This window comes from Polaromonas sp. P1_E12, from assembly GCF_056405975.1.
The window spans coordinates 170956-225978 of record NZ_JBFUBB010000002.1 but is presented as its reverse complement, the minus strand read 5'-3'; the positions used below and the strand labels follow the sequence as shown (position 1 = coordinate 225978).

Below are 55023 nucleotides of genomic sequence, written 5' to 3'. Positions count from 1 at the left end.
GCTGGCCGGGTCGCCCGGGTTGGCGCGCAGGTCGGGCATGGCATGAAAGGCGCGGTACAGGTAGCTGGAGCCGTCCACCAGCAGCAGTGTTTTTTTGTCGGTACTCATGAAGCCGATTGTCGGGGATATCGGCCCGCCGCTGCCCGCGGCGCCGATAGCGCCCCGCGCTGGCCTGTGGGGAAGCTTTCCGCCTACAGCCGCAGCCCCCTTATTACGACATGCCGGGCTTGTCGGCCGGGCCCTGCGGCCTACAATGCAGGCATGAACCACGCTTTCCGCCCTCTTCTTGCCGCCGCGTTTGCGGTGCTGCCGCTGGCTGCGGCCATGGCTCAAGCGCCTGCACAAAACGCAGTGCCGCCCGTGACCGCGGAGGCCCCGGCGCCTGCAGGCCGGCCGGACAAGGCGATCCAGCGCATTCGCACTGAAGACGCGGGCAGCCGGATCGACGAACTCCGTGTGGGCGGCGAAACGCAGCAAATCCTGGTCCAGCCCAAAGTCGGCGGTGCGGCTTACGAAATCAAGCCCGCAGAAGGCGCCCGGGGCACCGCCCCCGCGTCGACCAACAACGACACCAACGGCTCACGCGTCTGGAACGTGCTGAAGTTCTGATTTTTCGCAGCCCCCACGTACTCCAAGAACTCCAGGATCCAGTTTCAGGCATGGCCGTATATACCGAAGTCTCGTTTGACGAGGCTGCAGCGTTCTTGAACGCCCTGAATCTGGGGCAGCTGCAACATATCAAAGGTGCCGCAGGCGGCATCGAAAACACCAACTACTTTGTCGACACCGACCAGGGCCAGTATGTACTGACCCTGTTTGAGCGCCTGACATTCGAGCAGTTGCCGTTTTACCTGCACTTGATGAAGCACCTGGCGGCGCACGGTATTCCGGTGCCAGATCCGGCAGCCGACCCCAAAGGGAACATTCTTCACCGCCTGAAGGACAAACCGGCCTCCGTCGTCAACAAGCTGCGCGGCCACAGTGAGCTGGCACCTACTGCCGGCCACTGCGCAGGCGTCGGGGAAACACTGGCACGCATGCACCTCGCAGGCCTCGAATACCCGCGGCGCCAGCCCAACCTGCGGGGCCTGGCCTGGTGGAACGAGACCGTTCCGGTCGTGCTGCCCTACATAACACCCGAGCAGCGCAGCCTTATTTTGGGCGAGCTGGCCTACCAGAACCATGTAGCGGCTTCATCCGCCTTTGGCAGCCTGCCGCGCGGCGCCATACACGCCGACCTCTTTCGCGACAACGTGATGTTCGAAGACGGCAGGCTCACTGGTTTTTTTGATTTTTACTTCGCCGGCTGCGACACCTTCCTGTTCGACATTGGTGTATGCCTCAACGATTGGTGCATAGACCTGGAAACCGGTGCGCAGGACGAAACCCGTTCGGCGGCCTTCATGAAGGCTTACGAAAGCGTGCGTCACCTGACGCCGCAGGAGCGCAGGCTCCTGCCAGCCATGCAGCGCGCCGGAGCCCTGCGCTTTTGGCTATCGCGGCTGTGGGACTGGCATTTGCCCCGTGAAGCCGCAGTGCTCAAGCCGCACGACCCCAGCCATTTCGAGCGTGTCCTGCGCGAGCGGCTCACGCACCCATACGTCCTCTAGCCCAAGCCACCCCGCGGGCCTGATTGCCCTTCGGCCAAGGCCTGTGTGAGGGCCAGCGCCAAGCATCGCTGCTTTCAGGCAAACTGCCCTTCTGCAATCGCCCGGTTTCGTCCGGCTCTCTTTTCCCGCTGAAGACCATGAAACTTAATATTGTTCCCGCAAGCACCGGCATGACCTGGGTCAGGTTGGGCATCAAGACTTTCATGCAGCAGCCGCTGGCCATGTCGGGCCTGTTTTTCCTGTACCTGGCCGCAGTCACGGTGCTTTCCTTGCTGCCGTTTTTCGGACTGATCCTGGCGCTGATGATTGTTCCCGCTGCCATGCTGGGCCTGATGGCCGCCACACAGGAAGCCGTGAAGGGAAAATTTCCCATGCCCACGGTGCTCCTCAGCGCTTTTCGCGCGGGACGCGAGCGCTTGGGCGCGATGCTTGTCCTTGGCGCGATCTATGCGGCGTTCTGCGTGCTGATCAACTGGATCGTACCGATGCTGGTGGATCCCCCGGTTGCCGCCGACGCGAGCCGCGAGGCGATGATGACGCCGCAGTTCCAGCTGGCCATGGCCAAGAACATGTCGGTGTCCCTGCTGCTGTACCTGCCGGTGCTGCTGCTGTTCTGGCACGCACCCGCCCTGGTTCACTGGCACGGCATTTCTCCGGTCAAAAGCCTCTTTTTCAGCGTTGTCGCCTGCGTTCGCAACGCGGGGGCCTTCCTCATGTTCGGGCTGGGCTGGCTCGGCGTATCCATGGGCATGGCCATCGTGCTGAGCGTGCTTGCCGGCCTGACAGGCAGCGCCGAGTTCATGGCCGCGGCAATGATGCCCCTGGGCTTGCTCATTGCAGCCATGTTTTCCACCTCGATTTACTTCACGTTTCGTGATAGCTTCGTGGCCACGCTACCCGGTGACTCGCCGGACGGCGCCAATAACCCGGAAAACACCAACAACGACCCCGCTACCCCAGGAGATTCTTCATGACCCAGCACCAGCTGCAAGGCCGTACCGAACAGGAAATTTTGTGGTTTCAACGGCGTGACACGCTCAAGGCGGCAGCCGCCTGGGTGGCAATGGGGGGATTGCCGGCCGCTATGGCCCAGCAGCGAAGCAACATCGTCGAGCTCCGGGGCGATGCCCTGCTCAACGGCAACCGGCTGCAGACCGGCCAAACCATCCTGACCGGCGACCAGATTCAGACCGGCCCGGGTTCCAACCTGATGTTTGTCATCGGCAACTCGGCATTCCAGGTGCGTGAGAACTCCATGATGAAGGTGGAACGCGGCAGCTCGCTCAGTACCGTGAGCCTGCTGCGCCTGCTCACGGGCGCCGTGGTCAGCGTCTGGGGCAAGGGCAGCAGCCGCGCCATTGTCCTGCCCACGCTGACGGCCGGCATACGCGGCACGGGCGTCTATGCCGAGGTCTTCGCCGACCAGGGCAACCGCAGCTATTTCTGCAACTGCTATGGTACGGTTGACATGGAGTCGAACGGGGAAAAGACCGTGTCACAGTCAAGTTACCACCAGTCATTCTGGGGCGAAGTGGAGCCCAAAAACGGCCGCCGCCTCACCCCCGCCAACGCGATCAATCACAGTGACGAGGAACTGGAATTCCTCGCCGGCCTGATCGATCAGCGGACCTCCTGGCAAATTGCAGGCAGGAAAGGCATCAAGGACGGTAGCGGAAAAATGACCTACTGACCCGGCCTCACCGGCGCTGGCTACAAGGCATCGCCGGATGCGTCTTGCAGCCGCCTGACCAATGCCACCAGTTGCGGCTGCACCTGCGTCATCAGGAAATGCGGCGAAAGATTGAACCCCGGGCCACCGCAGCTCACCACCATGACGGAGCGTCTGCCCGCAGGCCGGAATGCAGCAGCAATAGCGTTAACGTCCTTCTGCCAATCACCAAAAGAGGCGCAGCAGCCGTGATCGCGGTAATGCGCCAGCGCCAGCGCCATCACCTCGCGGGTTTTAGGCCACGCTTCCTCGTCCTGGACCCGAATACGCTCAAGCAGGGTCTCACGCTCCTTATCCGAACAGCCGCACAGGTAGGCTCGCCCCATCGCAGTGCTGGCCAGTGGAATGCGCGAACCCACGTCCAGGCTGAGCGTGAGCGCAGATTCGCTGCGGCAGTTTTCCACATAAATCATGCTCAGGCGATCGCGTATCCCCAACGACACCATGGCCTGCGAACTGTCGGCGAGATCCTGCATCAACGGCCTGGCGAGCTGCCGCATGTCCATGCGCGCCAGCATGGCGCTTCCCAGCGCCAGTACCGCACTACCCAGCCGATAACCGGCGCGGCCGCTGGCGTCCTGCGCATGCTCCAGGTAGCCGTGCTTGGTCAGCGTATAGGTCAAACGCGAAATCGTTGACTTGGGCAGGCCGCAACGGCGTGCCAGTTCCGTGTTGCCCAAGGACCGGTCTCGCGAGCGAAAAGCACTGAGCACATCCAGGCCGCGTGCCAATGCCGTCACAAAGTGCCGATCTTCCTTGGCATGAACAGGGCTGACCGCTCCGGGAGCCGGCCTGCCGGGAACAGGAGATTGAGACATTGCTAGTTCTGCATTGCGGAATAAAAAGTCCAGGGATTGTGGCACCCAGACAGCATTGCACTCATCACCCGAGGGAAATCCACTATCAAAAATGTATCTTAATGTTTCACAATTTGGATGAATGATCAAGCAAACAGTTCTGCAATGCAGAACAAGTAAGTAATCTTAATTAACCAGGAAGACTGATGGAAAACAAAAAAATACATCTCATGGCCAAAGCCATGAGCTTGGCCGCCCTGCTGTCGGTTGTCCTGTCCGGGCAGGCGGCGCCGGCACGCGAAGATCTGGTGATCGGGCAGGTGGCACCGCTGACGGGCACCATAGCCGGAACCGGTAACGAATACGTAGCCGGCGGTGCTGCATATTTCGCCTATGTCAACGACAACGGCGGCATTTATGGCCGCAAGATACGCGTCGCACTGAAGGATGACAGCTACAAACCGGACCAGACCTTGGCCCTGACGCGTCAACTTCTGGCAGAGGAAAAGCCTTTGGCCCTGTTCGGTTTTGTCGGAACCGGCAACGTGCTGGCCCTGAACAAGAACAAGGTGCTTGAGGAAGCGGGCATTGCCCTGCTGGCGCCCTACACGGGTGCTCAAGAGTTGCGCGACCCGGTGAACCCCCTGATTTTTCACATCCGGGCCAGCTACGCCGACGAAACTGCCCGCATGGTGGAACACCTGCACACCATTGGCCTGCGCCGCTTCGCGGTGATGTACCAGGACGACCCCTTCGGTAAAAGCGGCCTGGCAGGTGCGGAAAGCGCGCTGAAAAAACTGGGTATGACGGCCGTGGCCACGGGCAACTATGACCGCACCAAGCCCGAGGAAGTTGATGCAGCGGTCTCGGCCATCACCCCTGCCAATCCGGACGCCATCATCATGGTTTCAGTCAACCGTGCCTCCGCCGCTTTCATCAAGAAGATGCGGGCGCAAGGCAGCAAGGCTCGCCTGTTCAGTATCTCGGTGGTGAATTTCAAGGAACTGCTGAAAAATGCCGGAGAGGACAACGCCCGCGGCATCGGTATTTCCCAGGTCATGCCCTACCCTTATTCCACCCTGGCGCCGGTGGCCCGCGAGTTCCAGACCCTGATGGCCAAATACCAGCCGGACAAGGTGGTTTCTTATGCCAGCATGGAGTCCTTCATTGCAGCCAAAATTCTTGTTGAAGCCATGCGCCGCAGCGGCGCCGATCCAACGCGCCAGAAAATCATCACCCAGCTGGAGAAGATGAACAGCTACGACGCAGGAGGTTTCAAGGTCAGCTTTTCGCCGGAGAACCGTGTCGGCTCGAAGTTTGTTGAAGTGACCGTGATCGGCCGCGACGGCAGGTTGCTCAAGTAGCGCGGCGCACTTCGAGTATTTCGTACTCCATCGCTTCTTCGTAGGTCTTGGCGTCACTGAGCGCCAGGTGCAGCAATATCTTGGGCGCATGGGCCTTGATAACCCTGTGCATCAACACGCCGACGACGACCATCGGCAGGCCCACCCAGAGGTAGCCGTACATGGAAAGCACCACACCGATGCCCAGGAGGGGCAAGGAAATGCCGACCACAAAGAGCCGGTGCTTGACGTATTTTTGTGCACGCTCCGGATTCACGATCACGCGGAACCGGCCGTGCGGCAGGCCGGTGCGGAATTCCTGGTGCGGAACGTAAATCGCTGACGAGCCTTCAGGATTTTCAGTGCCTTCATTTTTTCCGGTCTCGATTCCGGTTTCGGAATTTGTCTCTGTCATTTTTTCCCGTCAGTTTGAATTCAACAAAATGCCGCGCGCGGCGCGGCAACTACACCACCGTCAATTTGGCCACGCTCAGGGCCAGCCACTTCACACCGTGCCGCGTGAAGTTGATCTGTGCGCGCGCATCGTCGCCGCTGCCCTCCAGCATCAGCACTTTTCCTTCGCCGAACTTGGCATGGAACACTTCCATGCCGCTTTTGAGCCCATGCGAAGGCGCATTCTTCTGAGGCGGCACCGGCGGGTTGGCAAAACGCTCTGCGCTGCCGAATTTTGAAGAAAAAACGCCGCTAGCCCAATCTCCACGTGCGCTACCAGCTCCTGAATTGCTAGCACCAGCCCATCCGCCGGAGCCCATGCCCGACGCAAAACCGGGGTTCTTCGGCGTGATCCACTTGAGTGCGGCTTCGGGCAACTCGTCAAAAAACCGGCTCTTGAGGTTGTAGCGCGTCTGGCCGTGCAGCATGCGGGTTTGCGAATGACTGAGATACAGGCGCTTGCGCGCGCGCGTGATCGCGACATACATCAGGCGGCGTTCCTCTTCCAGACCGTCGCGGTCGCTCATCGAGTTCTCGTGCGGAAAGATGCCGTCTTCCAGGCCGGTGATGAAGACGCAGTCAAACTCCAGCCCTTTGGACGAATGCACGGTCATGAGCTGCACCGCATCCTGCCCGGCCTGGGCCTGGTTGTCGCCCGACTCCAACGCGGCGTGCGTAAGAAAGGCCGCCAGGGGCGACAACGTCTCGCCGGTCTCGGTGTCAGGCGCCAGGGCCTCGGGCAAAGGCTCGCTGACAAGCGGCGCGGATGGGTCCAGCCCCTGGCTGGCCGGTGACTGCGTGAGCCGCGCGCCCAGTTCGTCGACCGGCAGCGCCACTGCGTCACGGCCAAAACCTTCCTGGCTGACGAAAGACTCGGCAGCATTGACCAGTTCGGCCAAATTCTCCAGCCGGTCCTGGCCTTCCTTTTCGGTCTTGTAGTGCTCTTCGAGGCCGCTGTGCTGCAGCACCAGTTCAATGATCTCCCGCAGCGTCAGCCCCGTGGTCTGCTCGCTCAGCACCTGGATTTTGGCGGCAAAGGCGCCGAGGTTCGCACCCGCCTTGCCCGGCACAGCGCTCACGCCGTCGTACAGCGAACAGCCGGCCGCACGCGAGATGTCCTGCAACTGCTCAATGCTGCGCGCGCCAATCCCGCGCGGCGGAAAATTGACGATACGCATGAAGCTGGTGTCGTCGTGTGGATTCTCCAGCAGGCGCAAGTAAGCCAGCGCATGCTTGATTTCAGCGCGCTCGAAAAAGCGCAGGCCGCCGTAGACGCGGTAAGGCACACCGGCGTTGAAGAGCGCGGTTTCCATCACCCGGCTTTGCGCATTGCTGCGGTAAAGCAGCGCGATCTCCTTGCGTTCGGTGCCGTCACGCACCAGTTGCTTGACCTCATCCACAAACCACTGGGCCTCGGCAAAATCACTGGTCGACTCGTACACACGCACCGGCTCGCCCGGCCCCGCTTCGGTGCGCAGGTTTTTGCCCAGGCGTTTGCTGTTGTGGCTGATCAGCTCGTTGGCTGAATCAAGAATATTGCCGAAGCTGCGGTAGTTGCGCTCGAGTTTGATCTGATGTGTCACCTCGAACTCGCGCACAAAGTCAGCCATGTTGCCCACACGCGCGCCGCGAAAGGCATAGATGCTCTGGTCGTCATCACCCACCGCCACCACTGAGCCGCCCGGCATCGCGCCGGTGCCCTGGATCGCATCGGGCCCTTGCCCTGCCAGCATCTTGATCCACGCGTATTGCAGCTTGTTGGTATCCTGAAACTCGTCGATCAGGATGTGGCGAAAGCGCCGCTGGTAGTGCTCGCGCACCGGCGCGTTGTCACGCAGCAGTTCGTAGCTGCGCAGCATGAGTTCGCCGAAATCCACCACGCCTTCGCGCTGGCACTGCTCTTCATACAGGGCATAAATTTCGACCTTCTTGCGGCCTTCTTCGTCGCGCACCTGCACGTCCTTGGCGCGCAGGCCGTCTTCCTTGTTGCCGGCAATAAACCACATCAGCTGCTTGGGCGGAAACCGTTCGTCGTCCACATTGAACTGCTTGCACAGGCGCTTGATGGCCGAAAGCTGGTCCTGTGTATCGAGGATCTGGAAACTCTGCGGCAGGTTGGCCAGCTTGTAGTGCGCGCGCAAAAAGCGGTTGCACAGGCCGTGGAAGGTGCCTATCCACATGCCGCGCACATTCACCGGCAGCATGGCCGACAGCCGCGCCATCATTTCCTTGGCCGCTTTATTGGTGAAGGTGACAGCCAGAATGCCGCCGGGCGACACCTGGCCGGTTTGCAGCAGCCAGGCGATGCGTGTGGTCAGCACACGGGTCTTGCCGGACCCGGCACCGGCCAGGATCAGCGCATGCGTATTGGGCAGCGTGACCGCTGCGAGTTGCTCCGGGTTAAGGTTTTGCAGCAGAGGGGAACTGGAGACTTCTGTGGGGACTTCTGGGAACATCCCCCATTGTAGAAAGAACACCGGCTCCGGCACTGTGCCGGGATGCTCCCCGTCCGCCCGAGGCAGATTTTTCTTCACCAGCCGGGGCCGCGGGTCTGGCTTTGCCAGCCCTCGGGGGCAGGGAGCTTGCGCGTTGTGAGCGACCGTGGGGGCTCTAGCTCCCGTCCGTCTTCAGGATGGTCTCGCCCTTGAGCGCTCCTACGTCGCGGATGGCCATGCGGTGGCGCTTCCAGCCGTCCCAGGTACGGCGGAAATTCGCCAGCGAAATACCGTAATAGATCGCCTTGAACATGCGCAGCCGTCCCCAGAACGGCGTCTTGCCGAAAATATCTCCCGCCAGAAGTGACAGCAGGGCTTCCTTGACGCGCAGCGGGTTGGCCGGGTGCATGAACATGTGCCGGATGGTCGGGTTGGTCACGCGGTAGATGAACCACGAATACTCGCTCGGGCCCTTGCGCATCATGGCTTCGAAGCTTTTGCGCACAGCGGGCAGGTCGGCCGGCTGGTCAAGCGCCGTTGCCACCAGCTCGGCACCGTCAAAAGCGCTGTGCATCGCAAGGTAAACACCTGACGAGAACATCGGGTCGATGAACGTGAATGCATCGCCCAGCATCAGGTAGCGGTCGCCGGTAGCGTGGGTGCTGCTGTACGAAAAATTACCGGTGGCATGCACGGCGTCATCGACCAGCGTGGCATTGGCAAGACGCCGTTTCAGCTCCGGCGCCAGGGCAATGGTGTCCATGAAGAACTCGCGCAGCGGCTTTTCGCGCGACTTCAGGTAATACGGCCAGCACACCGCGCCGACACTGGTGGTGCCGTCGGCCAACGGAATAAACCAGAACCAGCCGTGCGGAAACCAGCAGATGCTGATATTGCCTTCGCGCTTTCCCTGCAGCCGCTCGACATTCGTGAAATGGCCAAACAGCGCCGTACTGTTGTGTTCCTTGCTCTTGGCTTTGGAGCGCAGCTTGTTCGCCAGCAGCGTGTCGCGCCCGGAAGCGTCCACCACGAAGCGGGCCCGCCAGCTGCGCTTCGCGCCGCCCTCCAGCTCCGCCTGAACGGTGGCGCCTTCCGCGTCAAACACCACATCGCGCACGGTGCAGCCTTCGAGCGTTTTTGCCCCACGCGTCGCCGCGTTGCGAAACAACAGTTCGTCGAGATCAGAGCGCCGCACCTGCCAGGCCGAAGGCATCGATTTGTCCCAGGCGTCGGCGAATTCGATGTAACTGCAGTGCGCGTGTTCGGGTGAAACAAACTCGATGCCCCATTTGGGCATGCCGATGCGGTCAACCTGGTCGCGCACCCCCAGGCGTTCGAAAAGCTCCACATTGGCCGGAAGCAGCGATTCACCGATGTGGAACCGCGGGTGGTGCGCTTTTTCGAGCAGCACCACGTCGCGCCCCTGGGCGGCCAGCAAGGCTGCAATGGTGGAGCCGGCCGGGCCGCCGCCCACAATCAGTACGTCACAGGTGGAAGTAGATGCAGAAGCGGGGATTTCGTTCATGGCAGGCATTGGCTATGGGTTCGCGCAACGGCATGTCAGGCACGCCGCTGCAATTGTGAAAGACTGCGCGCAGGGTAACACCGCTCGCGCCGCGCGTTCAACTTTGCCTCTTTTGAAATTGTATGGTTCAGTTTCTTCTGCACCCGCCGGGTATACGCCGGACTGCGACCGGGAAACCCGTAAATCCCCGCCCGGCCGCAGCTTCTGCGAACATAGCCATATTTGGGGTTTTCATGACTACAGGTTTGGGCCCATCAGGGCCTGCTTGGCTGGCCGCCAGCCTTTTGGCGGTGGGCCTCGGTTTTGCCGGCATGGCGCGTGCGCAGTCGTCCTGCTCCAGCGACGGCCAGGGCCGGCCGGTGATGCTGCTTGAGCGTTTTATCAATGCCAACTGCGACACCTGCTGGGCCGACCCGGCCACTCCGCAAGCCACGGCCGGCCAGGTTGCGCTGGATTGGGTAGTTCCGGGCGACAAGGGCAGCGACGCCCCGCTGTCCGCCGTCGCCGCAAGCGAAGGATTGCAACGGCTGGAGGCGCTGCGCCAGGCCGTGCCCGCACAGAGCCTGGCCACCACCTCGCCCATCAAAGCCATCAAGGGCGCCACCCTGCGTGTCGCGCATGGTCTGCCGCTCAGCGGCTACCTGGGCACTTCCATCGAGCTCAAGCCCATCCCGGCCGCCGCAAAGGGCCGCCAATGGACAGCCTGGCTTGCCCTGGTCGAAACCTTGCCGGCCGGCACCGAAGGTTCCCCGGTCGAGCGGAATTTGATTCGAAACGTGCTCCAGACCAATTGGAACGGGCGCAAGCAGCTATCAAAAACAGAGCAAAACCGGTTCTTTGATGCACGCTCCATGAGCATTGCGGAGGGCGCCAACCCGGACCGGATGCACGTGGTGGGCTGGGTGGAAAACGAAAAAGGCCTGGTGGTGGCCGCGGCGCAGTCGCGCTGCGTGCCTTAAAAATATTTCGCGCCATTTAACCCCTTTGTGTTGCGTGCGCCGTTTCACGGTGCATCGCCAACAACAAAAGGGGTTTTCATGCCAAACGGTTTTCACGGCTTCACGGGATTCACCCGGCTGACTGCCGCCCGCCTCCTTCAGGCCACCGCCGCAGCCTGCTTCAGCCTGCAGGCGCTGGCGCTCAGCCCGATGCCGCAGCCTTTCCCCAACGGAAAGTTCGCGCCGCCGCCCGACTGGCGGCCGCCGGTCATCGCTGTGAACCATGCGGGCCAGCCCATCCAGCTGCGGGCCGTTTCCATCGAAGTCGATCTGTTCGGCGACCAGGCCCGCACCAGCGTCGAGCTGCGCCTTTTCAACCCCAACCCCCGCGTGCTCGAAGGCGAGCTGCAGTTCCCACTGCAGGAGGGCCAGGTCGTGACCGGCTTCGCGCTGGATATCAACGGCCAATTGCGCGACGCAGTGCCTGTACCCAAGGCCAAAGGACAGGAGATCTTTGAAGACATACGCCGCCGGCGCGTAGACCCGGGCCTGCTGGAAGCCGCCGCCGGCAACCAGTACAAGCTGCGCGTTTATCCCATCCCGGCCCAGGGGGAGCGCCGCGTGCTCATCACATTCAACGAGACCCTGCCGCGCCAGCGCGATGCGGGTGTACTGAGGGTGCCGCTGGTGTTCGCGTCAAGCGTGGGCCAATTGCAGGTGAAGGTGCGCGCCCATGGCGCAGCCCACCGGGACGTGGAACTGCTGCAGGCGCCCGCCGGCACCGAGCTGAACGCCAGCGCCACCGGCACAGAACTGGCCCTGCAAAAAACGCACTGGCAGGCGCCCCAGGGCCCTGCGGGCTGGCTTCAGGTGGCGCTGCGCCGCACCGGCAAGCCGCAGGTCATGGTCGGTGAATCCGCCGGCAAGCCGTTCTTTGCCGGGCAACTCGACGTGCGCGATGAGCTGGTGAGACGGCCCGCCCCTGCACACATCGCACTGGTGTGGGACGCATCGGCTTCGGCCGCCGCGCAGGCCCGGGTGCTGCCGGTGCTGGAGGCTTACTTCCGCAAGCTGGGCAAGCCCGTCAAGCTCAGCCTGCTCGTGGTGCGTAACAAGGCCGAGGCTGTGCGCAGCTTCACCGTTACGCCGGGCCGCTTCGGTGAACTGGCCGATGCATTGCGCGCAGAGCCCTTCGACGGCTCCAGCAATTTTGACGACCTGCCCATTCCCGCCGACGTGGACACCACCCTGATGGTGACCGACGGCCTGATGACGGACGGTAAAAAACTCATTCGCTACACCCACACGGCACCGGTGATGGTGATCAACGGCGCAGCCTCCGCCGACATGGCGCGCCTGGCCAGGCTGGCCGACCGCACCGGCGGTGCGCTGGTCGATGCTGCGCTGCAATCGCCCGAAGAGGGCGCGCAAGCCATGCTGATGCACGGCTGGCGCATTGAGAAGCTGGACAGCCTGTCCGCGCGGCAACTCGTGACGCCGACAACACGGATCAGCCAGGGCCGCGTCTCGGTGGCAGGCGAGCTGCTGGACAGCACCGCCCGCATCGACATCACGCTGGCGCACCCGGACGGCCGCAAGCGCACACTGGCGCTGCAGGTCAGCGCCAAGCCGGTCAGCGGCCACTGGCCCGGCCAGCAGTGGGCCCAATGGCGCAGCGCCGAGCTGGCTGAAAATGCCGGCCTGCACAGCGCAGAACTTCAGCGCATCGCGGCGGCGCACGGCGTCGTGGGCCCCAACAGCTCGCTGATCGTGCTGGAGCTGGCCACCGACTATGCACGCTACAACCTCCCGGCCCCGCCCGAGCTGGCGGATGAAGTGGCGCGGCTGGGCCAGCAACAACTCGCACAGGCCGCGCAGACGCGGCAGTCACACATTGAGGCCATGGTGAGGCAGTTTGACGAGAAGCAGCGCTGGTGGGGCAGGGACTTTCCCAAGGAAGCACCCAAACATGCGGAGCCCAAGGCCGAGAAGCACATCAGCCAGGGCGGCCTCGGCAGTCTGGCCGGCACAGCACGGTCGCGCGAGCAAGCCCAGGGCGCACCCGCAGCACCACTTTCCTTCGCCCCTGCTGCCCCTGCCGCTGCAGCCCCCGCAGCCGCACCGGCCGTAATGGCCGAAGCACGCTCCGACGTCATGGACAAACGCAGTGCCAAGGCGGTTGCCGCCGCGCCCGTAGCCACCATCGCGCTGCAGGCCTGGGTGCCCGACGCGCCCTACATGAAGCGCCTGCAGAATGCCGGCAAGGACGAGCTCTACCGCGTCTATCTCGACGAACGCGCCGCCTACCTCAGCAGCAGCTCTTTCTACATGGATGCAGCGGGCGTGTTCTTTGACCGCGGCCTGCCCGAGCTGGGGCTGCGCGTGCTCTCCAACCTCGCGGAGATGAACCTGGAGAACCGCCAGCTGCTACGCCTTTACGCCTACCGCCTGGTGCAGGCGCGCCGCAACGACCTGGCCGTGCCGGTGTTCGAACGCATCAGCGAACTGGCGCCCAATGAGCCGCAGTCCTGGCGCGACCTGGGCCTGGCGCTGGCCGAGAGCGGCCAGCCGCAGCGCGCCGTCAACGCCTTGTGGGAAGTGGTGTCGCAGCCCTGGAACGGCCGCTTCGCCGGCATCAACATGATTGCGCTGGCTGAACTCAACGCGATTGCCGCCCAGCCCGTCGCCAGCGGCCAGCCGGCGCTGGACATGAGCCTTGTGGACACGCGCCTTCGCCGCAACCTGCCGCTGGCCTTGCGTGTGGTCATGGCCTGGGATACCGACGACACGGACATCGACATGTGGGTGAGCGACCCGAACGGTGAAAGGGCCAGCTATGCGAATCGGCTGACCCATCAGGGCGGCGCGATGAGCCCCGACGCCAGGGGTGGCTACGGGCCGGAGGAGTTTTCGCTAAAGACCGCCAAAGCCGGCAAGTACAGCGTGGAGGCGCAGTTCTACGGTCACCGCCAGCAGGTGCTGTCGGCTGGCACCACGGTGATGGTGCGCGTTACCACCGGGTTCGGCACGCCGCAGGCACGTGATGAGTGGACGACCTTGCGCCTGGCGCGCGGCCAGGAAACCGTGCGCGTGGCCGAGGTCGAAGTGCGCTGACGCCTCGCTTCAAACACAAGATGCCACTATGCATATAAAGGCTATACCGCTTTGCAGGGTAACGCCCGCTTGAGAGGCGCATAAAATCAATCACCGGGCCCAAGCAATTGCGCCCGGTTTTTTGTTTCAGCCTTGCCCACGCAAGCGCCTGCCAGCAAGCCGGTCCAGTCCAAGCGCCTTCTGTTCTTCAACAGTTTTTTCAAAGGCTTGGGAATCATGGAAATCTTCGACTACGACAACATTCTGCTGCTGCCGCGCAAATGCCGCGTGGAAAGCCGTTCTGAGTGCGACGCCAGCGCGACGCTGGGCGGCCGCAGCTTTCGCATCCCGGTGGTGCCGGCCAACATGAAGACGGTCATCAATGAGGAGATCTGCGCCTGGATGGCAAAGAATGGCTACTTCTACGTGATGCACCGCTTCGACCTGGACAACGTGCAGTTCGTGAAAGACATGAAAGCCCGCGACGCCTACGCCTCGATATCCCTGGGCGTGAAAAAACCAGACTACGACACGGTGGACCGCCTGGCCGCCGAGGGCCTGGTGCCCGACTACATCACCATCGACATCGCGCACGGCCATGCCGACACGGTGCAGAAGATGATCGCCTACCTCAAGCAGAAGCTGCCGGCATCCTTCGTGATCGCCGGCAACGTGGGCACGCCCGAAGCGGTGATCGATCTGGAAAACTGGGGCGCCGACGCGACCAAGGTCGGCATCGGCCCCGGCAAGGTCTGCATCACCAAGATGAAAACCGGTTTCGGCACCGGCGGCTGGCAACTGTCGGCGCTCAAGTGGTGTGCTCGCGTGGCGACCAAACCCATCATTGCCGACGGTGGCATTCGCGAGCACGGCGACATCGCCAAGTCGGTGCGCTTTGGCGCGACCATGGTGATGATCGGCTCCATGCTGGCGGGCCTGGAAGAAAGCCCGGGCAAGACCGTCGAAGTGGACGGCAAGCTCTTCAAGGAATACTACGGCAGCGCCTCGGACTTCAACAAGGGCGAGTACAAGCACGTCGAAGGCAAGCGCATCCTGGAGCCGGTCAAGGGCACGCTGGCCGATACCTTGCGCGAGATGGAAGAAGACATCCAGAGCTCCATCAGCTACGCCGGCGGCACGAAGCTGCTGGACATCCGCAAGGTCAACTATGTGACCCTGGGCGGCGACAACGCGGGTGAACACCTGCTGATGTAGGCCGGCGGTAACAAATAGTAGCGAGGCCGGCTCCGGCGACAATAAGCCTTGTTCCTGAAGAGACCCACTCCCCTTGCCCACCGCAGCCATTGAAGTACGCCGGCCCTATTCCGGCGAAGAAGAAGCAGCCCTCATGGACGCCGTCCAGGAGGCGTTGACCTCTGCGCTGAAGGTGCCGCTCTGGACGACCTCCATCCGGCTGGTTGTCCATGAGCCGCAGCGCTTTCGTGCGCCGCCCGACAAAGGCGACCGCTACACGCTGGTGACGATCGACTGTTTCGTCGGGCGATCCCTGGAAACAAAACGCGCCCTGTACCAGGCCATCGTGCAAAAGCTCGGCCTGTGCGGCATTCCCGCAGACCACGTGAAAGTGCTGCTGCGTGAGGCGTCACGCGAAAACTGGGCGATCCGGGGCGGCCTGCCGGCGTCCGACGTGGTGCTGGAGTACGACGTCGATATCTAGGACCGGCTACCCGCCAGCAGTTGCAATGCAAGCTGGTGCAGGCGGTGAGACGGCTCCGTCAGCGCCTCCAGGATGCTGAAATGGTTTCGCCCCAGATGGGACTCGCAAACCGGCACCACCCCGGCGCCCCAGGCTTGCTGGATCGACACGTTCTGGCGCAGAAACTCCGCGCTTTCGTCGGCACCCGCCACGCTGTACAAGGTACCGCGGCCCGGCGCCGGCAGCAGGGCCGGGCTGGCCTTGAGCACCTGTTCAGGCGTGAGTTTCAGCGAATCCTTCAGGAAAGGCGTGTGGCGCATGGGTTCAAGGTCGTACAGGCCTGAAATCGACAGGGCATTTTTCAAAAGGTCTGCCGGCAGGTCGCGGGCATAGGCCTGCCAGTCGCACGCCATCAACATGGCAGCCAGGTGTCCGCCGGCTGAATGGCCTACCACCGTGATGCGGGACGGATCCCCGCCGTAGCGGGCAATGTGGCGCCAGGTCCAGGCCAGCGCCGCCACCATCTGCATCGTGATCTGGGGAATGGTCACCGCGGGGCACAGCGCATAGTTCGGCACCACGACGCAGGTGCCGGCCTGCGTAAAGGCCGGCGCCACAAAGGAATGGTCAGCCTTGTCGAGAGACCGCCAGTACCCGCCGTGAATGAACACCAGCACCGGCGCACCGGCCTGGCCCTGGGTGCCGCCATGGGTGGCGAAATCACCCGCCGGAAACACGTCGAGCATTTCACCCGCATGGTTGCCATAGGGAATATCGATCTGGCAGGGCACGCGCTTGCGAATGGCTTGCGAGCTGTCAGCCCAGCGCGTGAAATACACCCCGTGGTCCGGCACGAGAGCCCGGTTGTTGTACATGCGGTCAAGCCAGGCGGGATCGGGCTGGGTCATTGTTCTTCTCCTCAAGGTGTCAAAACGGCTTCAATGGGTGCCATCTTGGCACAGCCCGGCCGCCCGCAGCCATTTACGGGTAAACCCGAAATTTCAGGTCTTCGATCACAGTGTATTCTGTATACAGAGTACGAATATGACGCAACAACTGATCAAAATCGAATCCACGCCCGACCTCGTCGACCAGGTCTACCGCAGCCTGCTGGACGCCATCAGCGAAGGTTCGCTGGCGCCGGGTGCGCGCATCATGCAGGAAGACATTGCCGAGCAACTCGCGGTGTCGCGCCAGCCGGTGCTGCAGGCTTTGCGCCTTCTGAAGAAAGACGGCTTTGTGCTGGACGCCCCGGGGCGCGGCGTGCTGGTGGCGCCACTGGACGTAGCCTGGCTCGTGCAGATTTACCAGGTACGCAGCGCACTCGATGCGCTGGCCGCCCGGCTGGCCGCGCAAGCCCGCTGCAGGCTCGACCCGCAACTGATCAGCCAGGGCCGCAAGGCCGCGCGGGGCGGCGACGTCAAGGCCATGATGGCGGCCGACGCGCAATTTCACGCGGCCATTTACGCCGCGTCGGGCAACCCGCTGATCGCCCAGAGCGCGCAGCTGCACTGGCACCACATCCGCCGCGCCATGGGTGCCGTGCTGCAGGTATCGACCATGCGCGAATCGATCTGGGATGAGCACGAAGCCATTGCCGAGGCCATCGCGGCCGGTGATGAAACCCAGGCCGAAGCGCTGATCCGCGAGCATGGCGAGGAAGCGGGCCACAACCTGGCAAACCTGCTGTCCAGCGCACTCAGCCAAACCGGCGCTCGCGCAGCGCCCTGACACCCGACAACACACACCAGGAGACATGCGATGAAACTGACCCCGGAGCAACTTGCGCAATTCGACCGCGACGGCTACCTGTTTTTCCCCGGTCTCTTCACACCCGAAGAAACCCGGGCGCTCAACGATGCCGTGCCCGAGCTCTACAGCCGGCGCGAAGACTACAACGTGCGCGAAAAGGGCAAGGACTCGGTGCGTACCAACTTCGCCGCGCACATGTACAGCGAACCTTTCGCGCGGCTCGCGCGGCACCCGCGCATGATCGAGCCGGTGGAAGATCTGCTGGGCGAGAAGCTCTACATGCACCAGTTCAAGATCAACGGCAAGATGGCTTTTGAAGGCGACGTGTGGCAGTGGCACCAGGACTACGGCACCTGGCTCAACGACGACATGATGCCGACCGAGCGCGCGATGAACGTGGCCATCTTCATGGACGACGTGACCGAGCACAACGGCCCGCTGATGTTCATCCCCGGCAGCCACAAAAAGGGCGTGGTCGATGCCAAACACGACCTCACCACCACCAGCTACCCGCTCTGGACGGTGGACAACGATTTGATCCGCCAGCTGGTGCAGCGCGCCGGTGGAAAGCAAGGCGGCATCGTCAGCCCCAAGGGCCCGGCCGGCTCGATGATCCTTTTTCACTCCTGCCTGGTGCACGCCTCAGGCAGCAACCTTTCGCCCTTCAACCGGGTAAGCGTTTACCTGAGCCTGTGCGCCATCAGCAACCACATCCGCCGCCACAAGCGCCCCGAATACATCGCGCACCGCGACTTCACGCCGATCGAATGCCTGCCCGACGACTGCCTGCTCAAAGACTACCCGGTGGATCTGCCGTGGAAGGACGGCGTGCCGGCGAGCGCGCTGCAAACCTCGATGGAAGAACTGAAATTGGCTGCGTAACCATTGGCAGAACTGATGATGAATATGAATCGCTTGGCTTGTATCGCTTTCGGAATTGGCCAATTTATTGCGTCACCCGCAACTGCCGAGGAGGAACTCGGTGGTCCAGGCACTCATTGCGAAACGCATGAACTGGTCGTGTTGTCGTGCCCAATCGCGGGGAAAAGCGATAAACACATGTCGATCTGCCGCACATCTGCCCAGACATCCGCGAATGCCTACATGCAATACCGTTTTGGCAAACTAGGTCAGACTCCCGAGCTGACATATCCAGCTACGACCCAAATGCACGCCAGGGAAGCGTTTCAGTTTTCCGTACGTAGCCCGAATGGTTGGACAGGTGCAGATAACCTTCATTTCAAAATCGGCCAAGCGTCGTACACCGTGTACCAATTTTCCTCTGCGCGATTCCCTGAAAAAGAAGCAGGCGTCGTAGTACGCGTGGGAGAAAAAAAACCCATATACATCGAATGCACGGAATCCAGCACGAGTCATTACAGAGACCTTAACGAACTGCGCAAGTTGGAATTACCTGAGATGACAACCCCCGTCGTCTTCGGTCCAAAAGCAAACAAGATTTATCGAAATTAATCAGCAAGACCGCTCATCCATGAACCTCTACACCAAACTCCAGCAACGCGCGGCCGAAGGCAAACCGGTGCGCATAGGCCTCATAGGCGCCGGAAAATTCGGCTCCATGTACCTGGCGCAAGTGCCGCGCACACCGGGTGTGCACCTGGTGGCGATTGCCGATCTGTCACCCGACGCAGCGCGCGCCAACCTCGCCCGTGTAGGGTGGAATCCGGCTGTAACCCAGGCAGAATCTGCGCAAGCAGCTATCAATACAGGAGCAACCTGGATCACCGACGACTGGCAGGCGGTCGTCACGCATCCGCAGATCGACATCATTGTGGAATGCACCGGCAATCCGATCGCGGCGGTAGAGCATTGCCTGAAAGCCTTTGCACACGGCAAGCATGTGGTCAACGTCACGGTAGAAGCCGATGCCTTTTGCGGCCCGCTGCTGGCGCGCAAGGCCGCAGAGGCCGGCGTGGTGTATTCGCTGGCTTTCGGTGACCAGCCGGCGCTGATCTGCGACCTGGTGGACTGGGCGCGCACCTGCGGCTTCCCGGTGGTGGCGGCAGGACGCGGCCACAAATGGCTGCCGCATTTTTGCGAATCAACACCCGAAACCGTGTGGGGCAACTACGGCCTCACGCCCGAACAGGCCGCGCGCGGAGGGCTCAACCCAAAGATGTTCAACAGTTTTCTCGACGGCTCCAAGCCCTCCATCGAATCGACTGCTGTGGCCAACGCCACGGGCCTGACCGTGCCCAGCAATGGCCTGCTTTACCCGCCGGCCAGCGTGGAAGACATTCCCTACGTGACACGCCCCATCAGCGAAGGTGGCGTGCTCGAGCGCAAGGGCATGGTCGAAGTGATCTCGTCACTCGAAGCCAATGGCCGAAAAATTCCCTATGACATCCGCATGGGCGTCTGGGTCACGGTAGAGGCCGAAACGGACTACATCAAGAACTGCTTTGAGGAATACAACGCGCACACCGACCCGAGCGGGCGCTACTTCACCTTGTACAAACGCTGGCACCTGATCGGGCTGGAAGTCGGCGTGTCGGTCGCCAGCGTCGCGCTGCGCGGCGAGCCCACCGGCGTGGCGACCTGCTGGAACGCCGACGTGGTGGCCACCGCCAAACGCGACCTGAAGCCCGGTGACATGCTGGACGGCGAAGGCGGCTACACCGTGTGGGGCAAGCTGCTGCCGGCCGATACTTCCATGAAGATGGGCGGGCTGCCGCTGGGCCTGGCGCATAACGTCAAGGTCGTGCGTGCGGTCAAGAAAGGCCAGAGTCTGAGCTGGGCCGATGTGGCGATGGACACATCGACCCACGCCTGGAAAGTGCGCCAGGAGATGGAAAGCATGTTTGCGCCGGCGCTGAAAAAAGCCGCCTAGAAAGCTGCCTGACAGCCTTCTACCCGCCGGTTCCTTCATGATGGTTCAACGCCATTCCGAGGACATGAATTGACCATCACAAGTGACACGCCCCTGCCCCGTATCGCGTTTTTGGGCATGGGCATCATGGGCCTGCCCATGGCCAGGCGCCTGTGCGAAGCGGGCTACACACTGCAGGCATGGAACCGCACGCCGGGCAAGGCCGACTCGCTGGCGGCGCTAGGCGCCACGCCACATACACAAACCAGTGCCGCGGTGGCCGCAGCCGACATCGTCATCAGCATGCTTGAAAGCGGCCCGGTCGTGGAAGACGTGCTGTTCACGCAGGGCGTGGCCGCCGCGATGAAACCGGGTGCGCTCTTTCTGGACATGGCCTCCATCCAGCCGCGCGAAGCACGCGACCATGCGGCGCGCCTGGGTGCACTGGGCATCGCCCATGTGGACGCACCGGTGTCGGGCGGCCCCGGCGGCGCACAAAGCGGCACGCTGGCCATCATGGCCGGAGGCAAGGCAGAAGACTTCGCCCGCGCCCTGCCCGTGCTGGCGCACCTCGGCCACGCCGTGCATGTGGGCCCGCACGGCAGCGGCCAGCTCACCAAGCTGGCCAACCAGATGATTGTGGGCATCACCATAGGCGCGGTGGCCGAGGCGCTGCTGTTCACCGCGCGCGGCGGGGCCGACATGGCCAAAGTCAAGGAAGCGATTACCGGCGGCTTTGCCGACAGCCGCATTTTGCAGGTGCACGGCCAGCGCATGGTAGAGCGGGATTTTTCGGCACGCGCCCGGCTGTCGATACAGCTGAAAGACCTGCGCAATGTGTTGGCCACCGCACAGGAAATCGGCTTTGAAGCGCCGGTCACCGCCCTGTTCGAGCAACTTTACGCGGAGGGCATGGAGCATGGCCTGAGCGATCTGGACCATTCGGGCTTGTTTGTCGAGCTGGCCAGCCGCAACGGAATGAGCTGACAGCGGCCGGGCCTGCTCGGAAGCTCAGCAGATTGACGTGCGGCAACAGAGCTGGCGAAGTTTCATGTTTCTCCCTGGGCGCCATCGATACGTACGGCGGCTCCTTGATGCCTGCCTGATGGCTGCCCGAGGTTTACTTGATGGCGACCGCATCGGGTGCGCGGGGCAGAAGGTCTCCTCGATAAACGAGATGAATCTTGTTCCCGTCTGGGTCGCGTATGTACGCACCGTAGTAGCCTGCGCCGTACCTGTCTCTAGGGCCTGGCTTGCCATCGTCAGTCCCGCCTTCCTTGATCCCGTTCTCGTAGGCGGCATCGACAGATTCGGGATTCGGAGCGACGAATGCGACCATGCTTCCGTTGCCGGAGGTACAAGGCCTACCGTCGTAGGGAAGATATATATAGAAGCGCGGTAGCTCCGCCCCGGGCATAATCCAGCACGACCAGAGTCGCCCAGGACGGGGCGGGACCAGACGCCTGACGAGGCCCAACGGCAGCAAAATCGCGTCGTAGAAGCGACTGGATATGTCAAGATCGCTGCAGCCGACGGTGATGTGACTGAACATCGGTGTTCCAAAGCAGTTGAAAGTTGGAGCATAGCTGGGCATGTCAGAATATTCAAATAAGTGTTCTAAGCACATGCCAAGCCCCTCTGTTCGATACTCGCAACTGGTTGACTGTGTGGATCTGCCTCAAAATGCGCCGCTCGCCACAGATTCCGGTTTGCCGGGTTGCCAGCCGCCGCCTAGCGCCTTGAAAGCAGCCACCGCTGCGCGTGCTGATTCCGTTTGCGCATGTGCCCGCGTATCGGAGGCACGCAGCAGGTTTTCATCGGCCTGCAAGACTCGATCAAACGGCTTCCAGAATCCCGGCCTACGACCAGGAGCGCAGCGTCGTTGCCCAGGCCATTCAAAGAAAAAGTCCATCAAGCGCCGGAGCCCGACGGGGTGGCCACCACGATTGTCGATGCCGCTTTGGGTACATGGAAAATGCGGCGTACGCCCAAAGGCGAGGCCTCTCTTCTGGCCAGGTTGCGCCGTTTCATGCCAGCTGGCCCTGTCGAAGCAGGCCTGAGGAAAACGTTCGGCCTGGCCTGAACATCTCGCTGCGAAAGCAGGTGCGCCTGTTCTGGGCCATGCGGGCATGAAAAAGGCCGCTGCAGACAGTGTCTGCAGCGGCCTTTGTTTGCCGCAGCGAGGGCGCTAAAGATTAGTCACGCGCTGGCTTGGAAAACTTGCCGGACTTCTTGGCCGCATCACGGGGCACAAATACCTTGCCAGCTGGCTTGGCAAAGCCGCCGGGCTTGCGGTTGGCAAAGTCAGGGCGCGGTGCAAAGCCTTCGTTGCGGGAAGCAAAGCCTTCGTTGCGCGGAGCGAAGTTGCGGTCTTCACGCGGGGCGAAACCGGTGTTGTTGCCGCCGCCGAAGCCGCGGTCATCCTGGCGGCGCGGGCCGCGGTCATTGAAACCGGAACGGTCGCCATAGCCACCCTGTGGTCCAGGAGCGCGGCCCTGGAAGGGAGCGCGGTCGTCACGGTCGTTGTGGCGAGGAGCGCCGAAGCCGCCACCGCCAGCGCCACCACCAAAGCCACCTGCGGGCTTGCGGCCGGCATAGCCGCCACGATCACCACCGCCGCCGCCGAAGCTGCGGCCACCGCGGTCGCCGCGATCACCACCGAAGTTGCCGCGGGGGCGGTCGGAGGTCGGGGCAAAGCGCTGCTGCGGCTCCAGACCGGCGATCACACTGGGCTTGAGGTTCTGCTGCATGTAGTGCTCGATGTCCTGGATCTTGCGGCGATCGCGGAATTCGGCAATCGTGATCGCCTGGCCTTCGCGGCCGGCACGGCCGGTGCGGCCAATGCGGTGCACATAGTCTTCGGCTTTCATCGGCAGGCCGTAGTTGATCACGTGGGTGATCGACGGAACGTCCAGGCCGCGGGCAGCCACGTCGGTCGCGACCAGGATCTGGACGCGGCCATCGCGGAAAGCCATCAGGCGGCGGTTGCGCAGGCCCTGGCCCAGCGCGCCGTGCAGCGCCACAGCGCTGAAACCTTCCTGTACCAGGTCGTTGGCCAGGCCGTCGCATTCAACCTGGGTGCAGGCAAACACGATCGACTGGTTCATGGTGGTGTCGCGCAGCGAATGATCCAGCAGCTTGCGCTTGTGGGTCATGTTGTCGGCCCACAGCAGCGACTGGGTGATCGACGCATGTTTTTCATGCGGCGAGTCGATCTCAACACGCTGCGGCTGGCGCATGACGCGCGTGGCCAGTTGCATGATGCGCGGCGCAAACGTGGCGCTGAACATCATGGTCTGCTTGCGCTCGATCGTGAGCTGGTTGACTTCGGTCAGGTCATCGGCAAAGCCGAGGTCCAGCATGCGGTCGGCTTCGTCGACGACCAGGAACTGCACCTGGTCCAGCTTGATCTGCATGCTGCGCTGCAGGTCGAGCAGGCGGCCGGGGGTGGCCACCACGAGGTCGGCATTTTGCAGCTTGGCAATTTGCAGCTGGTAAGGAATGCCGCCGACCACGTTGGCAATGCGCAGGCCGCGGCAATGGCGAACCAGGTCGATCGCGTCGGCGCAAACCTGTTGAGCCAATTCGCGCGTTGGGCACAAAATCAGCGCGCCGGGCGTGGCAGCCTTGAAGTTGCGCGGGCTGGTCGGGTCTTTGCGCTTGGGTTTTTTCAGCGGTGCTTCGCCGCGGGCGACGGCTTCGGCGCTCAGGCGTTCAAATTCGGAGCGCTCAAAACGCTCGGCTTCTTCCTGCTGTTTCAGCAGGGTGTGCAGCACAGGCAGCAGGAAGGCGGCGGTCTTGCCGCTACCGGTCTGGCTGGAAACCAGCAGGTCGGTGAACTTGGCTTTAGGGTCGCTTTTGGCGTCGTGGTCCAGGGCCTGCATGGCCTTGGGGATGGTGGCCATCTGCACGGACGTCGGCTGGGTAAAACCCATGTCGGCGACAGCTTGCAGGAGTTCCTTGGCCAGGCCCAGCTTCACGAAACCATTGGGTTCGGCTACTACGGCTTCCAGGGAGGTGGGAGCCATCGAAGGCTCGTCCGAAGAAAAATCCGGAATCACGTGGATCACGGCTTCAGCGGCGGTATCAATATTTGTGTCGGGCAAAACGTCGCCACGAGCCTCAAAAGAGTCAGTCATGTTTTTCTCACTAATCACCTGTGCGCAACGCTTTTGGCGAGGGAACAGGAAACTTCACCCCCGCGATGCGGAGGATTCGTTCATGGTTAATAAAACATCAACCATCAAACGAATATGCGGTCCAGGCAGCAGAAATGTGCCCGAAGCGGTGACTCCGTTATTGGAGTCAAAAGTGTGAGGTAGATGTACAAATGCAGGGCACCCAGTGCACTGCAAGCCCACGATTATAGCGTGCTTTGCGGGTTTCTACCAGTCCCCCTGACCAAACGAGTCCATTGCGGCTTCCTGCCGCAGCCGCATGCACGCTGATTTGCTATCATTTCAATAGCTTCTTGCGCCCGTCCTGCCTCGCCAAATCCCAAAAAAGGCTTAAGCCACGTTCACTTCAGAAAGTGTTGCCGGTAGTGCTCAAGCTCGTCAATCGACTCATGCACATCGGCCAGGGCGGTATGGCTCTGGCGCTTTTTGAAGGCGCTGTAAACCTCGGGACTCCAGCGCTTGGCCAGTTCCTTGAAGGTGCTGACGTCAACGTTGCGGTAGTGCAGGAAGGCTTCGAGTTTGGGCATGTACTTGACCAGGAAGCGCCTGTCCTGGCTGATGGTGTTGCCGCACAGCGGCGAAACACCCTTGGGAACGTATCGGGCCAAAAAAGCCAGAATCTGCGCTTCGGCATCTGCCTCGTCCACAGTGCTGGCCTTGACCTTGTCGATCAGGCCGCTGCGCCCGTGGGTGCCCTTGTTCCAGTTGTCCATCTGGTCCAGCAACTCGTCGGTCTGGTGGATCGCCAGAACCGGGCCTTCGATGCGCGGCGTGAGTTGCGGACCCGTGACGATGACGGCGATTTCGATCAGGCGCTCTTTTTCCGGGTCGAGGCCGGTCATTTCGCAGTCCAGCCAGACGAGGTTCTGGTCTGATTTTTTGAGTAGGGGTTCAGTTTCAGGCATCTTGCGATTCTCGCTGATCGCCTAAACTGCCAGCCATGACCGACTATTCGCTTGTTTTCACCGGGGTGTTTTCTGCCTTTCTGGTGCTGGGGCTGCTCACGAAGTTCTACCTGGCTTCGCGGCAGATCCGCCATGTGGCCCGAAACCGCGATGCAGTGCCCGCCGCTTTTGCGGCCACGATTTCGCTGCAGGCGCACCAGAAGGCAGCCGACTACACCATTGCCAAGGCGCGCTTCGGCATGCTGGAGATGGCCTTCGCCGCCGCCGTGCTGCTGGGCTGGACGCTGCTGGGCGGCATCGATGCGCTGAACCAGGCCATCGCCGGTTCCGGCCTGACCGCCTGGGGCGCGCTGGTGCCGCAGCTGATCCTGCTGGCCGCTTTTGGCCTCATCAGCGGTTTGCTCGACCTGCCCTTCACCCTTTACAGCACCTTCCGCATTGAAGAGCGTTTCGGCTTCAACAAGATGACCTTGAAGCTCTGGCTGGCCGACCTGGTGAAATCGACGCTGGTCGGCATCGTCATCGGCCTGCCCATCGTGGCGCTCATCCTGTGGCTGATGGGCAGCGCGGGAAGCCTGTGGTGGCTGTGGGCCTGGGGCGCCTGGATGGGCTTTAACCTGCTGGTGCTGGTGCTCTACCCTACCGTCGTCGCGCCGATGTTCAACAAGTTCAAACCGCTCGAAGACGAAACGCTGAAGGCGCGCGTGACGGCCCTGATGCAGCGCTGCGGCTTTGCGGCGAAAGGCCTCTTCGTGATGGACGGCAGCAAACGCTCGGCCCACGCCAATGCCTATTTCACTGGCTTCGGCGCGGCCAAGCGCGTGGTGTTTTACGACACCCTGCTCAAGCAGCTCAACCCCGGTGAAGTTGACGCCGTGCTCGCGCACGAGCTGGGCCATTTCAAGCACAAGCACATCATCAAACGCATCGTTTCGATGTTTGCCATGAGCCTGGCCGGGTTTGCCTTGCTGGGCTGGTTGTCGTCGCAGGTGTGGTTCTACACGGGCCTGGGCGTGCGGCCCAACCTCACCGGCGCCAACGACGCGCTGGCGCTGCTGCTCTTTTTGCTGGTGGTGCCGCTCTTCAGCTTCTTCATCTCGCCAGTATTTGCGCAGTTCTCGCGTAAACACGAGTTCGAGGCCGACGCCTATGCCGTGGCACAGACGGACGGCAAGGATTTGCAGAGCGCCCTGCTCAAGCTCTACCAGGACAATGCCAGCACCCTCACGCCCGACCCGGTATTTGTGAAGTTTTACTATTCGCATCCGCCCGCCTCCGAACGGCTGGGCCGCATGATCCCTTCTGTTGAAAGCACCGCGACATGAGCAACCCCATCCACCAAAACCGCCGCGCCCTGAGCGCCACGGAAATCGTCACCCAGCTGAGCAAGCTCAATGGCGAGCAGGCCCTGGGCTGGCGCCTGATTGACGGGTCGCTGGAAAAAACCTACAGCTTCAAGAACTACTACGAGACCATCGCCTTCGTCAACGCACTGGCTTTCATTGCCAACGCCGAAGACCATCACCCCGACCTGGCCGTGAGCTACGGCAAATGCACGGTGCGTTTCAACACGCACGACGTCGATGGTGTCTCTGTCAGTGATTTTTTCTGTGCGTCGAAGGTTGACGCCTTGCTGGCTTGAGCAAACCGGCACGCCCTGCCGCCGCGCCCATCGCAGGCACGCGGCCCGGGCTGGTGGTGGCGGGTTTTGGCCGCCATGTGCTGGTAGAAACCGACACCGGCGAACGCCTCATCTGCCACCCGCGCGGCAAAAAAAGCCAGGCCGTGGTGGGAGACCGCATTCGCTGGCTGCCTTCCGAAGACGAAGGCACCATCGAGAAAATTGAAGAGCGCAGCAACCTGTTTTACCGGCAGGATGAGATGCGCACCAAGTCCTTCGCCGCCAACCTCGACCAGGTGCTGATCCTCATCGCAGCCGAGCCAGAGTTCTCGGAAAGCCAGCTGACCCGCGCGTTGATTGCCGCTGAAGCCGAGGGCATCACCCCCATCATCGCCCTGAACAAAAGCGACCTCACCGAGCCTTTCGGGCGCGCCTGGGCCAAGCTGGCACCCTACCGGGCCATGGGCTACAGAATGCTCTCGCTGGCCATCAAGCCCAAAACAGCGACAAGCGGGCCGGCCGATGCCCCGCATCCGGAATTGCAGGAACTGACGGATTTGTTGCGGGACAAGAAGACGCTGGTGCTGGGACCTTCGGGTGCCGGTAAAAGCAGCCTGACCAACCTGCTGGTGCCCGATGCACGGGTGCTGACGGCGGAAATATCGCAGGCCCTGAATTCAGGCAAACACACCACCACCAGTACCACGCTGTATTGGGTGAATACCGGCACGGGCAACCAGAGGACCACTGCGCTGATCGACTCGCCGGGCTTTCAGGAGTTCGGGCTGCACCACATTGACCCAGTGCAGCTGGCCAACTACATGCCCGACCTCAAGGCGCACGCCCAAGACTGCAAGTTCTACAACTGCACCCACCTGCATGAGCCGGGTTGTGGCGTGATTTCAAAGGTCAAATCGGGCCCCAGCCCAGACGGAATCAGCGCGAGCCGCTATCGTTTGTATAGCGAATTGTTTGCCGAACTGTCGCAACCCCGCTATTGACGGAATTGACGGGCAGCGGCTGGCCGGGCAATAACGTCAGGCCTTGAGCAGCTCGCGGCAGGCCTGCACCAGTGCCTCACATTGCGCCGGTGTGCCCACGCTGATGCGTAAATGCTGATCGATGCGTGCTTGCCTGAAGTGCCGCACCAGGATGTTTTTCTCGCGCAAGCCGACCGCGAAGGCCGCTGCGTCGTGGCCAGGATGACCAGCCAGCACGAAGTTGGCTTGCGAGGGCAAGACGTCAAAGCCCAGGCCTTGCAGCTGCCGGCTTAACAGATCGCGGCTCTGGATCACGGCCGTGCAGGTCGCTTCAAAATAAGCACGGTCCTCGTAAGCGGCCACGGCGCCGGCGATGGCCAGGCGATCCAGCGGATAGGAGTTGAAGCTGTCTTTCACGCGCTCAAGGGCTTCGATCAGGTGGCGCTGGCCGGCGGCAAAACCAACGCGCAACCCGGCCAGCGAGCGCGACTTGGACAGCGTGTGCACCACCAGCAGGTTGGGATAGCGCGCAATCAGTCCGATGGCGGTTTCACCGCCGAAATCCACATAGGCCTCGTCTACCAGTACAACCCGCTCGGGCTGTTGCTGCAGCAATTGCTCGATCTGCGCCAGTGGCAGCCCGGTGCCGGTGGGCGCATTCGGGTTGGCAATCACCACGCCTGCGCATGGTGCGGTGTAATCCGCCACATTGATGCGCAGAGACGCATCCAGCGGCACGAGCCCGGCCTCAATGCCATAGAGCCCACAGTACACCTTGTAAAAGCTGTAGCTGACATCCGGCATCAACAGCGGCTGGCCGTGGCGGAAAAATGCGCAGAAAGCGTGCGCCAGCACTTCATCCGAACCATTGCCGGCAAACACCTGATCAGGATCTATGCCGTGGCAGCCGGCAATCGCCCGCCTGAGTGCGTTGGCCTGCGGGTCGGGATAAAGCTGCAGGCCGTTTTGAGCCGCTGCCGTGATGGCGGCAACGACACGGGGCGACGGTGGGTAAGGGTTCTCGTTGGTGTTGAGCTTGACCAGGTCCGCAACGCCGGGCTGCTCCCCCGGCACATACGGCACAAGACCGCGCACCGCAGGGCTCCAGAAGGATTGCCCGAAGGGCAAGGCGGAAGGCGGGCTGCCGCTCATCCGAGCAGGCGTGCCAGGGTCAGCAGCGCCAGCAAGACCATCCACAGGACCACGGAACGCCACACCAGCCCCACGATGCTTCGCAGGTGCGCCACTTCGGGTTCACGGCCAGGCGTGGCTTCTGTGGCGATGCCGTCTTCCGCGTCCAGGCCACCCGCCTGGAAACTTTGCGAGGTGTCCGCTGAAAACGTGGTCTTGAGCGCTTCGCCGCCCAGGCGCACGTTCACGGCACCGGACGTAGCAGCCAGGATGATCCCGTCGTTGCGGTTTTCAGAGGCCGAAGGTGTGCCAACCGGAAACCGGTGCGTGTAGTTGCGCCAGGCATCAATGGCGTCTTCAAAACTGCCGACCACCGCGAAACCCAGCGAGGTGACACGGGCAGGCACAAAATCGATCACGCCCCAGGCACGGCTTGCGGCGAGCTGCAGCGCCGTACTGGCGCCCTCGCCTGCCGCGGCGGCGGTCCTTCTTTTATAGGCCCAGTAGCGTGAAACGAACTCGCTCATGCGGTAGAGCACGGCGCCCGCGGGCCCCAGCCCCAGCGCAGCAAGCACCGAAAACCAGCCCAGCACGCCGAACACATGGCGGTGCGCGGCCAGCACCGAATATTCAATCACGTGGCGGACGATTTCGCTGCGCGGAAGCTCGCTCGCATCGACCTGGCGCCACTGCGCCAGCAATTCGCGCGCTGTCGTTTCGTCGCCGTCATCCAGCGCATCGCGTATGTCCGTGAAGTAGTGGCTGAACTGCCGGAAGCCCAGCGTGACATAGAGGATTGCCACGTTCCACGCAAAAGCCAGCACGGGATTGATGGTCCACAGCAGCCAGTGAATCAGGAAGGTGACCAGCGCCGGCACCAGCACGGCGACCGTCCATGCGATCCAGCCATGGTGCGGTTTGCCGGCATCCAGGCTGCGATTAGTCCAGCGCGCCCAGCCCCGGAATCCCGCATGAATCCAGTTGCCGCGGGCCAGCGGACGGGCCTGTTCGATGATGAGTGCAAACAAAACGGCAAAAAAGCTCATGAGGAATCATACTGCCCCCACGCTCCCCCACTGCGTGTGGGTCGCTGCCCCCCGAGGGGGCCGCCCGCCTGCGGCCCGGCAAAGCCGGTTCCGCGGCTCATGCTGGCTTGAAGAATTCTTTGGGTGCTATCGGTGATGGAGTATTTCACCAGTGGGGGCCCGCGGGACTGGCTTTGCCAGACCGCAGGCGCCGCCCCCTCGAGGGGGGAACAAGCTACACGTAGTGAGCTTGGACGGGGGTGGACTAAGCCACCAGAAAACGATAGAGATTACGCAGCATGCCGGCCGTCGCGCCCCAGATATAGCGCTCCCTGGCCTCGTTGCCATCACCTTCCATGGAGGGGTCTGAGTACGGCATGGAAAGCCATTGGCGCAGGGCGCCGTCGAACTCCATCTCGTGGCGGCGATGGTTGGCCGGGTTCATCAGGTAGCCCAGCGGCACCTCGAAGACATCTGCGACTTCACCGGGGTTGGGCTGCAGCACGAAGCCGGGCTTTACCAGCGCCACGACCGGTGTGATGATGAAAGCGGTGCCGGTGACGTAGGTCGGCAAGGTGCCCAGCACCTCCACATGGTCGCGCGGCAAGCCGACCTCCTCGTGCGCTTCCCGCAGCGCGGTGTCCACTGCATCGCGGTCGGCCTCATCCGTGCGGCCGCCGGGCAAGGCGACCTGGCCTGAGTGCGTGGACAGGTTGGTGGTCCGCTCCGTCAGCAGCAGTGTCAGCTCGTCCCGCATGACCAGCGGAATCAGCACCGCAGCCAGCGCAGGCGTGCGGTCGGTAAATTTCTTTTCAACGCTGTGTTCGGGAGTCCAAACAGGCGGATGCCGAAAACGCTGGCGCAGCGCTTCCGGCGAAAGATGCGCAGAAGGGACGCCCGCCAGATGGTCATCAATACCCAGCACCGGGATGCTGCGGGGGTCAAACTTCGGCAGGGGCCGGGTGTTGTTCATGGAATGAGAGGTTAGCAGGCAAAAAAAAGCCGCTCGACAGAGCGGCTTTTCAGGGCGGAGGTGCTTTTAGGCAGCCTTGGCGCCCAGCTTTTCCTTGATACGTGCGGATTTGCCGCTGCGGCTACGCAGGTAGTACAGCTTGGCACGACGCACATCACCACGGCGCTTGACTTCAATCTTCGCGATCAGCGGGCTGTAAACCTGGAACGTACGTTCCACGCCTTCGCCGTTGGAGATCTTGCGAACGATAAAGCTGGAATTGAGGCCGCGATTGCGCTTGGCAATCACCACACCTTCAAAAGCCTGCACACGTTTACGCGTACCTTCCACCACATTGACGCTGACGATCACGGTGTCGCCGGGAGCGTAAACGGGAATGGTCTTGTTCAAGCGGGCGATTTCTTCCTGCTCAAGGGTCTGGATCAGATTCATGATTTTTCCATCTAACTTCTTCGCTCATACACGCGCTACGCTAAAGACCGCAAATCCATGGATTCACCCGAAGATGATTCAGATGGTTGCAGTGGCCGCCAGAGGATCGAAAAGCCTTTGATTATAGCAAGTCACTGCTTTTTCAAGCGTCTTTGTCCGGGTTTTCGACCAAATCGGCCAAAAAAGCCTCGTCACTTTCGCTCAAATTCCCACTCTGCCGTGCCATTTGCACCAATTCTGGGCGTTGGCGCTGCGTCAGCGCCAGGCGCTGTTCGCGCCGCCACCGCTCAATGTGGGCGTGGTTTCCAGACATCAGGGTGGTCGGAACAGGCTGGCCGCGCCAGCTTTCGGGCCGCGTGTAATGGGGGCAATCCAGCAAGCCGTCGAGTGCAGGATTAAAGCTGTCCAGCTGGTGGCTGCCCTCGTCATTGAGCACGCCGGGCTGGAGCCGGGCCACCGCATCGAGCAAGGCCATGGCGGCAATTTCCCCGCCCGACAGCACAAAATCGCCCAGGCTGACCTGCAAGTCAACATGCGCCTGGATGAAGCGCTGGTCCAGCCCTTCGTAGCGGCCGCAGATCAATACCGCACCGGCGCCGGCCGACCAGCCTTCAACGCCGGCATGGTCCAAAGCCTTGCCCACGGGAGAAAAAAGCACTGTGGGAACCTTGGGCGCACCGCTCGCAGCACGATCAGCCTGTATTTTTTCAAGGCACAGTGCCAGCGGCTCAGCCATCATCACCATGCCGGGGCCGCCGCCGAAAGGGCGGTCGTCCACGCGGCGGTAGTTGCCGTCGGCAAAGTCCCGCAGGTTCCAGAGCTTGACCTCGACGAGGCCAGATTCGTAGGCGCGGCGGGTCACGCCGCTGACCAGGAAGGGCGCAAAAAGCTCGGGAAAAAGTGTGATGATGTCGAAGCGCATGGGGCTATTGTGTGCGAGCCCGGCGCTTCGGGGCAACAGCCCCTTTGGGCTACAAAAATCAGTAGTCCGGCTGCCAGTCAACCGTGATGCATTTGCCGGCGATATCCACCGCGTCGACATACACGGAAACAAACGGAATCATGCGTTCGGCGGTCACGCTCGTGCCGTCTTCCTGCTGGACGGTGTACTCCACGCACAGGACAGAGTGCGGGCCGGTGGCCATCAGGTCACGCACCAGGCCCAATGGCACGCCTTCGCGGTTGACCACGTTCAGGCCGATCAGGTCGACCCAGTAGTACTCATCCTTGGAGGCGGCGGGAAAGCTGCTGCGTGGCAGGAAGATACGCGCGCCACGCAAGGCCTCGGCCGCATTGCGGTCATCAAGGCCCATGAATTTGGCGACAACGGTATCGGAATGGACTTTGGCTTCGTCGACGCTGAGCGTGACTGTGCCGGAGAACACGGTAAACCCCGGGCGGAATTTGGCGTCAGGCGCCTGCAAAAACCAGGATTTGGCCGCAAAAAGCGCTTCTGGATCGGTGCTGTGCGGCAGGATTTTCACCCAGCCCTTGACGCCCCAGGCATCCAGGATGCGCCCGACTTCGATGGCGTCGTGCGGAAGGCTTGAGGGTGTCAAGCCTGCCGACGATTGAAGGCCGGGAAGAGCGTTAGCCCCCACGCTCTTCACTCCGTGTAATACGCTGCCCCCCGCGGGGGCTAATTTTCCTTGGGGCGGCCCGGCGGAAAATTTTCACTCCAATCAGGCGGTGGCTGGAGCAGCCGTAGCACCTTGCTTGACCAGGCGCAGAACGGTAGGAGACGGCTGGGCGCCCACACCGATCCAGTGGGTCAGGCGGTCTTGCGCAATGCGCAGGCCTTCTTCGCCACCTTTGGCAATCGGGTTGTAAAACCCGATGCGCTCGATGAAACGGCCGTCGCGGCGAACGCGTTTGTCAGCCACAACAATATTGAAAAAAGGACGGTGCTTGGAACCGCCGCGTGCAAGTCGAATGACGACCATGATTTATCCTTCGGGTGGTGGGGCTTACCGGTAAGGTAGATACCCCAATGTTCTGCAGCGCTTGAGACACACGACATGGCCACCCGGCCAGCGAATTGCTGCAAAGCCTGAGATTATAGCCTGCGGAACGGTTTTGGCCCAAATTCACCCCTACCCCGCTCCTGAAGCCCCCGCACACCCATTCTCCTGTCTCCGAAACCACCACCGACATGCCCCTCATCCGCCCCAGCCGCGAAGAAGACATTTCCGCCATCACGGCCATATACAGCCACCACGTATTGCACAGCACAGGCACCTTCGAAACCGAGCCTCCCAGCGTGGCCGACCTGACCGCCCGCCGGGCCGACGTGCTGTCCAAGGGCCTGCCTTACCTGGTCGCCGAAGAGGATGGAAAAATCGCCGGCTTTGCCTACGGCAACTGGTTCAAGCCCCGCCCGGCCTACCGATTTTCAGTGGAAGACTCGATCTACCTCGCGCCTGACCTGCACCGCAAGGGCCTGGGCCGTGCGTTGCTGGCCGAGTTGCTGGCACGGCTTGAAGCGGTGGGCGTACGCAAGGCCATGGCCGTGATCGGTGATTCGGCCAACGCCGGCTCGGTGGGCGTACACCGCTCGCTTGGCTTCAAAGAGGTCGGCACCATTGCCTCCTGCGGCTGGAAGTTCGGCGCCTGGCGCGACATCGTGATCATGGAAAAGACCCTGGGCGCAGGTGACACGCAGCCGCCGGTGGATGCACCCGCCGCATAATCGCCGCATGCAAGCAACCGCCTCCACAGCCCCTAAAGCGCCCAAAAACAAAACCCTCGCCGCCTGGCTCGCCTTCGTAGCCGGCCAGCTCGGCGTGCACCGCCTCTACCTGTTTGGCCTGGGCGACATCTGGGCCTGGCTGCACCCCATCGCCGCCGCGCTGGGCTGGTGGGGCGTGGAACGTGTGCGGCTTTATGGGCAGGACGATCACCTCGCCTGGGTGCTGATTCCGCTGCTGGGCTTTACGCTGGCCGGTACGGCGCTCACCGCGATTTACTACGGCCTGATGTCGACCGACAAATGGAACGCGCTGCACAACACGGCTACGCCCGATACCCAGGCGGGCAACACCAACTGGCTGACCATAGGCGCGGTGGTGTTTGCCCTGTTGTTCGGCACCATCTCACTGATGTCCAGCATCGTCTTCAGCTTCCAGCGCTACTTCGAGTACCAGGTCGAAGAGGCCAAAAAGATATCGCAGTGAATATGGCCCCCACGGTCGCTCACTTCGTGTAGCTCTCTGCCCCCCCGAGGGGGCCGCTGCGCCTGCGGCCTGGCAAAGCCAGTTCCGCGGCCCCGGCTTGATTAAAGAGAGGCCACGACGCATGCTCAGTGCGCGGCGCGATCAGAAAACCTGAAGGCTGACCCAGTAGGCTATCGCGGCCACGAAGGCCGAGGCAGGAATGGTGAAAATCCAGGCCCAGACGATATTGCCGGCCACGCCCCAGCGCACGGCTGAAGCGCGCTGCGTGGAGCCTACGCCCACGATGGCGCCGGTGATGGTGTGCGTGGTGGAAACGGGAATCCCCAGCCCGGTCGCCAGGAACAGCGTCAGCGCGCCGCCAGTCTCGGCGCAGAAGCCGCCCACGGGCTTGAGCTTGGTGATCTTCTGGCCCATGGTTTTCACGATACGCCAGCCGCCGAACATGGTGCCAAAGCCGATGGCGATGTAGCAGACGATGACCACCCAGATCGGCAGGTGTTCCGTGGTCGCCATCATCCAGACCGGCAAACCCTGCACGTTGCTGGTCGTCGCGGCGATCAACAGCAGCCAGATGATGCCGGCGGTCTTTTGCGCGTCGTTGCCGCCGTGCCCCAGGCTGTAAGCGCCGGCGGAGACCAGCTGAAGCCGGCGAAACCATCGGTCGGCCTTCGACGGGGTCGTCCTGCGACACACCCAGGCCACCGCCACCATCATCAGCGAGCCCAGCAAAAAGCCGAGCAACGGCGACACGAAAATGAAGGCCACCACCTTGAACACGCCCGAGGCGATCAGCGCGCTGGCGCCGGCCTTGGCGATGACGGCCCCCACGATGCCGCCTATCAGCGCATGCGAAGAACTGCTGGGAATGCCGTAGAACCAGGTGAGGATGTTCCAGGTGATGGCGCCCATCAGCGCGCCAAACACCACATGCGTGTCCACCACGCCCGGCATCACGATGCCCTTGCCGATGGTCGCCGCCACGCTCAGGTGGAAGATGAAATACGCCAGGAAGTTGAAGAAAGCGGCGAACAGCACCGCCTGCCCCGGCTTGAGCACGCCCGTCGACACCACCGTGGCGATCGAGTTGGCCGCGTCATGAAAGCCGTTCATGAAGTCGAACGCAATGGCCAGGAAGACCAGCAGGAACACCACCCACAGGGCGGCCTGTACGGTTTGCATATTTATCCCAATGAGGTAGCTAGGGAAACGAACGCGCCGGGACGCAGCGCAGGGCCGCCCCAAGCAAGGCCAGCCCCCTCGGGGGGCAGCGAACTACGCGAAGCGAGGAGCGTGGGGGCTGCCATCTTCAGGAGTTCTCGAGGACGATGCCCTCGATCAGGTTGGCCACATCCTCACACTTGTCGGTGATGGTTTCCAGTAGTTCGTACACCGCCTTGAGCTTGATCACTTCCCGTACATCGGGCTCTTCGCGGAACAGCCGGCTCATGGCCGAGCGCATGACGCGGTCGGCGTCGGACTCGAGCTTGTCGATTTCCTCGCAGGTCTTGAGTGCCGCTTCAGCCGTCGCGGCATCGCTGACTTTTTCTATCATCGCCACGGCGTCTTGCAGGCGTTCGCAGCATTTGACGCTCAGGTCGGTCAGCCGCACGATGTCTTCCGTCATGTGGCGCACGTCGTACAGCGCCATGGTTTCGGCCGAATCCTGGATCAGGTCGGCCACGTCGTCCATGGTGTTGATCAGCTTGTGGATCTGCTCGCGGTCGATGGGCGTGATGAAAGTCTTGTGCAGCGCCCGGTTGACTTCATGCGTGATGCGGTCGGCGGCACGCTCGGCGTGGTCGACTTCGCGGTTGAAAGCTTCGCGCTTTTGCACGTCCGCGTAGTTCGCAACCAGGTTCGAAAACGCGTGGGCGGCCTCGACGATGCGTTCGGCATGCTGGTTGAACATCTCGAAAAAATTGCCTTCGCGCGGCAGCAATTTGCCAAACAGCATGTCAGTTCCTCAGGAAATATGTCAAAAGTATGACGTTTTTGTGACTGCCGGAAGTTTAACCGCCTCGGATTTCGGAGCGATTTGGGTGTTTGGGCACTGGATTTTCTGCTTAGGCCGCTGGCCGGGGGTTGCCCGGCGGCAACTCACTTTTCTTTTGCTTCGCCAAAAGCAAAGTAAGCAAAAGAAAAGGCGACCCTGCTGTCTGCGTCCCTTCGCTTCGCTACGGGCAACCTGCGGTGCTCGGTCCAGACGGGGTCTCGCTCGAACTCGCTACGTTGCACTTCGCTCAGACAATCGCGATCCCTGATCCGTCTGGCCCTGCGCTCCTCGGCGCATCCAGAAGGGGTGGGACAGGAATACCAAACAGCCGAATACCAATACCGAAGATTCAAGCGCTGCGGAAGATGAAGTAGACGGCGCCTACCATGCACAGCGCCGCCCACAGGTAGTCAAGCTTCAACGGCTCGTTCAAATAGAACACTGCAAAAGGCACGAACACGCTCAGCGTGATGACCTCCTGCATGATCTTGAGCTGGCCCACGCTGAACTGGGTAAAGCCGATGCGGTTGCCAGGCACCTGGAGCAGGTATTCAAACAGTGCGATGCCCCAGCTGATCAGCGCTGCGATATACCAGGGCGAGGTGGCCAGGTTTTTCAGGTGTCCGTACCAGGCAAAGGTCATGAACACGTTGGAAAGCAGGAGCAGGCCGATGGTTTGCGCCGATACCGGCAGGGACTGGAGGAACTGCATCAATGGCTCCGTGAATGAGATTTAGACAAACCGCCCGACCAGCAGCAGCACAATGGTCAGCGTCACCAGGGCCAGCGCGGTAGACACCACGACACTGGCAGTAATCAGGTCTTCCGCCACCTTGTAGCGCTGGGAAAACAAAAACACATTGGCGCCAATGGGGAGGGCCGAAGCCACCACCATGACGGCCATCGGCACGCCGCCCACACCCAGCAGGCGGCACAGGCCGAACACCAGCAAGGGGTGCAGCAGGTTTTTCACGCCGGCCAGTGCCAGCGCCGGCCGCCAGTGCTCACCCACACGCGTATTGGCCAGTGTCACGCCCACCAGCACCAGCGCCAGCGGACCGAAGGCATTGGCCAGCAGTTCCAGCGGCTTGTCGATCACCACGGGAATCGCAAGGCCGGTTTGCGCAAACAGCAGGCCGGCAATGATGGGCAACGGCACCGGGTGCAGCAACGCGTTTTTCACGGCCATCAACACCGTGGCCACCGGGTGGCGCGGCGCAGTGGTGACTTCATCAGACGTGCCCAGCTTCTGTTCATGCGCCACCGCCAGCTCCAGCACCACCGTGGCGCTGGTCAGCAGCACCAGCGAATGCACCGAGACCAACGTGAACAGCGTAATCAGACCTTGCGGTCCATACATCAGCCCGATCAGCGCAATGCCGATCATCACGGTGTTCGAAAAAGTATTGGCCAGCGCCAGCACCGCTGCGCGGCGGTTAAAGCCCTGCAGCAGCAAGGTGCCGCCAAATAGCACCACGACCGCCAGAAAGTAAGCCAGCACCGGCTTGAAGTCCAGTTCCTCCACATGCACCCGGCTCATGGTGCGAAACAACAAAGCCGGCGTAAGCAGCAGGAAGATCAGGTTTGAAAGGTCTTTTATCGCTTCGGGCCTTATCCACTGTGCGCGACCAGCTATGAAACCTGTAGCAATCAACAACACGACGGGAAGCAGGGACACGAAGACAAGCTGGTTCATCCGCACAATCTTAGCGCGCGGGCGGTCAGCGAGTCTGCGTGTTTTACGTAGTGGCCCCGCTTAAAAAGCGAGCTGCATGCCCACCTTCAGGCTGCGCCCCGGCAGCGGCGCCTTGGGAAACGCCGTGGTCGTCAGTACCGAGGCCGCGCTGTAGGCCAGCTGGTTGGTCAGGTTGTCCACCTTCGCATACCAGAGGATGTTGCTCACGCCTGCCTTCATGCGATAGGTGGCCGCCAGGTTCCACAGCGTGTAGGCCGACGTGGCACGCTGGCCGGCGGCCACACGGTTTTGCGCCATCGAATGGTCAAAGCCGATGCTGCTGCCCCACGGCCCGTGGGCCCACACCAGGCTTGCCCCCATGCGTGCCGGCGCAATGCGCGGCAACGGCAGGCCGTTGCTGAGGTTGGTGGCACGCACCACATCGCCGCGCAAGGCCAGGTCCAGACTGGAGGCTCCTTCGATCAGGCGGATGTTGCCGCTGGCCTCCAGGCCCACAAAGCGGGCGCGCACGCCGGTGTAAGCAAACTCCGGCAGCAGCTTGTTGTCCGGGTCGTTGTCGTCCACGCCGTCACCGTCCAGGTCGGCCGGGTTCAGCGCGCCGTCTTCCTGCCCATAGTTGTTGCCCGTGGCCAGCAACCCGATGTAGCTTTTGAAACGGTGCACATAGGCATTGGCCGCAAAGCTGTTGGCGCCGGACTTCCAGGCCGCGCCAACATCCAGGCTGGTCGACTTCTCCTTGCCCAATGTGGCGTCGCCGGTTTCCCAGGCTTTGGTCGCTACGTGCGGGCCCTGGGCGAAGAGTTCGTAGTCCTTGGGTGCGCGTTCGGTATAGGCCAGGTTGCTGGTGAGCTGCCAGCCCGGCGCCGCGTTCCACAAGGCGCCCAGCGCATAGCTGTGCGGCGTAAAGTCGCGCGTCAATGGTGCGAAGCGCGCCACCAGCGGGTTGCCCAGCGACTCCACCTTGACCGACTCCAGGCGCCCGCCAAAGCTGAGCTTGCCCCATCCGGTGGTGTATTCCTCATACGCAAACAAGGCGTTCTGCGAGGTCTTGCTGTAAGGCGCAAAGGCCTCGGCGCCGTCGGCCGAAAACTTGTTGTTCTCGGCCTGAAAGCCGATCACGCCGTCCAGGTTGCCGATGCGCGCATGGCGGGCCTCCAGCCGGAAATCACTGCCCTTGTTCTTGAACACCGTGCCGGGGTTGGGCCCTTCAAATTCGGTGTGTTCGTAGTCGGTGTGGCTCAGCTGGCCCTTTACGCTCTGGATGAAACCGCCCAGGTTACGCACCTCGCCTTCCAGCGCCGCACGGTTGGACTTCATGTCGATCGTCACGTCGTCCTCGGCCACCGTGCCGTAGTTGCTGCGGTAGGTGCTGACGGACGCGCCCAGGTAGCCGTGGTCAAAAAACACCGAGCCGCCCGCCGCACCACCGCGCACTTTGCTGTCCGAATTGCAGATGCGGTGGGTGATGGTGTTCACGCCGCCCTTGCTGCAAGCCAGGTCGGTGGGCACCTTCACGTCGCCGGTTTCGCGGCTGAACACGTCAACATGCAGGGCGTAGCGATTGTTGCCGCCTTCGAGCAACACGCCGCTGCTTTTCTCGCGGTTGCCGGTGGCCAGGCCCAGGTCGACCTTGCCGCCGACACCGCCTTTCTCATCAAACAGCGGCTCGCGCGGAATGCGGTTGTCGATCACGTTGACCACGCCGCCCACCGCACTGCCGCCATACAGCAATGCGCCGGGGCCGCGCAGCACCTCCACGCGTTCGATGCTGATCGGGTCGGACGTCACCGCGTGGTCATAGCTCAGGCTGGAGGCGTCCAGCGTCGCGCCGCCGTTGCCCAGGATGCGGATGCGGTCGCCGTCCAGGCCGCGGATGATGGGGCGGCTGGCGTTCGGGCCGAAGTAGGTGCTGCTCACACCGGGCACGCCGTCCAGCGTTTCGCCGAGTGTGGTTTTGGATCGCAATAGCAGTCCGGCGCCCGAGTACTGTGCGGCAGGCGCTATCAAATCAGTAGCGCCCAGCGGGTTACCGGTGACGGTGACTTCTTTCAGGCTGGGGGCAGATGCTGGCGAGGCGGTCTGGGCAGTCGCCAGGCCGCAGGAGAGCGTCGCCGCGACGCAGAGCGCGCGGCTGATAAAAGGTGGGTTCATGATGACTCGCTGAATCGAAAAACAAGAGGGCAAAGCTGCGCCCTGGCCAGGTGGCCGGCGCACAGAAAAACGGGGAGATTCAGCGAGTGGAAGGCGGGCCGCGCGCGTCGAACAGCGCCGCCCAGCGGGCGAGTGCTTCGCCGCGGGAGATGTCAAATGCCACGCTGGAGAGCACCAGCGGCAAACTCAGCAGGGGAAGCGTGGGCGCCGCCTGGCCGTGGCTGGCCTGGTCAAACAGGCGGCAGTCCGGATCGCCGTCATGCGAGGAAAACAGAGAAGCCAGCCAGCCGCCTTCACTCTCTCCCTCTTCTTCCACATGCGCAAGAGCGGCGTGTCCCTGATGGTGGCCGTCATGATGCATATTCGAATGTGAATGGATGTGCGCCTGCGGGCTGTGCACCACGCCGTGCATCAGCCCCAGCAGTTGCGCAAGCAATAGCGTGGCGGCCAGCAGCCAGGCCAGGGCCCGGGCGCGACTCAGACCCCGACGCTCACTTGACGCTGGTGGCATCCGTGATGCGGTAGTAAAGGCCGTAAGAGTCGTCATTGAGGACGAGGAAGCGCCCCTCCACCACCACCGGCTCCATGCTGTATTTCACCGGCGTTTTGGTTTTGACTTCGACCATGCTCTCGGGCCCGCCGGGCAGGCAGAAGGCGCAGGTCAGCGGCACTGACGACAGCAAAAAATGCTTTTGCTTTTCGCCCGGGTCCAGCGGCATCATGAAACCCTGGATGCGCTGGGTTTTCTGGTTCAGCGCCATCTGGTCGAGGGTGAAGACCGGAAGGATGCGGTTTTTCTCGTTTTTGGTTTTCACCGCCGTCAGCACCGACCAGGGCACCACATCCGTACGGGCTGCCAGCGGCGGAAACGGACTGTTGGCGCCATGCACGCCCGCGCCCTGTCCGACCGGTATGTCAAACGCCGGCCCTGCCGCGGCAGGCTTGCCGCCATTCGCCAGCGGTGAAGACAGCGTTTGCGCCGAAAGGCCCGCCGCGGCCAGCAGCGTGCTGCAGGCCAATGCCCACCTCAGTCCGTAAAGGCTTGGAGTGCGAGGGCGAAAAGAGGCTGTCATGCAGTACTCCAGAAAATCCAGAAAAAAGGTGAGGCCACTTCAGGGGCGTCGCGGTGACGTCAGTGGACGTCAATGAACGTCAATGAACGTGTTTCATCCCGCAGTATTTGCCGACAGCCAGGCCTTTGCAAGCGGCCTGCAGCTCTTTTTCACAAACTTCGTCTTTCTTGCCCGATTCCAGGCATTTGGCGGCGTTTTCGTGGGCGGCGGCCATGGCGCGGTGGCGCTGGATGTCTTCCTTGGTTTCCTTGTCGTTGTGCTGCGCATGGGCCAGCGAAAACGTGGCGCTCAGGGCCACCGCCGCAAACGTGGCCGCAACAGGAGACAGGGTGAGGAATTTTTTGATGGAAGAGAGGTTTGTCATAAGAAGGTTACCTTGATTGGAGAAGTTCAAACACACTGACCCGGTAGGCTTCCCAGGCGGGCAGCAACGCAGACGCCAGCGCCACCCCCAAAGCCAGTACCGGCACACTGACCAGCTCGACCGGCCATGACAGCGCACCGATCAGGACAGATTTTTCAAGTTGCAACGCCCAGGCCAGCAGTGCCGTCAGCCCCTGCCCCGCAAGCACCCCCAGCATGGTTGCCAGCAACGCCAGCCACAGCGCTTCGCACAGCAGCAGGCCGGCCACGCGGGCCGGCGGCGCGCCCAGCATGCGCAGCAGCGCCAGGTCGGCCCGGCGCTCACGCACGGCACCCCACAGCGCAATGAAGACGCTCAGGCCCGCCGTCAGCAGCAGCACGCCGGCCAGCGCCCGCAGCACGTCGGTGCCCACACCCACCATGCTCAGCAGGCGCGTGATTTCCAGCGCCGGCGCGGCAGCCTGCATCTCGGTGCTGCTATTGATGTAGCGCGGAAAAGTCACGGCCGCCAGCGGCGTCTTGTACTGGATCAGCGCCAGCGTGATTTCGCGCTCTTCTTCCAGCACCTTGCGGTCGTCGTCGTCCAGTGCCGTGTCGGTTTCATGCACCTGCCAGACAGACTCGGTAGCCGTCAGCACCAGGCGGTCCAGCACCGTGCGGCTGCTGGCCAGGATGCCCGACACCACGTAGGGGCTCAGCTTGTGTTCTTCACCGCCGCCGCCCAGGCCGTGCGTGCCGGTAAAGCTGTCGCCCACTTTCAGGCCGGTTTGCTGCGCCACCTGCGCACCAATGACGGCCTGCATCGGCTTGGACCACAGCACACCCTGCGCCAGCTGCGCGTCGTAATGGTGGATGTAGTCGGGCGTGGTGCCCACGATGCGAAAGCCGCGAAAACTGTCGCCCAGGCTGATGGGGATGACCTTGGCGACCTGCGGATGCTTTTCCAGCTCCTTCACCGCCGCCAGCGGCACATTGCCCGTCGGCACGTCGAGGTGAAACACGCCCGACAAAATCAGCTGCATCGGGCTGCCCTTGGCGCCCACCACCACATCAATGCCGGCCACGTCACGGTCAAACGCCTGGCTGATCTGGTGGCTGACCAGCAGCAGAAAAGTGATGGAAGCCAGCCCCAGGGTGAGCAGCAGCAGGTTGAGCGCTGCCGCCAGCGGCCGCGACCACAGGTAGCGCCATGAAAACACAACGGTTTTGAATGCTATCGTTTTCATAGCTGCTTGCGCTCGACCAATAAGGACTGCAGGCCTTTTTCGTCTTTAAAAAAGGCCTGGACACGCGCATCGTGCGTGGCAATCACCAGCGTGGCGCCCTGCTGCTGCGCCGCGCTTTGCAGCAAGGCCAGCGACGCAGCGGCCGCGTCGTCGTCCAGGCTGGCCGTGGGTTCATCGGCCAGGATCACGCGCGGCTTCAGCAGCACCGCACGTGCCAGTGCCACACGCTGCGCCTGCCCGCCCGAAAGCTGCGCCGGCTTGCGCTGCGCCAGCGCCTGCACATCCAGCGCGGCCAACGCCTCGGCAATGCGGCCTTCGTCATCCGGCTGGCCGGCGGCCCACTGCGCCATGGCCAGGTTGCCCTGCACCGTCAGCGCTGCGCTCAGGTGAAGCTTCTGCGGCAAAAAGCCAATGGTTTTTGCCCGCCACGCGTCGCCGGCACGTCCGCCCAATGCCTTGATGGACTGGCCGGCCACTGTGATGTCGCCCTCACTGGGCGCCAGCAAACCTGCCGCCAGCGCCAGCCAGGTTGATTTGCCCGAGCCCGACGCACCGCGCAGCAGCAAGGTGCCGCCCTGCGCGACGTCCAAGTCCGCAAAGCGCAGCTCGGGACCATTGGTGTAGCGGTAAGCCAGCTGGCGGGTGCTGATCATGAAGAAGCCGTGCCGTTGGCGCAGTCGGCGCACACGCCCCGCACGGCAAAGTCCATGCTCATGCCCTGGTAACCCAGCGCCTTCAATGCTTCCAGCGCGGTTTGCGCGGCGCGTTCCAGGTCTTTGGTGCTGGCCTTGAGCGCACCCGAACGCTTGCCCGACAACGCGCCCGACAAGGGGCTGTCGCGGTGGCAGCTCTGGCATTCAAAGTGGGGAATGGCGTGCACGCTGCTCGGCATGGCCTGGTAGCGCCGCACGCGGTTGGCGTCCACGCGGCACAGCAGCAAACCCACCTGCGTGAGCCGGTCGATCAGCCGGTACAGCGTGACGCGATCCAGTGTCACGCCTTCGCCGGCATCATCGTCGCCGCCCAACGCGGCCTGTAGTTGCGCGTGCGTGTAGCTGGTGTCCGGGTGGGCCAGCAGCCAGCCCAGCACCAGACGCGCAGCGCTGGTGCGGCGCAGGCCGTGGGCTGACAACAGCACATCAATCGGGTCCGCGTCGGCGGTGATACCGGGCTCGGTTTTGGAACGCCTGACAGGGTGGACGGATGCCATGGGATGAAGCCGTTCGGAAAGAGTTTGGCAAAAGAGCGCGCGGTGTATTTTCGCAATGCGCGCACATAACGCAACAATGTTGCATTAGACTATACAGCAATTCAGTTGCATTATTACCGCAACCGAGTGGCTTTTGATGACTTCCCGGCCCGCTTGTTTGTAAAGACGACTCCCTTGCCAGCTTCACCTCCTCCCTTCCCTCCACCACCTCTGCGCCGCCGCAGCATCCTCGCCTGGCCGGCCTGGCGCCGGGTGCTCGCGGTATTGCCGGCCGTGGCGCTGCTCTGGATGGCGGTCGCCTGGGCTTCGGCGGAAATAGCGCCATGGTGAGCGCCATCGTCGCGCTGGACAACCTCACCGTCAGCTACCGGCAGCATCCGGCGCTGCACCACGTCAGCGGTCACTTCGCGGCGGGTTCGCTGACTGCGGTTGTTGGCCCCAACGGCGCCGGCAAAAGCACGCTGTGCAAAAGCATCATGGGTTTGCTGCCCCGTTCGGGCGGACAGGTCACCACGGCAACGCCGCGCGCGCGCATCGCCTATCTGCCGCAACAGGCTGAGCTGGACCGGAGCTTTCCGATGGACGTGTGCGACGCCGTGCTGCTCGGCTGCTGGCCTTCACAGGGCGCATGGGGATGTGTCAGTGAGGCGCAGTGGGCCGCCGTCGGCACGGCCTTGCGCACCGTTGGCCTGGAAGGTTTTGAAGCGCGGCCCATTGGCACGCTTTCCAGCGGGCAGTTCCAGCGCGTGCTGTTTGCCCGCCTGCTGGTGCAGGACGCCCGCCTGATCCTGCTGGACGAGCCCTTTAACGCAATAGACAGCAAGACCACCGCCGCCTTGCTGGCGTTGATTCGTCAGTGGCATGCCCAGGGGCGCACCGTGATTGCCGTGCTGCACGACGATGCCCAGGTGCGGGCGCATTTTCCGCAAACACTCCTGCTGGCGCGCAAAGCCGTCGCCTGGGGGCCCACCGCACAGGTCATGACCGAAGGCAACCTGGCGCGCGCCCGCGCGATGGCAGAAGCATGGGACGAAAGCGCCGAAGCCTGCCGCATCGACGACAAGGCAGTAGCCACACCAGTGGCATTGCACGAGCCCCTGCGGCACAAGGCTGCGGCATGATGGAAGCCGCGCAACATGCTTTTCACGGTGCCTGGGCCGTTCTGTTTGCGCCGTTCGCCGAATACGCCTTTATGCGCCGCGCGCTGGTGGCCACGATGGCGTTGTCGCTCAGCGCCGCACCGCTGGGCGTTTTCCTGACCTTGCGGCGCATGAGCCTGCTGGGTGACGCGCTCAGCCACGCTATATTGCCCGGTGTCGCCATCGGTTTCATGCTGTGCGGCCTGTCGCTCACGGCCATGGCAGCAGGCGGCGTACTGGCCGGCATGCTGGTGGCCGCGCTGGCCGGCTTCATCAGCCGCGCCACCACGCTGAAAGAAGACGCCAGCCTGGCTGCCGTTTACCTGGTGGCGCTGGCGCTGGGCGTGACGCTCATTTCCGGCCACGGCACGCAGCTTGACCTGCTGCACATTCTGTTCGGCAGCGCGCTGGGCGTCGACACGCCGGGCCTGCTGCTGGTGGCCGGCGTGGCCAGCATCAGCCTGGTCGCGCTGGCGGCAGCCTACCGCGGCCTGGTGCTCGAAAGTTTTGACCCGGTGTTCCTGGCTGCAACGGGCCGTAGCGCCTCCTTCAAATGGGCGTGGCAGCAGGGCTTTTTGATGCTGGTCGTCATCAACCTCGTGGCCGGCTTCCAGACACTGGGCACGCTGATGGCTGTCGGCCTGATGATGCTGCCCGCGGTGTCGGCGCGCCTCTGGCATGACACCCTGCCCGCGCAGCTCGCCAATGCCGGCGCACAGGCCATGGCGGCAGGTTATGCCGGGCTGCTGCTGTCTTACCACTTCGATACACCTTCGGGCCCGACCATCATCGGCTGCGCCGGCGCGCTGTACTTTGCCTCGCTGCTGCTGGCGCCCGGCGGCTGGCTGCCGCGCACGTTCGCGCGCGCGCACCGCACCGCCTGAAGCTGCGCATCTTTCCTTTCTTTACCAACCCGGAGCCCTTCCATGACTTTCATGAAACACCTGGCGCGCAAACTGCTGACACCCCTGGTCGGGGCCGCGCTGCTGTCCGCCGCCACCGCCGGCATGGCCGCCGACAAGATCCCTGTGGTCGCCAGCTTCAGCATCCTCGGCGACCTCGTCCGTGTGGTCGGCGGTGAACGCGTGGCTGTCACCACCCTGGTCGGCCCCGATGAAGACGCGCATGTGTTCGAACCCAAACCCGCTGACGCCAAAAACCTGTTGCAAAGCAAACTGCTGGTCAGCAACGGCCTGGGCTTTGAACCGTGGGCGCAAAAACTCGTCAAGTCCGCCGGCTACAAGGGCCCGGTGGCGGTGGCTTCGCAAGGCGTGAAGGCCCGCACCATGCCCGGTGAAAAAGGCGGAAAAGAAACCGACCCGCACGCCTGGCAGGATCCAACCAACGTCGTGATCTACGTGCGCAACATCGCCGCAGCCCTCGCCCGGCTCGACCCCGCAGGTGCAGCCACCTACAAAGACAACAGCGAAACCTACGTGAAGGAGTTGCAGGCGCTGGACGCCTGGGCCAAAGAACAGCTCAGCGCCGTCCCGTCTGCCAAACGCAAGGTCATCACCTCACACGACGCCTTCGGTTATTTCGGCGCGCACTACCAGGTCAGCTTCCTGGCGCCACAAGGAATCTCCACCGAAGCCGAACCCAGCGCAAAGGAAGTTGCCCAACTGATCCGGCAGATCCAGCGCGAAAAAATCAAGGCCGTGTTTTTTGAAAACATGAGCAACCCCAAGCTGCTCGCCCAACTGAGCAAGGACGCGGGTGTGACACCCGGCCCCGCGCTGTATGTCGATGCCCTGTCAAAAGCTGGTGGCCCAGCTGACAGCTACCTCACGCTGATGCGGCACAACGTGACACAACTGGTGGCGGGGATCAGGCAGAACTGAGTTGGAATGAACCGGCATCGTGGAACGGCTCGTTGGCCGCGCTGGCCTCCGGGCAAAGCTGTGAAGCGTTCAGTCGCGATAGGGTTGATTGCTTCGGGGCGCATCCGGCAACTGTTCATCAAACGACTGGCGGTAACGGATACAGCCGCGAAAGAACTGCGGCCAGTCGGGTACAACGGGCACCGGGTCGCTCTTCTCCGGCAGCAGCGCCCACAGCGCCGGGTGGTGCCAGCACAGCTCATGGCCTGTGCTGTCGCGGTGCTCGCGAATGCCCTGGCGGAGCTTTTTGACTTCCACAATGAGTTGTTCACGCGACAAGCCTTCAAGGTCGGCGTCCATGTTGCCTCCGTAGCGATATGGGTTGAGCAAGGTCTGGAAACGCCGCCATCATAGGCAGGAAGCTTCGCCGCACGGCATGCCCATTGGCAACAAATAGCAACGCCCCCGGATGCTTCACCTTCCCTTCCAAACCGCTGTATAACCAAGCCATGAACGCCACACCTGCAGCGGTGCATTACCCATGACTTCCATTCCTGCCCAACACCCCACCCACCTGCGTGCCCACACCTACCATGGCCTCGCCCCCGGTCCGCGCCTTCTGGTCACCGGCGCCGTGCACGGCAATGAGACCTGCGGCACGCGTGCCATCACGCAGCTGCTGGAAGAAATCGACAGCGGCCAGTTGGGCATTGAACGCGGCACCGTGACTTTTGTGCCCGTGACCAACCCGTTGGCCTACCGGCTCAAGCAGCGCATGGGTGAGCGCAACCTCAACCGCAACATGGCGCCGAGTGCGATTCCCCAGGACTTTGAGGACCGCATCGCGAACGTGCTGTGCCCGCTGCTGGATGCGCATGATGTGCTGCTGGACCTGCACTCTTTTCACACGGGCGGCGCGCCGTTTGTGATGATTGGCCCGCAAAACAACACGGGGGCGCTGGAGCCCTTTGACCATGCCGCGGAAGAAATGCAGCTGGCGCTGCACACCGGGCCGCACCGGATCGTGGAAGGCTGGCTGGAGACGTACGCCCGGGGCGTGCAGCGGCGCGCGGCAACGGCTGCGGGCGCTGCGGGAGGCGCCCGCGCGCAGACATTGGTGACCGACCCGAACTACGGCGTAGGCACGACCGAATACATGCGTTCACGCGGCGGCTACGGCGTGACGCTGGAATGCGGCCAGCATGACGACCCGCAGGCGGTGCAGGTGGCGCGGCATGCAATTCAGCAGACGCTGGGCCTGCTGGGGCTGATTACGCAGAAACCCGCGCCGGTGCCGATGACGCGCGAAATCCTGCGGCTCGTTGACGTGGTGGACCGCGAGCATGCGGGCGACACCTTCACGCGCGAGTGGCGCAGCTTCGACGCCGTGAAAGCCGGCGAGGCGATTGGCACGCGAAATGGCGGCGCACCTGTTGCCGCACCGGCGGACGGCTTTGTGGTGTTTCCGAATCCACGAGGCGAAGTGGGCCAGGAGTGGTTCTATTTCGCGCAGCGGCGGGTTTGAGCGCGGATGGGCCGGGCCAGCGCCGTTGCGGGGTGGCTACGGCTTGCCGCAAGGTGCCGACATTGCTATCTATTTAATAGCTGCTAGCGCCTACCCCTATTGGCTTGCAGGCCAATTTGATGGTTAAACGAAGGGCTTTTTTGCGTCAAAACGGGCTAAAACCCGTTTGAAAACCCGAAAAGGTTGGTTTCAGACGGCCAAAGCCGCCAAAAACACGATTTCTCAGTATCAAAAGTGGCCGCAGCCCAATACTGAACTGCGCCAGCAGCTATTTATTTGATAGCGACCGCAACCATCCATTCAATCCTTCACACGTGACGCAAAGGTCTTGCGGAATTTGTCGACTTTGGGGCCGACCACAAACGCGCAGTAACCCTGGTTGGGGTTGTTTTCGAAATAGTCCTGGTGGTAGGACTCGGCGGGCCAGTAGTTTTCGAGCGGCAGCACTTCGGTGACGATGGGTTTGCCGAAGGTCTTGTCCTGGCTGACCTGACGGATGAAGTCGTCGATCTCCGCCTTCTGCTCCGGCGTTGAGTAATAGATGCCGCTGCGGTATTGCGTGCCGGCGTCGTTGCCCTGGCGGTTCAGGCTCGTCGGGTCGTGGATGACGAAGAAAATTTCGAGGATCTCGCGCAGCGTGATGTCGGCCGGGTCGTAGGTGAGCTTGACGACCTCGTTGCTGCCGGTGCGGCCCGTGCAGACCTCTTCGTAGCTGGGCCGTGCGGCCTGGCCGTTGCTGTAGCCCGACTCCACGTCGGTAACACCGCGCACCTTGACGTACACCGCCTCGGTGCACCAGAAGCAGCCGCCGCCGAGCGTGATGGTTTGGGGGGAAGAAGGCATGGAAATCTCCGCTGAAATCCGTTGGTCGTACGGGGAGCGGCAATCTTACGCCGCGGCCTGCAGGCCCGCGGAGAGGCCCACACATTGCCCCTGAAGCGAACTGGAAAGCGTCCGGTTCAGTCGCGCCGGCGCGGGCCTTTGGTGACGTGCTGGGGGCCGATTGCACGGCGCATCAGCCGCAGCAGGGCCAGCGCCACAAGCCCGCCGGCCACAGCCAGGCCGAGCGAACCCATGCTGAAGACCTTGTCGTTGGTGGCGCCCTTGCTGAGCAGGGCAGCCACGAAGTCGCCGCCGATGAAAGCGCCGAACATGCCGACGCCGATACTTTCGAGGATGAGGATTTTTTCGCGGGTGCCCGCGAGCAGGCAGGCAGCTCCGCCGAGAAGGGCACCCACCGCACACCAGATATACGGGTTGATGCCGTTCTCCTGAAGACTATGAACTGCCCCATGGTGACAGCTTTACGTCCCCAGCGGTGGACATACTTTTACCAAGGTCATTCGCCAGGGCACCTGGGCGGGATGGAATCTTCATGCCTTCGCCGCCGGGGCGATTGCGCGCACCGCCTTCACAAACGCGGCCAGCGCCTGGTGGTCGCGTGCGGTTTTCCAGAGGCAATGCGTTTCATAAGGTGTGGTGGCGGCATCCAGCGGCACAAAGGCCGCCCCCGCCATGGCCGACTGCCTGAGCGCAGCCGGCACCAGCGCCACGCCCATACCCTGCGACACCAGCGACACCACACTGAGCCAATGCCGCAGTTCGTAGCGGATCTCCGGGTAAAAACCGGCTTCAGTACAGATTGCCAGGATGCGTTCGTGGTAGTCGGGCGAGACGGTGCGCGACACCACGGCAAAGGGTTCGCCCTGTAACTGCTGCAGCGATATCGAACGCTTTCGCGCCAGCGCGTGCCCCGCGGGCAGGCAACCGACAAAGGCCTGGCTGGACACCAGCACCTGCGACAACTCGGGCGGCACGCGTGTGGTGTGCACAAAGCCGAGGTCCAGCCGGTCATGCGCCAGCTCGATCAACTGCTCGCTGGAGTTGAGTTCCTTCAGCGTGAGGCGCAGCAGCGGGTGTTCGGCCTGGAAGCGCTCCAGGATCTTGGGTAGGCCGCTGTACAACATGGTTCCTGAAAAGCCGATGGCCAGGCTGCCGGCCATGCCCTGCCCCACGTCGCGTGCATGGCCAGCCGCCTGCGCGGCCTGATCCAGCAAGGCGCGCGCCGCCGGCACAAAGGCCTGCCCGGCGGCGGTGAGTTGCACCGATTTGCTGTTGCGCGTGAGCAGCTTGGCGCCGACCGAGGCTTCAAGCTGCTGGATGTTCAGCGACAGCGGCGGCTGGGAAATCGACAGGCGCCGGGCCGCCCGGCCGAAATGCAGCTCTTCGGCCAGGACAAGGAAATAGCGGAGGTGACGAAATTCCATGAGCCATCCATGAATATGTTTTTTATATCGTTGGATCGATATTTGATATTAGACAACTATTCATGCTTGTCAAACAATCGAGCTGCCCGCGGGCATCCCAGCCACGCGCCCTACACTGCAAACCAAGCCACCTTTTTCGGAGACAACCCATGAAAACCCAATTCAACTGGCAAGACCCGTTTTTCTTTATGGAGCAGCTGAGCGAAGACGAGCGCGCCATTGCCGACGCCGCCCACGCTTTCTGCCAGGAAAAACTGCAGCCCCGCGTGCTGATGGCCGCACGCCACGAGAAGTTCGACCGCGAAATCATGAACGAAGCCGGCGCCATGGGTTTCCTGGGCTCCACCATTGAAGGCTATGGCTGCGCCGGCCTCAATTACGTGAGCTACGGCCTGGTCGCGCGTGAGGTGGAACGCGTCGACAGCGGCTACCGCAGCGCCATCAGCGTGCAGAGCTCGCTCGTCATGCACCCGATCAACGCCTATGGCAGCGAAGCGCAAAAACAAAAATACCTGCCCAAGCTGGCCACCGGTGAATGGGTCGGCTGCTTTGGCCTGACCGAGCCCAATCACGGATCCGACCCCGCCAGCATGCTGACGCGCGCCAAGCCTGTCGACGGCGGCTTCATCGTCAAGGGCGCCAAGATGTGGATCACCAACAGCCCGATCGCCGACGTGTTCATCGTCTGGGCCAAGCTGGAAGACCCCGACGGCAAGGTCGGCGGCCAGGAAAGCATCCGCGGCTTCGTGCTTGAGAAGGGCATGAAGGGCCTTTCCGCCCCCAAGATCGAAGGCAAGATGAGCTTGCGCGCCTCGATCACCGGCGAGATCGTGATGGACGACGTGTTTGTGCCCGAGGCCAACCTGCTGCCCAACGTGAGCGGCCTGAAGGGCCCCTTCGGCTGCCTGAACAAGGCGCGCTATGGCATAGCCTGGGGCGCTCTGGGCGCGGCGGAAGACTGCTGGTTCCGCGCCCGCCAGTACACCATGGACCGCCAGCAGTTCGGCCGTCCGCTGGCGCAGAACCAGCTGATTCAAAAGAAGCTCGCCGACATGCAGACCGAGATCACGCTGGGCCTGCAGGGCTGCCTGCGCGTGGGCCGGCTGATGGACGAAGACAAGTCCGTGCCGGAAATGATTTCGCTGATCAAACGCAACAGCTGCGGCAAGGCGCTGGACATCGCCCGCCTGGCGCGCGACATGCACGGCGGCAACGGCATCCATGACGAATACCATGTGATCCGCCACATGATCAACCTCGAAACGGTGAACACCTACGAAGGCACGCACGACGTGCATGCGCTGATCCTGGGCCGTGCCCAGACCGGCCTGCAAGCCTTTTATTGATGACCTTTCAGGGCTTCAGCCCAATCAGGACGTGCGCAAGCAGCTATATTTTTCATAGCAAATAAATACAACGCATGGAATTCGGCGCGCTCAAGCCTTTGCTCACCAGCCTGGCGCTCCCGCCAGCCTTGCTGCTGTTGCTGGCCTTGCTGGGCCTGGTGCTGGCCTGGCGTAATAAAAAAGCCGGGCTGGCGCTGGCAACCTTTTCGGTGCTGCTGCTGGCGCTGCTCAGCTGCCACGGCACGGCCGTATGGCTGGCGCGCACCGTGCTGCCGCAGTTTGCCGCCATGCCGGTGGCCAACCTCAAGGCCCACAAGGTGCAGGCCATCGTGGTGCTGGGCGGCGGCGTGCTGCCTGAAGCAGCTGAATACGGCAGCAGCCAGCCAGGCGCGCACACAGCGGCGCGGTTGCGCTACGGTGTGTGGCTGGCGCGGCAGTCGGGCTTGCCGCTGGCCTTTACCGGCGGCATGGGTTGGGCGGCCAGCAGCGCACAGACCGATTCCGAAGCCGTGGTGGCCGCACGCATGGTGCAGCAGGACTACGGCATGACGCTGCGCTGGAACGAAGCCCAGTCGCGCGACACCTGGGGCAATGCCCGCCTGCTGGCGCCGCTGCTGCAGCAAAGCGGTGTGCAGCGCATCGCGCTGGTCACCGACGCCTGGCACATGCCGCGCGCTGTCCGGGCTTTTGAGCGTGCCGGCCTGACGGTGACGCCCGCCCCCATGGGTCAGGTGCAGCCGGCACAGCACGACCTGATGGAATGGGTACCTTCCGCATCGGGCCTTATGGTGTCGCAGCAGGTACTGCGCGAATGGCTGGCGCTGATGGTTGGTCGGTTCACGCCTGTTTAGACAGCCGGCCTCTCGCGGGCCCCTTTCGCCTGGGCCCGCGGCAGACCCAGCTGCTTTACCGCGGGTTTACCTTTCAGGGCACTACCGGCTCCCCCGCCTCGGTGTAGCCTAGGCGGTTTTGGTTGACGGTCGGAAAGTAAGCAGATATATTACTAACCAGTCAGTCAGTAACTATGTCACTTTCCAAATTATTTTGCGACAAAACCTCCGCGGTCGCCGCCAAACGCGAGCGCCGCAAGGAAGCACGCCCCGGCGAACTGCTGGACGCCGCGCTTGACCTGTTCGTGGAAAAAGGCTTTGCCGCCACCCGCGCCGAAGAAGTGGCCGCCCGCGCAGGGGTATCGAAAGGCACATTGTTCCTTTACTTCCAGAGCAAGGAAGAACTGTTCAAGGCCGTGGTGCGCGAAAACATCTCGGGCCGCTTCACGGAATGGCGCGCCGAGCTGGACACCTTTGAAGGCACCACCCCTGAATTGCTGGCTTACTGCATGAACAGCTGGTGGGAGCGCGTGGGCCTGACGCGCGCCTCGGGCCTGACCAAGCTGATGATGAGCGAGGCCAAGAACTTCCCCGACATCGCGGCCTTCTACCAGCAAGAAGTCATCATGCCGGGCCACGGGCTGATCCGCAGCATCCTGCAACGCGGCATGGACCGCGGCGAGTTCCGGCCCATGGACCTGGACTATGCGGTTTACCTGGTGGTCGCTCCGATGATTTTCCTGATCCTGTCCAGGCACACCGCCGGCATCTGCATCAGCAGCGACGCAGACCTGGATCCGCAAAAATACATCGCCTTCCAGGTGGAAACCATCCTGAACGGCATCTCCGCACCGGCCGGCGCCGCCGCACAGTCCAACAGGAAAGCCGCAGCATGAAGCGATGGGTCAAGTGGGGGGTCGCCGGACTCATCGTGCTGCTCATCGCGGGCGGCGTGCTGCGTGCATTGTCCGCACGCAAGGCCCAGCAACAGGCGCTTGCCGCAAGCACCGCCGTCAAGGACATGGGACAGGTCGAACTGGCCGCCACCGATGTGGTCAAGGCGCAAACGCGCGACGTGGTTCAGGGGCTGCCGGTGTCGGGCTCGCTTAAGGCCGTCAACTCCGCCGTCATCAAGGCACGCGTGGCCGGCGAGCTGCAGGGCCTCACGGTTCGCGAAGGCGACGTGGTCAAGGCCGGCCAGGTGATTGCGCGCATCGACGCCACCGAATACCAGTCACGCGTGCGCCAGGCCCGCGAGCAGGCCGAGTCGGCCAAGGCGCAGGTGGATGTGGTGCAGCGCCAGTACGACAACAACAAGGCGCTGGTTGACCAGGGTTTCATCTCGAAGACCGCGCTCGATACCTCGCTGGCCAACCTCAACGCCGCGCAATCCACCTACAAGGCGGCGATGGCTGCCACCGAGGTCGCGGCCAAATCGGTGGACGACACAATCCTGAAAGCCCCCATCTCCGGCCAGGTGTCGCAGCGCCTTGCCCAACCCGGTGAGCGCGTGGGCATCGACACCAAAATCGTCGAGGTGGTGGACCTGAGCCGGCTCGAGCTGGAAGCCACCTTGAGCGCCACCGACTCCATGGACGTGCGTGTGGGCCAGACCGCACAGCTGCAGATTGAAGGCAGCCGCCAGCCCGTCACGGCCAAAGTGGTGCGCATCAATCCCACGGCGCAGGCCGGCAGCCGCAGCGTGATGGCTTACCTCAGCATCGACAACCCGGGCGCAGCAGGCGACGCCGGCGCGCCACCCTTGCGCCAGGGGCTGTTTGCGCAGGGCACGCTGGGCACGGCC

General features: G+C 62.7%; 59 protein-coding genes and 2 pseudogenes (2 of these 61 cut by a window edge). 29 read left to right on the top strand and 32 right to left on the bottom strand.

Annotated elements, in window-relative coordinates; all coding sequences use genetic code 11:
- Positions 1-108, bottom strand: partial view of a DNA polymerase I gene (gene polA / locus AC1D13_RS06865; RefSeq protein ID WP_457279995.1) — the beginning only. Its footprint begins 2724 nt before the window's first position; the window shows 108 of its 2832 coding nt (coding positions 1-108); it begins with the start codon at positions 106-108; its stop codon lies beyond the left edge, outside the window.
- A 153-nt stretch (positions 109-261) separates the two neighbouring features.
- Between polA and AC1D13_RS06860 the strand changes: the two genes are divergently transcribed.
- From AC1D13_RS06860 to AC1D13_RS06845, 4 genes are all read left to right on the top strand, one after another.
- On the top strand, positions 262-609 hold the full coding sequence (locus AC1D13_RS06860; protein ID WP_457279994.1) for a hypothetical protein: 348 nt from the start codon (positions 262-264) through the stop codon (positions 607-609).
- A gap of 50 nt (positions 610-659) precedes the next feature.
- A complete protein-coding gene (locus AC1D13_RS06855) occupies positions 660-1610 on the top strand; it encodes a homoserine kinase (protein WP_477689242.1) in 951 nt (316 codons plus the stop codon).
- Between the two features lie 137 nt (positions 1611-1747).
- Positions 1748-2584 (top strand): BPSS1780 family membrane protein, encoded by an 837-nt coding sequence (locus tag AC1D13_RS06850; RefSeq protein ID WP_457279992.1) that lies wholly within the window; start codon positions 1748-1750, stop codon positions 2582-2584.
- Positions 2581-3300 (top strand): FecR family protein, encoded by a 720-nt coding sequence (locus tag AC1D13_RS06845; protein WP_457279991.1) that lies wholly within the window; start codon positions 2581-2583, stop codon positions 3298-3300. The genes AC1D13_RS06850 and AC1D13_RS06845 overlap by 4 nt, the downstream gene beginning before the upstream one ends.
- Positions 3301-3320: 20 nt before the next feature.
- Here AC1D13_RS06845 and AC1D13_RS06840 read toward each other — a convergent pair whose 3' ends face one another.
- Positions 3321-4157 carry an IclR family transcriptional regulator gene (locus tag AC1D13_RS06840; RefSeq protein ID WP_457279990.1) on the bottom strand — a complete coding sequence of 279 codons (837 nt, stop codon included), beginning with the start codon at positions 4155-4157 and terminating at the stop codon, positions 3321-3323.
- A gap of 185 nt (positions 4158-4342) precedes the next feature.
- Between AC1D13_RS06840 and AC1D13_RS06835 the strand changes: the two genes are divergently transcribed.
- A complete protein-coding gene (locus tag AC1D13_RS06835; protein ID WP_477689241.1) occupies positions 4343-5500 on the top strand; it encodes an ABC transporter substrate-binding protein in 1158 nt (385 codons plus the stop codon).
- Here the strand turns inward: AC1D13_RS06835 and AC1D13_RS06830 are convergent.
- The 3 genes from AC1D13_RS06830 to AC1D13_RS06820 form a co-directional block, all read right to left on the bottom strand.
- Entirely contained in the window at positions 5493-5894 is a 402-nt protein-coding gene (locus AC1D13_RS06830) for a hypothetical protein (protein ID WP_457279988.1), read from the bottom strand. The genes AC1D13_RS06835 and AC1D13_RS06830 overlap by 8 nt on opposite strands.
- Positions 5895-5943: 49 nt before the next feature.
- Positions 5944-8388, bottom strand: a complete 2445-nt coding sequence (locus AC1D13_RS06825; RefSeq protein ID WP_477689240.1) for a UvrD-helicase domain-containing protein — start codon at positions 8386-8388, stop codon at positions 5944-5946.
- A gap of 154 nt (positions 8389-8542) precedes the next feature.
- Entirely contained in the window at positions 8543-9892 is a 1350-nt protein-coding gene (locus tag AC1D13_RS06820) for an NAD(P)/FAD-dependent oxidoreductase (protein WP_457279986.1), read from the bottom strand.
- 233 nt (positions 9893-10125) lie between these two features.
- Here AC1D13_RS06820 and AC1D13_RS06815 point away from each other — a divergent pair, with 233 nt between their 5' ends.
- From AC1D13_RS06815 to AC1D13_RS06800, 4 genes are all read left to right on the top strand, one after another.
- Positions 10126-10851 (top strand): hypothetical protein, encoded by a 726-nt coding sequence (locus tag AC1D13_RS06815; protein WP_477689239.1) that lies wholly within the window; start codon positions 10126-10128, stop codon positions 10849-10851.
- 78 nt (positions 10852-10929) lie between these two features.
- The gene (locus AC1D13_RS06810; RefSeq protein ID WP_477689238.1) at positions 10930-13944 is read left to right on the top strand and encodes a VIT domain-containing protein; all 3015 of its coding nucleotides are present in this window, start codon (positions 10930-10932) and stop codon (positions 13942-13944) included.
- Between the two features lie 216 nt (positions 13945-14160).
- A complete protein-coding gene (locus AC1D13_RS06805) occupies positions 14161-15138 on the top strand; it encodes a GMP reductase (RefSeq protein WP_457279983.1) in 978 nt (325 codons plus the stop codon).
- Between the two features lie 73 nt (positions 15139-15211).
- On the top strand, positions 15212-15601 hold the full coding sequence (locus AC1D13_RS06800) for a tautomerase family protein (protein WP_457279982.1): 390 nt from the start codon (positions 15212-15214) through the stop codon (positions 15599-15601).
- Here AC1D13_RS06800 and AC1D13_RS06795 read toward each other — a convergent pair.
- The gene (locus AC1D13_RS06795; protein WP_457279981.1) at positions 15598-16488 is read right to left on the bottom strand and encodes an alpha/beta hydrolase; all 891 of its coding nucleotides are present in this window, start codon (positions 16486-16488) and stop codon (positions 15598-15600) included. The two genes, AC1D13_RS06800 and AC1D13_RS06795, sit on opposite strands and share 4 nt — an antisense overlap.
- Before the next feature lie 136 nt (positions 16489-16624).
- On the opposite strand from AC1D13_RS06795, the gene AC1D13_RS06790 reads away from it, so the two are divergent.
- The 5 genes from AC1D13_RS06790 (at position 16625) to AC1D13_RS06770 (ending at position 21149) form a co-directional block, all read left to right on the top strand.
- Entirely contained in the window at positions 16625-17311 is a 687-nt protein-coding gene (locus AC1D13_RS06790; protein ID WP_477689237.1) for a GntR family transcriptional regulator, read from the top strand.
- A 30-nt stretch (positions 17312-17341) separates the two neighbouring features.
- Positions 17342-18214: a phytanoyl-CoA dioxygenase family protein gene (locus AC1D13_RS06785; RefSeq protein ID WP_457279979.1), complete on the top strand. Its 873-nt coding sequence runs from the start codon at positions 17342-17344 to the stop codon at positions 18212-18214.
- Positions 18215-18229: 15 nt separating this feature from the next.
- Entirely contained in the window at positions 18230-18805 is a 576-nt protein-coding gene (locus AC1D13_RS06780; protein ID WP_457279978.1) for a hypothetical protein, read from the top strand.
- Positions 18806-18824: 19 nt separating this feature from the next.
- Complete coding sequence (locus AC1D13_RS06775) at positions 18825-20183, top strand: NAD(P)H-dependent oxidoreductase (RefSeq protein ID WP_477689236.1); 1359 nt, start codon at positions 18825-18827, stop codon at positions 20181-20183.
- A 69-nt stretch (positions 20184-20252) separates the two neighbouring features.
- Positions 20253-21149 carry an NAD(P)-dependent oxidoreductase gene (locus AC1D13_RS06770; protein ID WP_477689235.1) on the top strand — a complete coding sequence of 299 codons (897 nt, stop codon included), beginning with the start codon at positions 20253-20255 and terminating at the stop codon, positions 21147-21149.
- Between the two features lie 133 nt (positions 21150-21282).
- Here the strand turns inward: AC1D13_RS06770 and AC1D13_RS06765 are convergent, their stop codons facing one another.
- A complete protein-coding gene (locus AC1D13_RS06765; RefSeq protein WP_431095608.1) occupies positions 21283-21714 on the bottom strand; it encodes a VOC family protein in 432 nt (143 codons plus the stop codon).
- A 126-nt stretch (positions 21715-21840) separates the two neighbouring features.
- Positions 21841-21993: pseudogene (locus AC1D13_RS06760) on the bottom strand (TolC family protein); the annotation flags it as partial.
- A gap of 20 nt (positions 21994-22013) precedes the next feature.
- Between AC1D13_RS06760 and AC1D13_RS06755 the strand changes: the two are divergent.
- Positions 22014-22245: pseudogene (locus AC1D13_RS06755) on the top strand (oxidoreductase); the annotation flags it as partial.
- A 112-nt stretch (positions 22246-22357) separates the two neighbouring features.
- On the opposite strand, the gene AC1D13_RS06750 reads toward AC1D13_RS06755, so the two are convergent.
- Positions 22358-24301 (bottom strand): DEAD/DEAH box helicase, encoded by a 1944-nt coding sequence (locus tag AC1D13_RS06750; RefSeq protein ID WP_457279975.1) that lies wholly within the window; start codon positions 24299-24301, stop codon positions 22358-22360.
- Positions 24302-24681: 380 nt separating this feature from the next.
- Positions 24682-25245, bottom strand: coding sequence for an oligoribonuclease (orn, locus tag AC1D13_RS06745; RefSeq protein WP_457279974.1), 564 nt, complete (start codon positions 25243-25245; stop codon positions 24682-24684).
- A gap of 35 nt (positions 25246-25280) precedes the next feature.
- On the opposite strand from orn, the gene AC1D13_RS06740 reads away from it, so the two are divergent.
- Genes AC1D13_RS06740 through rsgA form a run of 3 tightly spaced genes read left to right on the top strand, consistent with a single transcriptional unit; the run spans position 25281 to position 27867 of the window.
- Positions 25281-26570, top strand: a complete 1290-nt coding sequence (locus AC1D13_RS06740; protein WP_477689234.1) for a M48 family metallopeptidase — start codon at positions 25281-25283, stop codon at positions 26568-26570.
- The gene (locus tag AC1D13_RS06735; protein WP_436157846.1) at positions 26567-26887 is read left to right on the top strand and encodes a 4a-hydroxytetrahydrobiopterin dehydratase; all 321 of its coding nucleotides are present in this window, start codon (positions 26567-26569) and stop codon (positions 26885-26887) included. The genes AC1D13_RS06740 and AC1D13_RS06735 overlap by 4 nt, the downstream gene beginning before the upstream one ends.
- Positions 26884-27867, top strand: a complete 984-nt coding sequence (gene rsgA, locus AC1D13_RS06730; protein WP_477685115.1) for a ribosome small subunit-dependent GTPase A — start codon at positions 26884-26886, stop codon at positions 27865-27867. Before AC1D13_RS06735 ends, rsgA begins: the two co-directional genes overlap by 4 nt.
- A gap of 36 nt (positions 27868-27903) precedes the next feature.
- Here the strand turns inward: rsgA and hisC are convergent, their stop codons facing one another.
- The 7 genes from hisC to rpsP all read right to left on the bottom strand — a co-directional run bounded on the left by hisC (position 27904) and on the right by rpsP (position 33350).
- The gene (gene hisC / locus AC1D13_RS06725; RefSeq protein ID WP_477685114.1) at positions 27904-28998 is read right to left on the bottom strand and encodes a histidinol-phosphate transaminase; all 1095 of its coding nucleotides are present in this window, start codon (positions 28996-28998) and stop codon (positions 27904-27906) included.
- Positions 28995-30023: a CobD/CbiB family protein gene (locus tag AC1D13_RS06720; RefSeq protein WP_457279969.1), complete on the bottom strand. Its 1029-nt coding sequence runs from the start codon at positions 30021-30023 to the stop codon at positions 28995-28997. The genes hisC and AC1D13_RS06720 overlap by 4 nt, the downstream gene beginning before the upstream one ends.
- A 244-nt stretch (positions 30024-30267) precedes the next feature.
- Positions 30268-30975, bottom strand: a complete 708-nt coding sequence (locus tag AC1D13_RS06715; protein WP_477689233.1) for a CoA pyrophosphatase — start codon at positions 30973-30975, stop codon at positions 30268-30270.
- Positions 30976-31041: 66 nt separating this feature from the next.
- Positions 31042-31407 (bottom strand): 50S ribosomal protein L19, encoded by a 366-nt coding sequence (gene rplS / locus AC1D13_RS06710; protein ID WP_077595343.1) that lies wholly within the window; start codon positions 31405-31407, stop codon positions 31042-31044.
- A 142-nt stretch (positions 31408-31549) separates the two neighbouring features.
- Positions 31550-32329 (bottom strand): tRNA (guanosine(37)-N1)-methyltransferase TrmD, encoded by a 780-nt coding sequence (gene trmD / locus AC1D13_RS06705; RefSeq protein ID WP_477685112.1) that lies wholly within the window; start codon positions 32327-32329, stop codon positions 31550-31552.
- A 58-nt stretch (positions 32330-32387) separates the two neighbouring features.
- Entirely contained in the window at positions 32388-33008 is a 621-nt protein-coding gene (gene rimM, locus AC1D13_RS06700) for a ribosome maturation factor RimM (RefSeq protein WP_477689232.1), read from the bottom strand.
- An 81-nt stretch (positions 33009-33089) separates the two neighbouring features.
- Complete coding sequence (rpsP, locus tag AC1D13_RS06695; protein ID WP_477665573.1) at positions 33090-33350, bottom strand: 30S ribosomal protein S16; 261 nt, start codon at positions 33348-33350, stop codon at positions 33090-33092.
- Between the two features lie 209 nt (positions 33351-33559).
- Between rpsP and AC1D13_RS06690 the strand changes: the two genes are divergently transcribed.
- Positions 33560-34096, top strand: a complete 537-nt coding sequence (locus AC1D13_RS06690) for an N-acetyltransferase family protein (RefSeq protein WP_477689231.1) — start codon at positions 33560-33562, stop codon at positions 34094-34096.
- Positions 34097-34103: 7 nt separating this feature from the next.
- On the top strand, positions 34104-34580 hold the full coding sequence (locus AC1D13_RS06685) for a hypothetical protein (protein WP_477689230.1): 477 nt from the start codon (positions 34104-34106) through the stop codon (positions 34578-34580).
- A 141-nt stretch (positions 34581-34721) separates the two neighbouring features.
- Here the strand turns inward: AC1D13_RS06685 and AC1D13_RS06680 are convergent, their stop codons facing one another.
- The 11 genes from AC1D13_RS06680 to AC1D13_RS06630 form a co-directional block, all read right to left on the bottom strand.
- Positions 34722-35759, bottom strand: a complete 1038-nt coding sequence (locus AC1D13_RS06680) for an inorganic phosphate transporter (protein ID WP_457279962.1) — start codon at positions 35757-35759, stop codon at positions 34722-34724.
- 127 nt (positions 35760-35886) lie between these two features.
- The gene (locus tag AC1D13_RS06675; protein WP_477689229.1) at positions 35887-36534 is read right to left on the bottom strand and encodes a DUF47 domain-containing protein; all 648 of its coding nucleotides are present in this window, start codon (positions 36532-36534) and stop codon (positions 35887-35889) included.
- A 388-nt stretch (positions 36535-36922) separates the two neighbouring features.
- The gene (locus AC1D13_RS06670; protein WP_457279960.1) at positions 36923-37285 is read right to left on the bottom strand and encodes a DMT family protein; all 363 of its coding nucleotides are present in this window, start codon (positions 37283-37285) and stop codon (positions 36923-36925) included.
- A 21-nt stretch (positions 37286-37306) separates the two neighbouring features.
- Positions 37307-38269, bottom strand: coding sequence for an AEC family transporter (locus tag AC1D13_RS06665; RefSeq protein ID WP_457279959.1), 963 nt, complete (start codon positions 38267-38269; stop codon positions 37307-37309).
- A 60-nt stretch (positions 38270-38329) separates the two neighbouring features.
- On the bottom strand, positions 38330-40420 hold the full coding sequence (locus tag AC1D13_RS06660; RefSeq protein WP_477689228.1) for a TonB-dependent receptor: 2091 nt from the start codon (positions 40418-40420) through the stop codon (positions 38330-38332).
- 79 nt (positions 40421-40499) lie between these two features.
- Positions 40500-40931 carry a hypothetical protein gene (locus tag AC1D13_RS06655; protein ID WP_457279957.1) on the bottom strand — a complete coding sequence of 144 codons (432 nt, stop codon included), beginning with the start codon at positions 40929-40931 and terminating at the stop codon, positions 40500-40502.
- The gene (locus tag AC1D13_RS06650) at positions 40912-41493 is read right to left on the bottom strand and encodes a DUF3299 domain-containing protein (RefSeq protein ID WP_477689227.1); all 582 of its coding nucleotides are present in this window, start codon (positions 41491-41493) and stop codon (positions 40912-40914) included. The genes AC1D13_RS06655 and AC1D13_RS06650 overlap by 20 nt, the downstream gene beginning before the upstream one ends.
- Positions 41494-41572: 79 nt before the next feature.
- Complete coding sequence (locus tag AC1D13_RS06645; protein WP_457279955.1) at positions 41573-41857, bottom strand: hypothetical protein; 285 nt, start codon at positions 41855-41857, stop codon at positions 41573-41575.
- A 7-nt stretch (positions 41858-41864) separates the two neighbouring features.
- On the bottom strand, positions 41865-43082 hold the full coding sequence (locus AC1D13_RS06640) for an ABC transporter permease (protein WP_477689226.1): 1218 nt from the start codon (positions 43080-43082) through the stop codon (positions 41865-41867).
- Positions 43079-43735: an ATP-binding cassette domain-containing protein gene (locus tag AC1D13_RS06635; protein ID WP_457279953.1), complete on the bottom strand. Its 657-nt coding sequence runs from the start codon at positions 43733-43735 to the stop codon at positions 43079-43081. The genes AC1D13_RS06640 and AC1D13_RS06635 overlap by 4 nt, the downstream gene beginning before the upstream one ends.
- Entirely contained in the window at positions 43732-44292 is a 561-nt protein-coding gene (locus AC1D13_RS06630) for a Fur family transcriptional regulator (protein WP_457279952.1), read from the bottom strand. The genes AC1D13_RS06635 and AC1D13_RS06630 overlap by 4 nt, the downstream gene beginning before the upstream one ends.
- 174 nt (positions 44293-44466) lie before the next feature.
- On the opposite strand from AC1D13_RS06630, the gene AC1D13_RS06625 reads away from it, so the two are divergent.
- The 4 genes from AC1D13_RS06625 to AC1D13_RS06610 are packed head-to-tail and all read left to right on the top strand — an operon-like array spanning position 44467 to position 47272.
- Positions 44467-44622, top strand: coding sequence for a hypothetical protein (locus AC1D13_RS06625; protein WP_477665569.1), 156 nt, complete (start codon positions 44467-44469; stop codon positions 44620-44622).
- Positions 44619-45413 carry a metal ABC transporter ATP-binding protein gene (locus tag AC1D13_RS06620; protein WP_477689438.1) on the top strand — a complete coding sequence of 265 codons (795 nt, stop codon included), beginning with the start codon at positions 44619-44621 and terminating at the stop codon, positions 45411-45413. The genes AC1D13_RS06625 and AC1D13_RS06620 overlap by 4 nt, the downstream gene beginning before the upstream one ends.
- Positions 45410-46315: a metal ABC transporter permease gene (locus tag AC1D13_RS06615; protein ID WP_477689225.1), complete on the top strand. Its 906-nt coding sequence runs from the start codon at positions 45410-45412 to the stop codon at positions 46313-46315. Before AC1D13_RS06620 ends, AC1D13_RS06615 begins: the two co-directional genes overlap by 4 nt.
- Before the next feature lie 51 nt (positions 46316-46366).
- Entirely contained in the window at positions 46367-47272 is a 906-nt protein-coding gene (locus tag AC1D13_RS06610; RefSeq protein WP_477689437.1) for a metal ABC transporter substrate-binding protein, read from the top strand.
- Between the two features lie 69 nt (positions 47273-47341).
- Here AC1D13_RS06610 and AC1D13_RS06605 read toward each other — a convergent pair whose 3' ends face one another.
- Positions 47342-47611, bottom strand: coding sequence for a hypothetical protein (locus tag AC1D13_RS06605; protein WP_457279949.1), 270 nt, complete (start codon positions 47609-47611; stop codon positions 47342-47344).
- 181 nt (positions 47612-47792) lie between these two features.
- Here AC1D13_RS06605 and AC1D13_RS06600 point away from each other — a divergent pair, with 181 nt between their 5' ends.
- On the top strand, positions 47793-48776 hold the full coding sequence (locus tag AC1D13_RS06600) for a M14 family metallopeptidase (RefSeq protein ID WP_477665568.1): 984 nt from the start codon (positions 47793-47795) through the stop codon (positions 48774-48776).
- A 300-nt stretch (positions 48777-49076) separates the two neighbouring features.
- On the opposite strand, the gene msrA is transcribed toward AC1D13_RS06600, so the two are convergent.
- From msrA to AC1D13_RS06585, 3 genes are all read right to left on the bottom strand, one after another.
- Complete coding sequence (gene msrA / locus AC1D13_RS06595; RefSeq protein WP_457279947.1) at positions 49077-49619, bottom strand: peptide-methionine (S)-S-oxide reductase MsrA; 543 nt, start codon at positions 49617-49619, stop codon at positions 49077-49079.
- A 116-nt stretch (positions 49620-49735) separates the two neighbouring features.
- The gene (locus tag AC1D13_RS06590) at positions 49736-50014 is read right to left on the bottom strand and encodes a hypothetical protein (RefSeq protein ID WP_457279946.1); all 279 of its coding nucleotides are present in this window, start codon (positions 50012-50014) and stop codon (positions 49736-49738) included.
- A 135-nt stretch (positions 50015-50149) separates the two neighbouring features.
- On the bottom strand, positions 50150-51043 hold the full coding sequence (locus AC1D13_RS06585; protein WP_457279945.1) for a LysR family transcriptional regulator: 894 nt from the start codon (positions 51041-51043) through the stop codon (positions 50150-50152).
- A gap of 149 nt (positions 51044-51192) precedes the next feature.
- Here AC1D13_RS06585 and AC1D13_RS06580 point away from each other — a divergent pair, with 149 nt between their 5' ends.
- From AC1D13_RS06580 to AC1D13_RS06565, 4 genes are all read left to right on the top strand, one after another.
- On the top strand, positions 51193-52389 hold the full coding sequence (locus AC1D13_RS06580) for an acyl-CoA dehydrogenase (protein WP_457279944.1): 1197 nt from the start codon (positions 51193-51195) through the stop codon (positions 52387-52389).
- Positions 52390-52463: 74 nt separating this feature from the next.
- Positions 52464-53240, top strand: a complete 777-nt coding sequence (locus tag AC1D13_RS06575) for a YdcF family protein (RefSeq protein WP_457279943.1) — start codon at positions 52464-52466, stop codon at positions 53238-53240.
- Between the two features lie 173 nt (positions 53241-53413).
- On the top strand, positions 53414-54115 hold the full coding sequence (locus AC1D13_RS06570; RefSeq protein WP_457279942.1) for a TetR/AcrR family transcriptional regulator: 702 nt from the start codon (positions 53414-53416) through the stop codon (positions 54113-54115).
- Positions 54112-55023, top strand: partial view of an efflux RND transporter periplasmic adaptor subunit gene (locus AC1D13_RS06565; protein WP_457279941.1) — the 5' portion only. 282 nt of this gene lie beyond the right edge of the window; only the first 912 of its 1194 coding nucleotides appear in the window; it begins with the start codon at positions 54112-54114; its stop codon lies beyond the right edge, outside the window. The genes AC1D13_RS06570 and AC1D13_RS06565 overlap by 4 nt, the downstream gene beginning before the upstream one ends.

Bases quoted from the DNA above. Each gene is read 5' to 3' on its own strand.
- AC1D13_RS06860 (WP_457279994.1), top strand. From the start codon at position 262: ATGAACCACGCTTTCCGCCCTCTTCTTGCCGCCGCGTTTGCGGTGCTG.
- AC1D13_RS06855 (WP_477689242.1), top strand. From the start codon at position 660: ATGGCCGTATATACCGAAGTCTCGTTTGACGAGGCTGCAGCGTTCTTG.
- AC1D13_RS06850 (WP_457279992.1), top strand. From the start codon at position 1,748: ATGAAACTTAATATTGTTCCCGCAAGCACCGGCATGACCTGGGTCAGG.
- AC1D13_RS06845 (WP_457279991.1), top strand. From the start codon at position 2,581: ATGACCCAGCACCAGCTGCAAGGCCGTACCGAACAGGAAATTTTGTGG.
- AC1D13_RS06840 (WP_457279990.1), bottom strand. From the start codon at position 4,157: ATGTCTCAATCTCCTGTTCCCGGCAGGCCGGCTCCCGGAGCGGTCAGC.
- AC1D13_RS06835 (WP_477689241.1), top strand. From the start codon at position 4,343: ATGGAAAACAAAAAAATACATCTCATGGCCAAAGCCATGAGCTTGGCC.
- AC1D13_RS06830 (WP_457279988.1), bottom strand. From the start codon at position 5,894: ATGACAGAGACAAATTCCGAAACCGGAATCGAGACCGGAAAAAATGAA.
- AC1D13_RS06825 (WP_477689240.1), bottom strand. From the start codon at position 8,388: ATGTTCCCAGAAGTCCCCACAGAAGTCTCCAGTTCCCCTCTGCTGCAA.
- AC1D13_RS06820 (WP_457279986.1), bottom strand. From the start codon at position 9,892: ATGAACGAAATCCCCGCTTCTGCATCTACTTCCACCTGTGACGTACTG.
- AC1D13_RS06815 (WP_477689239.1), top strand. From the start codon at position 10,126: ATGACTACAGGTTTGGGCCCATCAGGGCCTGCTTGGCTGGCCGCCAGC.
- AC1D13_RS06810 (WP_477689238.1), top strand. From the start codon at position 10,930: ATGCCAAACGGTTTTCACGGCTTCACGGGATTCACCCGGCTGACTGCC.
- AC1D13_RS06805 (WP_457279983.1), top strand. From the start codon at position 14,161: ATGGAAATCTTCGACTACGACAACATTCTGCTGCTGCCGCGCAAATGC.
- AC1D13_RS06795 (WP_457279981.1), bottom strand. From the start codon at position 16,488: ATGACCCAGCCCGATCCCGCCTGGCTTGACCGCATGTACAACAACCGG.
- AC1D13_RS06790 (WP_477689237.1), top strand. From the start codon at position 16,625: ATGACGCAACAACTGATCAAAATCGAATCCACGCCCGACCTCGTCGAC.
- AC1D13_RS06785 (WP_457279979.1), top strand. From the start codon at position 17,342: ATGAAACTGACCCCGGAGCAACTTGCGCAATTCGACCGCGACGGCTAC.
- AC1D13_RS06780 (WP_457279978.1), top strand. From the start codon at position 18,230: ATGATGAATATGAATCGCTTGGCTTGTATCGCTTTCGGAATTGGCCAA.
- AC1D13_RS06775 (WP_477689236.1), top strand. From the start codon at position 18,825: ATGAACCTCTACACCAAACTCCAGCAACGCGCGGCCGAAGGCAAACCG.
- AC1D13_RS06765 (WP_431095608.1), bottom strand. From the start codon at position 21,714: ATGTTCAGTCACATCACCGTCGGCTGCAGCGATCTTGACATATCCAGT.
- AC1D13_RS06750 (WP_457279975.1), bottom strand. From the start codon at position 24,301: ATGACTGACTCTTTTGAGGCTCGTGGCGACGTTTTGCCCGACACAAAT.
- orn (WP_457279974.1), bottom strand. From the start codon at position 25,245: ATGCCTGAAACTGAACCCCTACTCAAAAAATCAGACCAGAACCTCGTC.
- AC1D13_RS06740 (WP_477689234.1), top strand. From the start codon at position 25,281: ATGACCGACTATTCGCTTGTTTTCACCGGGGTGTTTTCTGCCTTTCTG.
- AC1D13_RS06735 (WP_436157846.1), top strand. From the start codon at position 26,567: ATGAGCAACCCCATCCACCAAAACCGCCGCGCCCTGAGCGCCACGGAA.
- hisC (WP_477685114.1), bottom strand. From the start codon at position 28,998: ATGAGCGGCAGCCCGCCTTCCGCCTTGCCCTTCGGGCAATCCTTCTGG.
- AC1D13_RS06720 (WP_457279969.1), bottom strand. From the start codon at position 30,023: ATGAGCTTTTTTGCCGTTTTGTTTGCACTCATCATCGAACAGGCCCGT.
- AC1D13_RS06715 (WP_477689233.1), bottom strand. From the start codon at position 30,975: ATGAACAACACCCGGCCCCTGCCGAAGTTTGACCCCCGCAGCATCCCG.
- rplS (WP_077595343.1), bottom strand. From the start codon at position 31,407: ATGAATCTGATCCAGACCCTTGAGCAGGAAGAAATCGCCCGCTTGAAC.
- trmD (WP_477685112.1), bottom strand. From the start codon at position 32,329: ATGCGCTTCGACATCATCACACTTTTTCCCGAGCTTTTTGCGCCCTTC.
- rpsP (WP_477665573.1), bottom strand. From the start codon at position 33,350: ATGGTCGTCATTCGACTTGCACGCGGCGGTTCCAAGCACCGTCCTTTT.
- AC1D13_RS06690 (WP_477689231.1), top strand. From the start codon at position 33,560: ATGCCCCTCATCCGCCCCAGCCGCGAAGAAGACATTTCCGCCATCACG.
- AC1D13_RS06685 (WP_477689230.1), top strand. From the start codon at position 34,104: ATGCAAGCAACCGCCTCCACAGCCCCTAAAGCGCCCAAAAACAAAACC.
- AC1D13_RS06680 (WP_457279962.1), bottom strand. From the start codon at position 35,759: ATGCAAACCGTACAGGCCGCCCTGTGGGTGGTGTTCCTGCTGGTCTTC.
- AC1D13_RS06675 (WP_477689229.1), bottom strand. From the start codon at position 36,534: ATGCTGTTTGGCAAATTGCTGCCGCGCGAAGGCAATTTTTTCGAGATG.
- AC1D13_RS06670 (WP_457279960.1), bottom strand. From the start codon at position 37,285: ATGCAGTTCCTCCAGTCCCTGCCGGTATCGGCGCAAACCATCGGCCTG.
- AC1D13_RS06665 (WP_457279959.1), bottom strand. From the start codon at position 38,269: ATGAACCAGCTTGTCTTCGTGTCCCTGCTTCCCGTCGTGTTGTTGATT.
- AC1D13_RS06660 (WP_477689228.1), bottom strand. From the start codon at position 40,420: ATGAACCCACCTTTTATCAGCCGCGCGCTCTGCGTCGCGGCGACGCTC.
- AC1D13_RS06655 (WP_457279957.1), bottom strand. From the start codon at position 40,931: ATGCCACCAGCGTCAAGTGAGCGTCGGGGTCTGAGTCGCGCCCGGGCC.
- AC1D13_RS06650 (WP_477689227.1), bottom strand. From the start codon at position 41,493: ATGACAGCCTCTTTTCGCCCTCGCACTCCAAGCCTTTACGGACTGAGG.
- AC1D13_RS06645 (WP_457279955.1), bottom strand. From the start codon at position 41,857: ATGACAAACCTCTCTTCCATCAAAAAATTCCTCACCCTGTCTCCTGTT.
- AC1D13_RS06640 (WP_477689226.1), bottom strand. From the start codon at position 43,082: ATGAAAACGATAGCATTCAAAACCGTTGTGTTTTCATGGCGCTACCTG.
- AC1D13_RS06635 (WP_457279953.1), bottom strand. From the start codon at position 43,735: ATGATCAGCACCCGCCAGCTGGCTTACCGCTACACCAATGGTCCCGAG.
- AC1D13_RS06630 (WP_457279952.1), bottom strand. From the start codon at position 44,292: ATGGCATCCGTCCACCCTGTCAGGCGTTCCAAAACCGAGCCCGGTATC.
- AC1D13_RS06615 (WP_477689225.1), top strand. From the start codon at position 45,410: ATGATGGAAGCCGCGCAACATGCTTTTCACGGTGCCTGGGCCGTTCTG.
- AC1D13_RS06610 (WP_477689437.1), top strand. From the start codon at position 46,367: ATGAAACACCTGGCGCGCAAACTGCTGACACCCCTGGTCGGGGCCGCG.
- AC1D13_RS06605 (WP_457279949.1), bottom strand. From the start codon at position 47,611: ATGGACGCCGACCTTGAAGGCTTGTCGCGTGAACAACTCATTGTGGAA.
- AC1D13_RS06600 (WP_477665568.1), top strand. From the start codon at position 47,793: ATGACTTCCATTCCTGCCCAACACCCCACCCACCTGCGTGCCCACACC.
- msrA (WP_457279947.1), bottom strand. From the start codon at position 49,619: ATGCCTTCTTCCCCCCAAACCATCACGCTCGGCGGCGGCTGCTTCTGG.
- AC1D13_RS06585 (WP_457279945.1), bottom strand. From the start codon at position 51,043: ATGGAATTTCGTCACCTCCGCTATTTCCTTGTCCTGGCCGAAGAGCTG.
- AC1D13_RS06580 (WP_457279944.1), top strand. From the start codon at position 51,193: ATGAAAACCCAATTCAACTGGCAAGACCCGTTTTTCTTTATGGAGCAG.
- AC1D13_RS06575 (WP_457279943.1), top strand. From the start codon at position 52,464: ATGGAATTCGGCGCGCTCAAGCCTTTGCTCACCAGCCTGGCGCTCCCG.
- AC1D13_RS06570 (WP_457279942.1), top strand. From the start codon at position 53,414: ATGTCACTTTCCAAATTATTTTGCGACAAAACCTCCGCGGTCGCCGCC.